General features: G+C 59.0%; 48 protein-coding genes and 3 pseudogenes (1 of these 51 running past the window's edge). 24 read left to right on the top strand and 27 right to left on the bottom strand.

Annotated features, from left to right (window positions below; all coding sequences use genetic code 11):
* The first annotated feature begins 31 nt into the window (after positions 1-31).
* Positions 32-1,993 (top strand): choline transporter BetT, encoded by a 1,962-nt coding sequence (gene betT, locus PMI31_RS15630; protein ID WP_162130433.1) that lies wholly within the window; start codon positions 32-34, stop codon positions 1,991-1,993.
* 24 nt (positions 1,994-2,017) lie between these two features.
* On the opposite strand, the gene PMI31_RS15625 is transcribed toward betT, so the two are convergent.
* Entirely contained in the window at positions 2,018-2,278 is a 261-nt protein-coding gene (locus tag PMI31_RS15625) for a hypothetical protein (protein WP_008019075.1), read from the bottom strand.
* Between the two features lie 237 nt (positions 2,279-2,515).
* Here PMI31_RS15625 and mgrA point away from each other — a divergent pair, with 237 nt between their 5' ends.
* Entirely contained in the window at positions 2,516-3,553 is a 1,038-nt protein-coding gene (mgrA, locus tag PMI31_RS15620) for an L-glyceraldehyde 3-phosphate reductase (RefSeq protein ID WP_008019073.1), read from the top strand.
* Between the two features lie 93 nt (positions 3,554-3,646).
* Here mgrA and tauD read toward each other — a convergent pair whose 3' ends face one another.
* From tauD to PMI31_RS15585, 7 genes are all read right to left on the bottom strand, one after another.
* The gene (gene tauD / locus PMI31_RS15615; protein ID WP_008019071.1) at positions 3,647-4,489 is read right to left on the bottom strand and encodes a taurine dioxygenase; all 843 of its coding nucleotides are present in this window, start codon (positions 4,487-4,489) and stop codon (positions 3,647-3,649) included.
* A gap of 138 nt (positions 4,490-4,627) precedes the next feature.
* Positions 4,628-5,461, bottom strand: a complete 834-nt coding sequence (gene tauC, locus PMI31_RS15610; RefSeq protein WP_008019068.1) for a taurine ABC transporter permease TauC — start codon at positions 5,459-5,461, stop codon at positions 4,628-4,630.
* Positions 5,458-6,252 (bottom strand): taurine ABC transporter ATP-binding subunit, encoded by a 795-nt coding sequence (tauB, locus tag PMI31_RS15605; RefSeq protein WP_008019067.1) that lies wholly within the window; start codon positions 6,250-6,252, stop codon positions 5,458-5,460. Before tauB ends, tauC begins: the two co-directional genes overlap by 4 nt.
* A gap of 15 nt (positions 6,253-6,267) precedes the next feature.
* The gene (gene tauA / locus PMI31_RS15600; RefSeq protein WP_008019065.1) at positions 6,268-7,245 is read right to left on the bottom strand and encodes a taurine ABC transporter substrate-binding protein; all 978 of its coding nucleotides are present in this window, start codon (positions 7,243-7,245) and stop codon (positions 6,268-6,270) included.
* Between the two features lie 221 nt (positions 7,246-7,466).
* Positions 7,467-9,050 (bottom strand): glutamate--cysteine ligase, encoded by a 1,584-nt coding sequence (gene gshA, locus PMI31_RS15595; protein ID WP_008019064.1) that lies wholly within the window; start codon positions 9,048-9,050, stop codon positions 7,467-7,469.
* A 267-nt stretch (positions 9,051-9,317) separates the two neighbouring features.
* Positions 9,318-9,701, bottom strand: coding sequence for a PaaI family thioesterase (locus PMI31_RS15590; RefSeq protein WP_008019061.1), 384 nt, complete (start codon positions 9,699-9,701; stop codon positions 9,318-9,320).
* On the bottom strand, positions 9,701-12,025 hold the full coding sequence (locus tag PMI31_RS15585) for a Tex family protein (protein ID WP_008019060.1): 2,325 nt from the start codon (positions 12,023-12,025) through the stop codon (positions 9,701-9,703). The genes PMI31_RS15590 and PMI31_RS15585 overlap by 1 nt, the downstream gene beginning before the upstream one ends.
* 361 nt (positions 12,026-12,386) lie before the next feature.
* On the opposite strand from PMI31_RS15585, the gene ompR reads away from it, so the two are divergent.
* Both ompR and PMI31_RS15575 read left to right on the top strand, forming a co-directional pair.
* Positions 12,387-13,127, top strand: a complete 741-nt coding sequence (gene ompR, locus PMI31_RS15580) for an osmolarity response regulator transcription factor OmpR (RefSeq protein WP_007972873.1) — start codon at positions 12,387-12,389, stop codon at positions 13,125-13,127.
* A 115-nt stretch (positions 13,128-13,242) separates the two neighbouring features.
* On the top strand, positions 13,243-14,556 hold the full coding sequence (locus PMI31_RS15575) for an ATP-binding protein (RefSeq protein ID WP_008019059.1): 1,314 nt from the start codon (positions 13,243-13,245) through the stop codon (positions 14,554-14,556).
* Positions 14,557-14,712: 156 nt separating this feature from the next.
* On the opposite strand, the gene rimK is transcribed toward PMI31_RS15575, so the two are convergent.
* Together rimK and rimB are read right to left on the bottom strand one after the other, a co-directional pair.
* The gene (gene rimK / locus PMI31_RS15570) at positions 14,713-15,618 is read right to left on the bottom strand and encodes a 30S ribosomal protein S6--L-glutamate ligase (protein WP_008019058.1); all 906 of its coding nucleotides are present in this window, start codon (positions 15,616-15,618) and stop codon (positions 14,713-14,715) included.
* A complete protein-coding gene (gene rimB / locus PMI31_RS15565) occupies positions 15,615-16,094 on the bottom strand; it encodes a retropepsin-like aspartic endopeptidase RimB (protein ID WP_008019057.1) in 480 nt (159 codons plus the stop codon). Before rimB ends, rimK begins: the two co-directional genes overlap by 4 nt.
* Positions 16,095-16,309: 215 nt before the next feature.
* Here rimB and PMI31_RS15560 point away from each other — a divergent pair, with 215 nt between their 5' ends.
* The 3 genes from PMI31_RS15560 (at position 16,310) to PMI31_RS15550 (ending at position 19,555) form a co-directional block, all read left to right on the top strand.
* A complete protein-coding gene (locus PMI31_RS15560; RefSeq protein WP_008019054.1) occupies positions 16,310-16,714 on the top strand; it encodes an RNA-binding S4 domain-containing protein in 405 nt (134 codons plus the stop codon).
* A gap of 216 nt (positions 16,715-16,930) precedes the next feature.
* On the top strand, positions 16,931-17,833 hold the full coding sequence (hslO, locus tag PMI31_RS15555) for an Hsp33 family molecular chaperone HslO (RefSeq protein ID WP_008019053.1): 903 nt from the start codon (positions 16,931-16,933) through the stop codon (positions 17,831-17,833).
* Positions 17,834-18,013: 180 nt separating this feature from the next.
* Complete coding sequence (locus PMI31_RS15550; RefSeq protein WP_008019052.1) at positions 18,014-19,555, top strand: phosphoenolpyruvate carboxykinase; 1,542 nt, start codon at positions 18,014-18,016, stop codon at positions 19,553-19,555.
* A 187-nt stretch (positions 19,556-19,742) separates the two neighbouring features.
* Here the strand turns inward: PMI31_RS15550 and PMI31_RS15545 are convergent, their stop codons facing one another.
* From PMI31_RS15545 to PMI31_RS15530, 4 genes and pseudogenes are all read right to left on the bottom strand, one after another.
* Positions 19,743-20,048, bottom strand: coding sequence for a DUF1493 family protein (locus PMI31_RS15545; RefSeq protein WP_008019050.1), 306 nt, complete (start codon positions 20,046-20,048; stop codon positions 19,743-19,745).
* Between the two features lie 114 nt (positions 20,049-20,162).
* Positions 20,163-20,459, bottom strand: coding sequence for a hypothetical protein (locus PMI31_RS15540; protein WP_008019049.1), 297 nt, complete (start codon positions 20,457-20,459; stop codon positions 20,163-20,165).
* A 358-nt stretch (positions 20,460-20,817) separates the two neighbouring features.
* Positions 20,818-21,158, bottom strand: a pseudogene (locus tag PMI31_RS15535) (hypothetical protein).
* 249 nt (positions 21,159-21,407) lie between these two features.
* Positions 21,408-22,472 carry a S8 family peptidase gene (locus tag PMI31_RS15530; protein ID WP_043302413.1) on the bottom strand — a complete coding sequence of 355 codons (1,065 nt, stop codon included), beginning with the start codon at positions 22,470-22,472 and terminating at the stop codon, positions 21,408-21,410.
* Between the two features lie 268 nt (positions 22,473-22,740).
* Between PMI31_RS15530 and PMI31_RS15525 the strand changes: the two genes are divergently transcribed.
* The 3 genes from PMI31_RS15525 (at position 22,741) to PMI31_RS15515 (ending at position 26,656) form a co-directional block, all read left to right on the top strand.
* Positions 22,741-24,675 carry a RecQ family ATP-dependent DNA helicase gene (locus tag PMI31_RS15525; RefSeq protein WP_008019046.1) on the top strand — a complete coding sequence of 645 codons (1,935 nt, stop codon included), beginning with the start codon at positions 22,741-22,743 and terminating at the stop codon, positions 24,673-24,675.
* Positions 24,676-24,820: 145 nt separating this feature from the next.
* Positions 24,821-26,047 carry a 3-hydroxyacyl-CoA dehydrogenase gene (locus PMI31_RS15520; protein ID WP_008019045.1) on the top strand — a complete coding sequence of 409 codons (1,227 nt, stop codon included), beginning with the start codon at positions 24,821-24,823 and terminating at the stop codon, positions 26,045-26,047.
* 186 nt (positions 26,048-26,233) lie between these two features.
* Entirely contained in the window at positions 26,234-26,656 is a 423-nt protein-coding gene (locus PMI31_RS15515) for an acyl-CoA thioesterase (RefSeq protein WP_008019043.1), read from the top strand.
* Positions 26,657-26,723: 67 nt separating this feature from the next.
* Here the strand turns inward: PMI31_RS15515 and PMI31_RS15510 are convergent, their stop codons facing one another.
* The 4 genes from PMI31_RS15510 to PMI31_RS15495 all read right to left on the bottom strand — a co-directional run bounded on the left by PMI31_RS15510 (position 26,724) and on the right by PMI31_RS15495 (position 31,734).
* A complete protein-coding gene (locus PMI31_RS15510) occupies positions 26,724-27,209 on the bottom strand; it encodes a glycine zipper domain-containing protein (RefSeq protein ID WP_008019041.1) in 486 nt (161 codons plus the stop codon).
* 360 nt (positions 27,210-27,569) lie between these two features.
* Entirely contained in the window at positions 27,570-29,918 is a 2,349-nt protein-coding gene (locus tag PMI31_RS15505) for an FdhF/YdeP family oxidoreductase (RefSeq protein WP_008019039.1), read from the bottom strand.
* Positions 29,915-30,754: a formate dehydrogenase accessory sulfurtransferase FdhD gene (gene fdhD / locus PMI31_RS15500; RefSeq protein WP_008019037.1), complete on the bottom strand. Its 840-nt coding sequence runs from the start codon at positions 30,752-30,754 to the stop codon at positions 29,915-29,917. Before fdhD ends, PMI31_RS15505 begins: the two co-directional genes overlap by 4 nt.
* A gap of 92 nt (positions 30,755-30,846) precedes the next feature.
* Positions 30,847-31,734, bottom strand: coding sequence for a LysR family transcriptional regulator (locus tag PMI31_RS15495; RefSeq protein ID WP_008019036.1), 888 nt, complete (start codon positions 31,732-31,734; stop codon positions 30,847-30,849).
* Positions 31,735-31,862: 128 nt separating this feature from the next.
* Here PMI31_RS15495 and lysM point away from each other — a divergent pair, with 128 nt between their 5' ends.
* The gene (lysM, locus tag PMI31_RS15490) at positions 31,863-32,303 is read left to right on the top strand and encodes a peptidoglycan-binding protein LysM (protein WP_007972838.1); all 441 of its coding nucleotides are present in this window, start codon (positions 31,863-31,865) and stop codon (positions 32,301-32,303) included.
* Positions 32,304-32,359: 56 nt separating this feature from the next.
* On the opposite strand, the gene yrfG is transcribed toward lysM, so the two are convergent.
* The gene (gene yrfG / locus PMI31_RS15485; protein ID WP_008019035.1) at positions 32,360-33,022 is read right to left on the bottom strand and encodes a GMP/IMP nucleotidase; all 663 of its coding nucleotides are present in this window, start codon (positions 33,020-33,022) and stop codon (positions 32,360-32,362) included.
* Positions 33,023-33,110: 88 nt separating this feature from the next.
* On the opposite strand from yrfG, the gene nudE reads away from it, so the two are divergent.
* Both nudE and cysQ read left to right on the top strand, forming a co-directional pair.
* A complete protein-coding gene (gene nudE / locus PMI31_RS15480; protein WP_008019034.1) occupies positions 33,111-33,677 on the top strand; it encodes an ADP compounds hydrolase NudE in 567 nt (188 codons plus the stop codon).
* Positions 33,674-34,501 carry a 3'(2'),5'-bisphosphate nucleotidase CysQ gene (gene cysQ / locus PMI31_RS15475; protein WP_008019033.1) on the top strand — a complete coding sequence of 276 codons (828 nt, stop codon included), beginning with the start codon at positions 33,674-33,676 and terminating at the stop codon, positions 34,499-34,501. Before nudE ends, cysQ begins: the two co-directional genes overlap by 4 nt.
* Positions 34,502-34,587: 86 nt before the next feature.
* Here cysQ and PMI31_RS15470 read toward each other — a convergent pair whose 3' ends face one another.
* From PMI31_RS15470 to rfbC, 4 genes are all read right to left on the bottom strand, one after another.
* Positions 34,588-35,043, bottom strand: coding sequence for a YiiD C-terminal domain-containing protein (locus PMI31_RS15470; protein WP_008003181.1), 456 nt, complete (start codon positions 35,041-35,043; stop codon positions 34,588-34,590).
* Between the two features lie 40 nt (positions 35,044-35,083).
* Positions 35,084-36,478: a sigma-54-dependent transcriptional regulator gene (locus PMI31_RS15465; RefSeq protein WP_008019032.1), complete on the bottom strand. Its 1,395-nt coding sequence runs from the start codon at positions 36,476-36,478 to the stop codon at positions 35,084-35,086.
* Positions 36,475-38,283, bottom strand: coding sequence for a sensor histidine kinase (locus tag PMI31_RS15460; RefSeq protein WP_008019031.1), 1,809 nt, complete (start codon positions 38,281-38,283; stop codon positions 36,475-36,477). The genes PMI31_RS15465 and PMI31_RS15460 overlap by 4 nt, the downstream gene beginning before the upstream one ends.
* 93 nt (positions 38,284-38,376) lie before the next feature.
* The gene (gene rfbC, locus PMI31_RS15455; RefSeq protein WP_008019030.1) at positions 38,377-38,922 is read right to left on the bottom strand and encodes a dTDP-4-dehydrorhamnose 3,5-epimerase; all 546 of its coding nucleotides are present in this window, start codon (positions 38,920-38,922) and stop codon (positions 38,377-38,379) included.
* Between the two features lie 191 nt (positions 38,923-39,113).
* Here rfbC and PMI31_RS15450 point away from each other — a divergent pair, with 191 nt between their 5' ends.
* From PMI31_RS15450 to PMI31_RS15440, 3 genes are all read left to right on the top strand, one after another.
* On the top strand, positions 39,114-42,026 hold the full coding sequence (locus tag PMI31_RS15450; RefSeq protein ID WP_008019029.1) for an aminotransferase: 2,913 nt from the start codon (positions 39,114-39,116) through the stop codon (positions 42,024-42,026).
* A 273-nt stretch (positions 42,027-42,299) separates the two neighbouring features.
* Positions 42,300-43,406, top strand: coding sequence for an agmatine deiminase (gene aguA / locus PMI31_RS15445; RefSeq protein ID WP_008019028.1), 1,107 nt, complete (start codon positions 42,300-42,302; stop codon positions 43,404-43,406).
* A 244-nt stretch (positions 43,407-43,650) separates the two neighbouring features.
* Positions 43,651-43,863, top strand: a complete 213-nt coding sequence (locus PMI31_RS15440; RefSeq protein WP_007972820.1) for a hypothetical protein — start codon at positions 43,651-43,653, stop codon at positions 43,861-43,863.
* A 188-nt stretch (positions 43,864-44,051) separates the two neighbouring features.
* On the opposite strand, the gene PMI31_RS15435 is transcribed toward PMI31_RS15440, so the two are convergent.
* Positions 44,052-46,145: a TonB-dependent receptor gene (locus PMI31_RS15435; protein WP_008019025.1), complete on the bottom strand. Its 2,094-nt coding sequence runs from the start codon at positions 46,143-46,145 to the stop codon at positions 44,052-44,054.
* 263 nt (positions 46,146-46,408) lie between these two features.
* Between PMI31_RS15435 and PMI31_RS15430 the strand changes: the two genes are divergently transcribed.
* Together PMI31_RS15430 and PMI31_RS15425 are read left to right on the top strand one after the other, a co-directional pair.
* Entirely contained in the window at positions 46,409-47,080 is a 672-nt protein-coding gene (locus tag PMI31_RS15430) for a DsbA family protein (RefSeq protein ID WP_008019024.1), read from the top strand.
* A 260-nt stretch (positions 47,081-47,340) separates the two neighbouring features.
* Positions 47,341-48,627 carry an OprD family porin gene (locus PMI31_RS15425; RefSeq protein WP_008019023.1) on the top strand — a complete coding sequence of 429 codons (1,287 nt, stop codon included), beginning with the start codon at positions 47,341-47,343 and terminating at the stop codon, positions 48,625-48,627.
* Between the two features lie 146 nt (positions 48,628-48,773).
* Here the strand turns inward: PMI31_RS15425 and PMI31_RS15420 are convergent.
* Positions 48,774-49,056 (bottom strand): annotated as a pseudogene (locus tag PMI31_RS15420) (DUF3077 domain-containing protein).
* Positions 49,057-49,633: 577 nt separating this feature from the next.
* Here PMI31_RS15420 and PMI31_RS29965 point away from each other — a divergent pair.
* From PMI31_RS29965 to PMI31_RS15400, 6 genes and pseudogenes are all read left to right on the top strand, one after another.
* Positions 49,634-50,728 carry an HsdM family class I SAM-dependent methyltransferase gene (locus PMI31_RS29965; RefSeq protein ID WP_157213281.1) on the top strand — a complete coding sequence of 365 codons (1,095 nt, stop codon included), beginning with the start codon at positions 49,634-49,636 and terminating at the stop codon, positions 50,726-50,728.
* Positions 50,721-51,359, top strand: a complete 639-nt coding sequence (locus PMI31_RS30790; protein WP_008019020.1) for a hypothetical protein — start codon at positions 50,721-50,723, stop codon at positions 51,357-51,359. Before PMI31_RS29965 ends, PMI31_RS30790 begins: the two co-directional genes overlap by 8 nt.
* Before the next feature lie 1,033 nt (positions 51,360-52,392).
* A pseudogene (locus PMI31_RS31885) lies at positions 52,393-52,446 on the top strand (LEPR-XLL domain-containing protein); the annotation flags it as partial.
* 102 nt (positions 52,447-52,548) lie between these two features.
* Positions 52,549-52,770 carry a tautomerase family protein gene (locus PMI31_RS15410; protein WP_008003165.1) on the top strand — a complete coding sequence of 74 codons (222 nt, stop codon included), beginning with the start codon at positions 52,549-52,551 and terminating at the stop codon, positions 52,768-52,770.
* A complete protein-coding gene (locus tag PMI31_RS15405) occupies positions 52,767-53,423 on the top strand; it encodes a DsbA family oxidoreductase (RefSeq protein ID WP_008019018.1) in 657 nt (218 codons plus the stop codon). Before PMI31_RS15410 ends, PMI31_RS15405 begins: the two co-directional genes overlap by 4 nt.
* A gap of 44 nt (positions 53,424-53,467) precedes the next feature.
* Entirely contained in the window at positions 53,468-54,178 is a 711-nt protein-coding gene (locus tag PMI31_RS15400; RefSeq protein WP_008019017.1) for an SDR family NAD(P)-dependent oxidoreductase, read from the top strand.
* 340 nt (positions 54,179-54,518) lie between these two features.
* Here PMI31_RS15400 and PMI31_RS15395 read toward each other — a convergent pair whose 3' ends face one another.
* Positions 54,519-57,047 (bottom strand): hypothetical protein, encoded by a 2,529-nt coding sequence (locus PMI31_RS15395; protein ID WP_008019016.1) that lies wholly within the window; start codon positions 57,045-57,047, stop codon positions 54,519-54,521.
* 8 nt (positions 57,048-57,055) lie between these two features.
* On the bottom strand, positions 57,056-57,466 hold the final stretch of the coding sequence (locus PMI31_RS15390; RefSeq protein WP_008019015.1) for a hypothetical protein. Its footprint extends 2,259 nt past the window's final position; only the last 411 of its 2,670 coding nucleotides appear in the window; the start codon falls outside the window, past its right edge; its stop codon occupies positions 57,056-57,058.

Raw genomic sequence — 57,466 nt, 5'->3', positions numbered from 1 at the left:
ATCGTCCATCCCTCCAGGCGGTCTGATCCGCATGAATCCGCCGGTGTTCTGGTTCTCGGCAAGTTTCATTCTGTTGTTTGGTGTCGTTGTCATCGCCATGCCCGAGCAGGCCGGTGCCTGGTTGCTGGCGGCGCAAAACTGGGCGGCCAACACGGTCGGCTGGTATTACCTGCTGGCGATGACCCTTTATCTGGTCTTCGTGGTGGTCACCGCCTTGTCCGGCTACGGCAAGATCAAGCTCGGTGCCGACCACGACGAGCCCGAATTCAGTTATCTGTCCTGGGCCGGCATGCTGTTCGCCGCGGGGATCAGCATCACCCTGTTTTTCTTCTGTGTGTCCGAACCCCTGACCCACATGCTGCAACCGCCGCAAGGCGAGGCGGGTACGGCGGATGCTGCGCGCCAGGCGATGCAGATTCTGTTTCTGCACTGGGGCCTGCATGGCTGGGGTGTGTTCGCCTTTGTCGGCATGGCGCTGGCCTACTTTGCCTACCGGCATAACCTGCCACTGGCCTTGCGTTCGGCGCTGTATCCGCTGATCGGCAAGCGCATCAATGGCCCCATCGGCTATGCGGTGGATGGCTTCGGCATCATTGCCACGGTGTTCGGCCTCGGTGCCGACATGGGCTTCGGCGTGTTGCACCTCAACTCGGGGCTGGACTACCTGTTCGGCATCGCCCACACCCATTGGATTCAGGTCGGCCTGATCACCTTGATGATGGGGGCGGCGATCATCGTTGCCGTATCCGGCGTCGACAAGGGCATGCGGGTCATGTCCGACATCAACATGCTGCTGGCCTGTGCGCTGTTGCTGTTCGTGTTGTTCGCCGGCCCCACGCAGCACTTGCTCAACACCCTGATCCAGAACCTCGGCGATTACCTCGGCGCCTTGCCGATGAAGAGTTTCGACCTGTACGCCTACGACAAACCCAGCGACTGGCTGGGCGGCTGGACCGTGTTCTACTGGGCCTGGTGGATTGCCTGGTCGCCGTTCGTGGGCCTGTTCATCGCGCGCATTTCCCGTGGCCGGACCATCCGCGAATTTGTGTTCGGCGTGCTGCTGATTCCGCTCGGCTTCACCCTGGCGTGGATGTCGATTTTCGGTAACAGCGCCATCGACCAAGTTCTCAACCATGGCATGAGCGCGCTCGGCATGTCGGCCATCGACAACCCGTCGATGACGCTCTACCTGCTGCTGGAAACCTACCCGTGGAGCAAAACCGTCATCGCGGTAACGGTGTTCATCAGCTTCGTGTTTTTCGTCACCTCCGCCGATTCCGGCACCGTGGTGCTGTCGACGCTGTCCGCCAAAGGCGGCAATCTCGATGAAGACGGGCCGAAATGGCTGCGAGTGTTCTGGGGCGCAATGACTGCGCTGGTGACCAGTGCATTGCTGTTCTCGGGCAGCATCGATGCGTTGAAGTCGGCGGTGGTCCTGACCTCGCTGCCGTTCTCGTTGATCTTGCTGTTGATGATGTGGGGGCTGCACAAGGCGTTTTATCTGGAATCGCAGAAGCGGATTGCGCAGATGCATTCACTGGCACCGGTCTCGGGGTCCCGGCGTGGCAAAGGCGGCTGGCGTCAGCGCTTGAGCCAGGCGGTGCATTTCCCTTCGCGGGATGAGGTCTATCGCTTCCTCGATACGACGGTGCGCCCGGCCATTGAAGAAGTGTCTGCCGTGTTCATCGAAAAGGGTTTGCACGTAGTGACACACCCGGGCCCGGCCAATGACAGCGTCAGCCTGGAAATTGGCCATGGCGATCAGCATCCGTTCGTTTATCAAGTGCAGATGCGTGGCTACTTCACGCCGTCGTTTGCCCGCGGCGGCATGGGTTCCAAGCAACTCAACAATCGCCGTTACTACCGGGCCGAAGTGCATTTGAGCGAGGGCAGCCAGGACTACGATCTGGTGGGTTACACCAAGGAACAGATCATCAACGACATCCTCGACCAGTACGAACGGCACATGCAGTTCCTGCATCTGGTACGTTGATCGCGGGCAGGGCGCCGGGGCTTTTCAGTTCTCGGCGCTCAGCACCATGAACAACACCAGCGCCGCCACCGGAATGCTGAACACCATCGTGCCGATCCCCAGTTCCGTACTCAACGACTGCCTGGCGTGCACCACGCCGATGGCGCCGTTGATCACTGTCAACGCCAGCCACAGGATCACGAAACTGTAGGTGAGTGTCTGACGGCTGAAGCCGAGTTTTTCGCCGATGAACAGCATCATCGCGAGCAGGACCAGACCGAAGGTGATGATGATCGTGGTGTGCATGGCTTGCTCCATCCTTGCGATAGGTATCGCCTCTTCATTGCTTTGACGACTTTGTTCCTGCTGAGCCAGATTGCGCAAGTGCGCTGTTGATCAGCAGATTTTTCCGCGTCGATCAAAAATATGTGAAACGTTTCAGCAATTAATCGAGTCTCAGGTTCTTTGGCGTTTGTCTGGGCGTATGCTGGGCGACTGGCGAAGCAGTCGATACCAGATTCAAGACAGACAAGAGAGGATTCGATGACTTACACCGCTGCCGAAAACCGCTACGACTCCATCCCTTATCGCCGCGTGGGCCGTAGTGGGCTGGTGCTGCCGGCGCTGTCCCTGGGCCTGTGGCACAACTTCGGCGACAGCACGCCGATCGATACCCAGCGCGCGTTACTGCGCACGGCGTTCGACCTGGGCATCAACCATTTCGACTTGGCCAACAACTACGGCCCGCCGTATGGCAGCGCCGAGATCAACTTCGGCCGTTTACTGCGCGAAGACTTCAAGCAGTACCGTGACGAACTGATCATTTCCAGCAAGGCCGGTTGGGACATGTGGCCTGGTCCTTACGGACAGGGTGGCGGTTCGCGCAAGTACGTGCTGGCCAGCCTCGACCAGAGCCTGCAACGCCTGGGCGTGGACTACGTCGACATCTTTTACTCCCACCGTTTCGACCCGGACACTCCGCTGGAAGAAACCGCCAGCGCACTCGCGACAGCGGTACAACAGGGCAAGGCGTTGTACATCGGCATCTCGTCCTATTCCGGGGTGAAAACCCGTGAAATGGCCGCGTTGCTCAAGGAATGGAAAGTCCCGTTGCTGATCCACCAGCCGGCCTACAACCTGCTCAATCGCTGGGTTGAAAAAGACTTGCTGGACACCACAGACGAACTCGGCACGGGCGTGATTGCCTTTACGCCGCTGGCGCAGGGATTGCTGACCGACAAGTATCTCAACGGCGTGCCGACGGATGCGCGAGTCAATCGTCCGGGTGGTGGTTCGTTGCAGGCCTCGCACTTGTCCGAGGCCAACATCGCCCAGGTGCGGGCACTCAACGAAATCGCCCGGCGTCGTGGCCAGAGCCTGGCGCAACTGGCGCTGGCCTGGACCCTGCGCGATCCGCGGGTCACGTCGGCATTGATTGGCGCGAGCCGGCCGGAGCAGATCATCGAGAACGTTGGGGCGTTGAAGAACCTGAGCTTCAGTGCGCAGGAACTGGCGGAGATTGACCGGTTTGCCCGGGAGGGCGGGATCAATCTTTGGGAGAAGCCTTCGACGTCTGAGTAATCTGCAGATCGCATCGCCGGCAAGCCGGCTCCTACAGGATGTATGTGTCTTTGTAGGAGCTGGCTTGCCAGCGATTGACTGCGCAGCAGTCATCTATCTGAAGAACGGCACATCCCCCAACACCGTCGCCCGCTGCATCACCCGCCGCGCCGGCCGGTAATCATCCACCGCGTAATGCTGGGTTACGCGGTTATCCCAGAACGCGATGTCGTCCTGCTGCCAGCGCCAGCGAATGGTGAATTCAGGTCGCGTGGCGTGGGCAAACAGAAACTTCAGAATCGCCTCGCTTTCGGTTTCCGACAGTTCGTTGATCTTCGAGGTGAAGCCTTCATTGACGAACAGCGAGCGGCGCCCGCTGACCGGGTGCGTGCGGATCACCGGGTGTGACAGCGGTGGATTCTTGCGCCGTGCTTCTTCCCATTGGGCCAGCGCCTCGGGCGTGTTGCCATAGCGCTCCAGCGGGAATGAACGGGTGAAGTCGTGGGTGGCGGTCAGCCCTTCGAGCAAGGTTTTCATCGGCGCCGACAGGGCTTCATACGCCGCAATCCCGCTGGCCCACAACGTGTCGCCGCCAAACTCCGGCAGCAGCTTGGCGCTGAGCACCGCGCCCAGGGCCGGGGTCGGCAGGAAGGTCACGTCGGTGTGCCAGATCGCGTTATCGCGAACATCGGTGACGGCGGTGTCGAGGATCAGCACTTCCGGTTGTTCCGGCACATTGGGGTAGATCGGGTGAATGTGCAGGTCGCCGAAACTCGCGGCGAATCGCGCCTGTTGCTGTGGCGTGATCGGCTGGTTGCGGAAGAACAGCACCTGATGCTTGAGCAGTGCCTGCTCGATGGTATCGCGCTGTTCGACGTTCAACGGCTGACTGATGTCGATGCCGCTGATTTGCGCACCGAGGGCAGAGCTGAGGGGGGCGATGGTCAGGTGGCTCATGGTGGTTCTCTTCAATCCGGGGTCGAGCTTTCTTGTAGGAGCGAGCTTGCTCGCGATGGTGGTGAATCAGTCACAGTAGTGTTGCCTGACACATTGTTATCGCGAGCAAGCTCGCTCCTACAGGGGGAAGTTCAGTCATCAGTGAGCCTGGCCATGCCACGGCACCAGTTTGCGTTGCAGGGCGCGCAGGCCCAACTCCATGGCGAAGGCGATCAGTGCGATCACCAGAATCCCCAGTACCACCACATCGGTGACCAGGAACTGTGCGGCCGACTGCACCATGAAGCCCAAACCGCTGGTGGCGGCGATCAGTTCGGCGGCGACCAGCGTCGACCAGCCTACGCCGAGGCCGATGCGCACACCGGTCAGAATGTCCGGCAAGGCACTCGGCAAAATGACGTGGCGAATCAACTGCGCCCGCGTCGCGCCCAAGGACTGCGCGGCGCGCAATTTCGCCGGGTCGACAGTCCGCACGCCGGTCGCAGTGGCGATGGCGATCGGGGCGAAAATCGCCAGGTAGATCAGCAGCACTTTCGACAATTCACCGATGCCGCACCAGATCACGATCAGCGGCAGGTAGGCCAACGGTGGAATCGGCCGGTAGAACTCGATCAGCGGATCGAGCACTCCACGGGCGATACGGTTGGCGCCGATGGCGATGCCCACCGGCACGGCGGTGAGAATGGCAAAACCGAGACCCAGGCCGATGCGGCCCAGGCTCGCGCCGAGGTGCTGCCACAGGGTTGAGTCCATGTAACCCGAGGTCGCCAGCAGCCAGCCTTTTTGCAGGACGGCGGAAGGTGGTGGCAGGAACAGCGGCTCGATCAAACCGGTTGCCGTTACGGCCCACCAGAAAACAATCAGAGCGACCAGTGTCAGGACACTGATCCAGCGCGTGCTCAAGCTGCGTCGTGCCGCAGTCACTGGAGTGCCAGGCTTTATCGCTGCGACGGGAATTTCGTAACTGCTCATGCGCGCTCCTGCCGCGTGGCGGCACTGCGTTGGGAGAACACTTTGGCGAGTACGTGTTCGCGGGTTTCGATAAAGCGCGGGTCGGACTTGATCGCCCGTGCCGACTCACCGGCGGCATAACGCTGGCCGAAATCGAGACTCAGGCGTTCGACGATTTGCCCCGGGTTCGGCGCCAACAGAATCAGGTCGGTGGCGAGGAACACGGCTTCTTCGATGTCGTGGGTAATCAGGAACACCGGCTTGGTGGTGCGTTGCCAGACTTGCAGCAATAGCTCCTGCATCTGTTCACGGGTGAAAGCGTCGAGGGCGCCGAAAGGTTCGTCCATCAGCAGCACGCGCGGGTCGGCGGCGAGGGCACGGGCCAGGCCGACGCGCTGCTTCTGGCCGCCGGAAAGCTGCCAGATGCGGCGGTCTTCGAAACCGGAAAGATCGACCAGGGCGAGCATTTCCCGGGCGCGGGCCTCGCGCTTGTCCCGGGCGATGCCGGCCAGCTCAAGACCGAACCCGACGTTGGCCAGCACGTCTTGCCAAGGCAGCAGCGCGTCGTCCTGGAACACCACGCCGCGCTCGGCACTCGGGCCTTTGACGGGCGCGCCGTCGAGGGTGATGCGCCCGGCGCTGGGCTCGACGAAACCGGCAATCAGGTTCAACAGCGAAGTCTTGCCACTGCCGGACGGGCCAAGGGCGACCAGCAATTGCCGGGGCCCCAGGCTCAGGGAGATATCCGCCAGCACAGGTGTAGGGCTGCCGGGGTACTGTGCGCTGATGCGCTCCAGCTGTAGCAAAGCCATCGCATTGACTCCCGATCAGTGGGTGATGAACTTGGCGCTGACGTACGGCGCGTAGTCCGGCAGCACGGCTTCGACCTTGCCCTGTTCCTTGAGGAACGCGGCGGTGTCGGTGATGGCTTTGGTGGTCGGCGCGCCGAGGGAGATCACTTGGTCAGCCGCCAGTGGGTAGACGTTGCCTTGCAGCAGCAGCGGAATGTCGCTGGCCTTGGCTCCGGACAGTTTTACCAGCTTGTCGACGTTGCCTTGGTTGGCGAGCCAGGCTTGCGGATCTTTGCGGTAATCGGCGTAGGCGTCCAGGGTCACTTTGGCGAACGCGGTGACGATTTCCGGGTGCTTCTCGGCGAAGTCCTTGCGCACGATCCAGGCATCGAAGGTCGGTGCGCCGAATTTGGCCAGCTCGCCAGAGGTGATCAGTACCTTGCCGTTTTCCTTGGCCACGCCGAGGGCCGGATCCCAGACGTAAGTGGCGTCGATGTCACCGCGTTTCCAGGCGGCAATGATCGCTGGCGGAGCCAGGTTGAGTACGGTGACTTTCGAGGGGGCGATGTTCCAGTGCTTCAGTGCGGCGAGCAGGCTGTAGTGGCCGGTGGACACGAACGGAACGGCGATCTTCTTGCCGATCAGGTCTTGCGGGGTCTTGATCCCGGAACCGTCGCGAGCCACCAGGGCTTCGGCGGCGCCGATCTGGGTGGCGATGAGGAAGGTTTCCACCGGGACTTTGCGAGTGATGGCGGCGGTCAGAGGGCTGGAACCGAGGTAGCCGATCTGCACGTCGCCGGAGGCGATGGCGGCGATGATATCGGCACCATTGTCGAATTTGCGCCAGCTGATATCGGCCTTGGTGGCTTTTTCGTAGGCGCCATCAGCCTGGGCGACTTTCGCCGGGTCAACGGTGGTCTGGTAGGCGACGGTGACGTCGGCCGCTTGGGTCAGGAAACTCGCTGTCGCCAAAGAAGCGGCCGCCAGCAAGCGTAGAGGGAAGGTCAGTTTCATCAGAAAGCTCCTTGTCAGGCGACCGAGTGTCGGTGTGATAAGGAGACTAAATGATCTAAAAACTCAAAAATAAATAACTTTTTCGAATTAGCTTATGAGTGAGAAATTCTTGGGGGGTGCTTTGTAGGAGCCGGCTTGCCGGCGAACCAGGCAACGCGGTGTGACAGATACACCGCCTCGCTGGCAAGCCAGCTCCTACAGGTTTTGCGTTGTTCTTGCGGTCAGTTGCTGATCGCCAGAATGCTCGCCTGGTACGCCCCGACAAACACATCGAAATCACCGACTTCGTTCTGCTCCAGCTCAACCTGTTGGGCCAGCGATGAACGCGCCAGTTCTTCGAACCTGGCTTGTGCTTCAGGCGCCAACGGCTCGCTGCGGAAGAACTCGGCATGGGCCTGGCTCTGGCGCAGGGAGAACTGGGCAAAGCTCTCCTTGTGCTCGGCCATGGCCGCCAATACCTGTGCCGATGGCGTCAGGGACGAGTCCTGGACCTTGGCCATCTGGGCGTCCAGCGCCTTGCTGTGGGCATCGCCGCCATGACTCTGGTCGAGTATCGCGGCCAATGGAGCAATTTTCTCCAGCAACTCGCCGGCCCATTCCTTCAGGTCAACCGGATGGCCATCCCGTTGCAGTTGCAGGCCTGGACGACGACCTTCCTTGACCACGCTGAGGAAGTTCGAAGTCGCGTTGCCGCAACTGGTGCTGGTGAGCAGCGGGCTGTCGTTGAGCGCGCAGTACAGCAGGAACGCATCGAGGAAGCGCGACTCGGTAAGGTCGATGCCCATCGGCAGGAACGGGTTGATGTCCAGGCAGCGCACTTCAACGTACTGGATGCCCCGGGCCACCAGCGCCTGGATAGGACGCTCGCCGGTGTAGGTCACGCGTTTCGGGCGGATGTTGGAGTAGTACTCGTTTTCGATCTGCAGGATGTTGGTGTTGAGTTGTACCCACTCGCCATCCTGGTGGGTGCCGACTTCGACGTATGGCGCATACGGCGTGGCCACCGCTTTGCGCAGGCTGTCGGTGTAGCTGTTCAGATCGTTGTAGCACGGCGTCAGGCCGGCCTGGGCGTTGCTCTGGTAACCCAGGTCACTCATGCGCAGGCTGGTGGCGTACGGCAAGTACAGGGTGTTCGGGTCCAGTTGCTCCAATTGATGCGGGCGACCGCGCAGGAAGCCGGCGTCCAGTGCCGGCGAGGCACCGAACAGGTACATCAGCAGCCAGCTGTAGCGGCGGAAGTTACGGATCAGCGCGATGTAGGACGACGATTGAAAATCGCGGTCGGTGCCGACAAAGCCTTCGGCCTGCCTGAGCAGCGGCCAGAGTTTTTCCGGCAGGGAAAAGTTGTAGTGGATGCCGGCAATGCATTGCATGGTCTTGCCGTAACGCAGGGCCAGGCCCTTGCGGTAGACGTACTTGAGCTGCCCGATATTGGACGTGCCGTAATAGGCGATCGGGATGTCTTCCTCGGCCGGCAACGGGCACGGCATCGATGGGCTCCACAGATACTCGTTGCCGAGCTTGCTGTAGGCAAAACGGTGAATGCTGTCCAGGCTCGCCAGCGTGTCCGCCGGGTCAGGCAGAGCCGGAGTGATGAACTCCAGCAGCGACTCGGAATAGTCGGTGGTGATCTGTTCGTTGGTCAGCGCGGAACCCAATGCTTCCGGGTGCGGCGTTTGCGCCAGGCGACCTTCGCCGGTCACGCGCAGGCATTCACGTTCGATGCCGTGAAGGCACTGTTCGAGCAGAGAGAGGTTAGCGCGCTCGCCGAGCAGTGCCAGGCGGCGGTTGAGAAGTTCGCTCAAGTTGGATTCCTTCACGCGTCAGTCGCCCCAATATGGGGGTGGGCAAGACGGTCTACAAGGGTGAAGTTAAAACTGGCGTTTTCGCCTGGTTTTTGTCGCTGATTGATCAAAAACTGCACAGATCCCCTGTAGGAGCGAGCATGCTCGCGATGGACCCGAGAACACCGCTGGGTGTCAGGCTACCAGCGTCATCGTTGACGCCCATCGCGAGCATGCTCGCTCCTACAGGTCATTGCGCTGAAATTAACTCAAATCGATGACGACTAGCTACAGGACAGCGAACGTGCCTTGTGCTTTTGCGACCAGTTTGTCGCCCTGCATCACATCGGCTTCGACCACCAATGTGCGGCGACCCGGGTGGATCACCCGCGCCGTGCACATCACCTCGCCGTCTGAGACGGCGCGGATGTAGTTGATCTTGCACTCGATGGTCGCGCTCTGCTGGTCAAAGCCGTGGGTGCTGGAGCAGGCCAGCCCCATGGCAATGTCCACCAGGCTGAACAAGGCCCCGCCGTGCAGCTTGCCGCCGCGATTGCGCAGCTCGGGTTCCAGCGCCAGGGCGACTTGCGCCACCCCGGTTTCCAGGCTGTGCAGACGGCAGCCCAACAGCTTGAAAAACGCGCTTTCGGTCAGCCCGGCCGGGATCTCCATCAGCGTTTCTTCAACTGCTTGGCATTGGCGAACAGCGAAGCCATGGCATTGTTGCCCGGTGCTGCTGCCGTGGTTTCCTTGCGCGGTGCGGTGTTCTGGGACTGGCGTGGCGTCGACCCCGGACGTGCGCCGCGAGCACCGTCGATTTTCTCGCCCGGGGTGTCGCTCATGCGCATTGACAGGCCGACGCGTTTGCGCGGGATGTCGACTTCCATGACCTTCACTTTCACCACGTCGCCGGCCTTCACCGCTTCGCGAGGATCCTTGATGAACTTCTCCGAAAGTGCGGAGATATGTACCAAACCGTCCTGATGCACGCCGATGTCGACGAAAGCACCGAAGTTGGTCACGTTAGTCACCACGCCTTCGAGGATCATGCCCAGTTCAAGGTCCTTGAGATCTTCGACGCCTTCCTGGAACTCGGCGGTCTTGAACTCTGGGCGCGGGTCGCGCCCCGGCTTATCCAGTTCCTGAAGGATGTCGGTGACAGTTGGCAAACCGAAGGTTTCGTCGGTGAATTTTTTCGGGTCCAGACGCTTGAGGAAACCACTGTCGCCAATCAGCGAACGAATATCGCGATCAGTCTCGGCGGCGATACGTTGCACGAGCGGATAGGCTTCCGGGTGCACCGCGGAGGCGTCCAGGGGATTGTCGCCGTTCATCACGCGCAGGAATCCGGCGGCCTGTTCGAAGGTTTTTTCACCCAGGCGTGCGACTTTCTTCAGTGCGGCGCGGGTTTTGAACGCGCCGTGCTCATCGCGGTGGCTGACGATGTTCTGCGCCAGGGTCGCGTTGAGGCCGGAGATCCGCGCCAGCAGTGCCACGGAAGCCGTGTTCACGTCCACGCCGACGGCGTTCACGCAGTCCTCGACCACCGCATCCAGGCCACGGGCCAGTTTCAGCTGCGACACGTCGTGCTGGTACTGGCCGACGCCGATGGATTTCGGATCGATCTTCACCAGCTCGGCCAATGGGTCTTGCAGGCGACGGGCAATCGACACCGCGCCACGGATCGACACGTCGAGGTCCGGGAATTCCTTGGAAGCCAGTTCCGATGCCGAGTAAACCGATGCGCCGGCCTCGGAAACCATGACCTTGGTCATCTTCATCGCCGGGTATTTTTTGATCAGCTCAGCGGCCAGCTTGTCGGTCTCACGGCTGGCGGTACCGTTGCCGATGGCGATCAGGTCCACCGAGTGTTTGGCGCACAGGGCGGCGAGAATCGCGAGGGTCTGGTCCCACTTGTTGTGCGGCACGTGCGGGTAAACCGTGGCGTGATCCAGCAACTTGCCAGTGGAGTCGACCACGGCCACCTTGCAACCGGTGCGCAGGCCCGGGTCGAGGCCCAGGGTGGCGCGCGGGCCGGCCGGGGCCGACAGCAGCAGGTCGTGCAGGTTGTGGGCGAAGACGTTGATCGCTTCGGTTTCCGCGCCATCGCGCAGCTCGCCTAGCAGATCGGTCTCCAGGTGGGTGTAGAGCTTGACCTTCCAGGTCCAGCGCACCACTTCGCCCAGCCATTTGTCGGCGGCACGGTTCTGGTTCTGGATGCCGACGTGCTGGCCGATCATGCCTTCGCACGGGTGCATGGTGCCCGGCAATTCGTCTCCGACTTTCAGCGACGAGCTGAGAATGCCTTCGTTGCGGCCACGGAAAATCGCCAGCGCACGGTGCGACGGCATGCTTTTGAGCGGTTCGTCGTGTTCGAAGTAGTCGCGGAACTTGGCGCCTTCCTCTTCCTTGCCGGCAATCACGCGGGCACTGAGGGTGGCTTCCTGCTTGAGGTAGTTGCGCAGCTTGTCCAGCAGGCCGGCGTCTTCGGCGAAGCGCTCCATGAGGATGTACTTGGCGCCCTCGAGGGCAGCCTTCACATCGGCCACGCCTTTTTCCGCGTCGATGAAGCGTGCGGCTTCGGTTTCCGGGCTCAGGGACGGGTCGTTGAACAGGCCGTCGGCCAGTTCGCCGAGGCCGGCTTCCAGGGCGATCTGACCCTTGGTGCGGCGTTTCTGCTTGTACGGCAAGTACAAGTCTTCGAGACGAGTCTTGGTGTCGGCGAGCTTGATGTCGCGTTCCAGTTGCGGCGTCAGCTTGCCTTGCTCTTCGATGCTGGCAAGGATACTGATACGCCGTTCGTCGAGTTCTCGCAGGTAGCGCAGGCGCTCTTCCAGATGACGCAATTGCGTATCGTCGAGGCTGCCGGTCACTTCTTTCCGGTAACGGGCGATGAAGGGAACGGTAGAGCCTTCATCGAGTAGCGCGACGGCCGCTTCGACCTGTTGTGGGCGTACACCGAGTTCCTCGGCGATGCGGCTGTTGATGCTGTCCATAAAACCACCTGACAAATTGTGAAAGCAGGCTCGCAGGCGCCTAAACAGGGCCATCGCGAGTCTGGTTGAGCGGCCTGGCCAGCGCCGCTGCCTGGGTCAACAGGCATTGCGTTGACCCGTGAAATCGAACAATTACTGCTGACGCGATGAAAATAAATCGCGTCCGTCTGTAGTACCTGTCTGATGTTGCCTGACACAAAAGGCCGCGCATTATAACCAGCGTTACGGCATTCGGGGGCATCGCGGGTTGCCAGTGCGGTGGCCGGTTTTCTGGCGCTGAAGGAAAAATCTGCTAACAATGCACACGGTGCGTATAACGGCAGCTACGCCATAATGCGTGCCGAGATCAAAGGAGCATCCAATGAGCAGCACTGCACAAACTGCTGAAGGCGAAAAAATTCTTATCGTTGACGACGATCCGGGGCTGAGCAGCCTGCTGGAACGTTTTTTCGTCAGCAAGGGCTATCGCGCCCGCGCCGTACCGAACACCGAGCAAATGGATCGCCTGCTGGCGCGCGAAGTGTTCAACCTGGTCGTCCTTGACCTGATGTTGCCCGGCGAAGACGGCCTGACCGCTTGCCGCCGCCTGCGCAACGCGAACAACCAGATTCCGATCATCATGCTCACCGCCAAGGGCGACGAGCTGAGCCGCATCAAGGGCCTGGAGCTGGGCGCCGACGATTACCTGGCCAAACCGTTCAACCCGGATGAGCTGATGGCTCGCGTCAAGGCGGTATTGCGTCGCCAGTCGGCGCCGGTGCCGGGCGCCCCGGGCAGCGAAGACGAAAGCGTGACCTTCGGTGACTACGAGTTGTCCCTGGCCACCCGCGAGCTCAAGCGCGGCGAAGAAGTGCACATGCTCACCACCGGTGAATTCGCCGTGCTCAAGGCCCTGGTGATGAACGCGCGTCAACCGCTGACCCGCGACAAGTTGATGAACCTGGCCCGTGGCCGCGAATGGGATGCTCTGGAGCGCTCCATCGATGTACAGATTTCCCGTCTGCGCCGGATGATCGAACCCGATCCCTCCAAACCGCGTTACATCCAGACTGTCTGGGGTGTGGGTTACGTGTTTGTTCCGGATGGTACCGCCACCAAGTGATTGGCGATTTGCAGGAGCGGGTCCAGCGGGCAAGGGATCAATTGATCACGCCCGCAGACTCGCGATCTGCAATATGCGAGCATCGCTCGCTCCTGCAAGTATGTAACGGTTATCCATGAAAACCCCCGTTTGGTTCCCCCAGAGTTTCTTCTCCCGCACCCTTTGGCTGGTGCTGATCGTCGTACTCTTCTCCAAGGCGCTGACCCTGGTTTATCTGCTGATGAACGAAGATGTGCTGGTGGACCGCCAGTACAGCCACGGTGTCGCCCTGACGCTGCGCGCCTATTGGGCTGCCGATGAAGAAAACCGCGGCAAGATCGCCGAGGCCGCGACCTTGATCCGGGTGGTGGGTGCCGGCGTGCCGGAAGGTGAACAACACTGGCCTTACAGCGAGATCTACCAGCGGCAGATGCAGGCGGAACTGGGGGCCGACACTGAAGTCCGGCTGCGTATGCATTCGCCGCCGGCGCTGTGGGTTCGGGCACCAAGCCTGGGTGATGGCTGGCTGAAAGTACCGCTTTATCCTCATCCGTTGCGTGGCCAGAAAATCTGGAACGTGCTGGGCTGGTTCCTCGCTATCGGACTGCTTTCCACCGCTTCGGCCTGGATCTTCGTCAGCCAGCTCAATCAACCTTTGAAGCGTCTGGTGTATGCCGCGCGGCAACTCGGCCAGGGTCGTAGCGTGCGCCTGCCAATCAGCGATACGCCGAGCGAGATGACCGAGGTTTACCGCGCCTTCAACCAGATGGCCGAAGACGTCGAGCAGGCCGGTCGCGAGCGTGAGTTGATGCTGGCCGGTGTTTCCCATGATTTGCGTACGCCGTTGACCCGCTTGCGCTTATCCCTGGAATTGATGGGTGATCGCACCGATCTGACCGACGACATGGTGCGTGACATCGAAGACATGGATGCGATTCTCGATCAGTTCCTGGCGTTCATTCGCGACGGGCGCGACGAGTCGGTGGAAGAGGTTGACCTGAGCGACCTGGTCCGCGAAGTCGCTGCACCCTACAACCAGAATGAAGAGAAAGTGCGGCTGCGCCTGGAGCCGATTCAGCCGTTTCCGTTGCGTCGTGTGTCGATGAAGCGACTGCTGAACAACCTGATCGGCAACGCACTGCATCATGCCGGCAGCGGTGTGGAGGTGGCGGCGTATGTATCCGGGGACACCAGCGCGCCGTATGTGGTGTTGAGTGTCATGGACCGTGGTGCCGGTATTGATCCGTCGGAACTGGAAGCGATCTTCAACCCGTTCACTCGCGGTGATCGTGCCCGGGGTGGCAAAGGCACCGGGTTGGGATTGGCAATCGTGAAGCGGATTGCTTCGATGCATGGCGGTAACGTTGAACTGCGTAACCGCTCGGGTGGTGGCCTGGAAGCGCGAGTGCGGTTGCCGTTGGGGTTGTTGTTGCCGCGGGATGCTGTTTAGAAGGTTGATTTTTTCGTTAAGGCTGCTGGCCTCTTCGCGGGCAAGCCCGCTCCCACAGGATTTTCAGTTGGATACAGAATCCTGGTATACCCCAGGCCACTGTGGGAGCGGGCTTGCCCGCGAAGGCGGCTTCCCTGCCGCCATAAGACTGGAGATTTAACCCTTCCCCTTGGTCCGCGTCATATTCGGCCCGCCATTCTTCTCCAAATGTTCAATGATGATCCCTGCGACATTCTTCCCGGTGGTGGTCTCAATCCCTTCAAGCCCGGGCGAGGAGTTCACTTCCATCACCAGCGGCCCGTGATTGGAGCGCAGGATATCCACCCCGGCCACCGCCAGCCCCATGACCTTTGCCGCACGCAATGCTGTCATGCGCTCTTCGGGTGTGATCTTGATCAGGCTCGCGCTGCCGCCGCGATGCAGGTTGGAACGAAATTCGCCGGGCTTGGCCTGACGCTTCATCGCTGCAATTACCTTGTCACCGACGACGAAGCAGCGAATGTCTGCACCACCGGCTTCCTTGATGTACTCCTGAACCATGATGTTCTGCTTGAGGCCCATGAACGCCTCGATCACAGATTCTGCGGCCTTGGCGGTTTCGCACAGCACCACGCCGATGCCTTGGGTGCCTTCCAGCACCTTGATCACCAACGGCGCGCCGTTGACCATTTCGATCAGGTCGGGAATGTCGTCGGGGGAGTGGGCAAACCCGGTCACCGGCAAGCCGATCCCGCGACGGGACAGCAATTGCAGCGAACGCAGCTTGTCCCGTGAACGGGCAATGGCCACCGATTCGTTGAGCGGAAAGACCCCCATCATCTCGAACTGGCGCAGCACTGCACAGCCATAAAAGGTCACGGACGCACCGATCCGTGGGATCACAGCATCGAACCCCTCCAGCGGCTTGCCGCGGTAGTGGATCTGCGGCTTGTGGCTCGCGATGTTCATGTAGGCACGCAGGGTATCGACCACCACCATTTCATGGCCGCGTTCAGTACCGGCTTCAACCAGGCGGCGGGTGGAATACAGACGCGGGTTCCGCGACAGCACAGCGATCTTCATGCAACACCTGTGGAGAAGGTAGATACCGGGAACACCGGCTTGTCTTGTACATATTTAATGCCCGGATTGACCACCAACTGGCCATCGATCAGGGCTTTGGAGCCGAGTAGCAGGCGATATCGCATGGACTTGCGGCAGGCCAGGGTGAACTCGACCCGCCAAACCCGATCACCGAGGGCCAGGGTGGTGCTGATCACATATCGCACCTGCGCCTGACCGTTAGAGCTTTTAATGGTTTTTCTCGTCACCAGCGGTGCCTCGCAGCGGCGATGACGCAACTGCACCACAGTGCCCAGGTGCGCCGTGAAGCGCACCCACGGCTCGCCATCGCGGTCGAACGTCTCGATGTCGGTGGCGTGCAGGCTGGAGGTGCTGGCACCGGTGTCGATTTTTGCCCGCAGGCCGGCGACTCCCAAATCCGGGAGTGCCACCCACTCGCGCAGACCGACAACGGTCAAATGGTCAAATGTCTTCAAAATTGCTCAACCGGTAGAAACCGCGGTGGCCGCAGGCGGCCAGATTCGCGGTATTCACGCAGAATAATGGTTAAAAGGCGACAGATATCTACGGCCCGGATTTCCAGCGCCCCGGGAGGTTATGGAATGTCAGCATTGTAATCCGAGACGGTGAAATTCTTGGTACGACAGAAACGGTAGTACAGTTCACCAATATTTCAGAATGAGGAAATCCCATGGCACAAAAAAACGAAGAGGACGATAAAGTCCGCCTCGATAAATGGTTATGGGCTGCACGCTTTTACAAAACCCGCGCCTTGGCCAAGGCGGCGATTGAAAGCGGCAAGGTGCATTGCCGGGGCGAACGCTGCAAACCGGGTAAAGAGCCACGGGTCGGCGATGAGTTTGTGATTCGCACCGGTTTCGATGAGCGCACGGTGGTGGTCCAGGCGTTGTCGATCGTTCGCCGTGGTGCGCCCGAGGCGCAGACCTTATATGCCGAGACGCAGGCCAGCATCGCCAAGCGCGAAGAGGCCGCGGCGCAAAGAAAGGCGGGAGCCTTGGGCGTGAGCACCGACGGTAAACCGAGCAAGAAACAGCGGCGGGATCTGTTCAAGTTTCGTGGTGACAGCAACGAATGATTGACCGGGGCCGCCGATCACATCGATCAGCACAAGACTTGTAATTGCACCCGCGCGTAGCCATATGAGGTAATTGGCCTACCGTGCATGTGCCATTCGTCGAAAAGCGCACACAGCCACCGGCCTGTAAGCCATAACCAGGCAGCAATACGCTATAGCCAAGGCCTAGCGTCGAATTCTGTAACCACTATTGTCACCACTTCAGATACCAGACTTATGACCGACTTACCGGATAATGACTTCACCCAACGCTTCATCTTCGATGACAGCGACACCCGTGGCGAGATGGTTTCGCTGGAGCTCAGCTACGCTGAAGTCCTGGCCAAGCACGCCTATCCGGAGCCGGTCGCGCAACTGCTCGGCGAGCTGATGGCAGCCGCATCGTTGCTGGTTGGCACATTGAAGTTCGATGGCTTGCTGATTCTGCAAGCCCGCTCCGAAGGCCCGATCCCGCTGCTGATGATCGAGTGCTCCAGCGAGCGCGACATCCGTGGCCTGGCCCGTTACGACGCGGACCGTATCGCTCCCGATGCAACCCTGGCCGATTTGATGCCGGATGGCTCGTTGACACTGACCATCGACCCGAGACAGGGCCAGCGTTACCAGGGCGTGGTCGATCTTGACGGTGCAACGTTGTCCGACTGTTTCACCAACTATTTCGTCATGTCGCAGCAGATCGGTACGCGCATCAAGCTCTGTGCCGATGGCCGTCGTGCCCGTGGCCTGTTGCTGCAGCAATTGCCCACCGATCGCCTGAAAGACGAAGAAGAACGCGCCGCCAGCTGGCAGCACCTCACCGCCCTGGCCACTACCTTGACCGCTGATGAACTGCTGGGACTGGACAACGAAACCGTGCTCCATCGTCTCTATCATGAAGAGCAGGTGCGTCTGTTTGATGTGCAAAAACTGCGCTTCCGCTGCAGCTGCTCTCGCGAACGTTCGGCCAATGCACTGGTCAGTCTGGGTAAGGACGACGCGCAGAAACTGGTCGTGGAGCACGGTGGCAACATCGAGATCGACTGCCAGTTCTGTAACCAGCGCTACCTGTTCGATGCCGCCGATGTCACCCAATTGTTCGCCGGCGCGGGTGTCGAGACGCCGTCAGATACCCGTCACTAAAACGGTTCAGCGCAGGTAAATTCACTGGCTGCCGCCGGATTAACGCCGTTACGACAGGAGGGGCCTACTCTTTTTGGGCTTTTCTGGCATAATCCGGCCCACTTTTTTCGCGGTAGTAGTGCACGACTTTCTACTACAAAAACGTTTGGAGCACTCGGCCACTGGCCGACGGGGAACCTCATGACGCAAGCCAATAACGCCGTGTACACCGATCTGAGTGTTGATGATCTGGTTAAAGAAGCCCTCAACCGCGGTGAAGGCGAGCTTGCCGATACCGGTGCACTGGTTGTTCGTACCGGTCACCGTACCGGCCGTTCGCCAGTCGACCGTTTCATCGTTGAAGAGCCAAGCACCCAGGCCGCTATCGCCTGGGGCCCGATCAACCGCAAGTTCCCGGCCGACAAATTCGACGCCCTGTGGGCTCGTGTTGAGGCATTCAACAACGCGCAAGAGCATTTCGTTTCCCACGTGCATGTAGGTGCCGCTTCCGAGCACTACCTGGCCGTGAAGATGACCACCCAGACTGCCTGGCAGAACCTGTTCGGCCGTTGCCTTTTCATCAACCCGGCTCAATACAACCCGGCGGGTCGTGAAGAGTGGCAGGTGCTGAACGTTGCCAACTTCGAATGCGTACCAGAGCGTGACGGCACCAACTCCGACGGTTGCGTGATCATCAACTTCGCACAGAAGAAAGTGCTGATCGCCGGCATGCGTTACGCCGGTGAAATGAAGAAAGCCATGTTCTCGGTGCAGAACTTCCTGCTGCCGGCCGCTGACGTGCTGCCAATGCACTGCGCGGCCAACATCGGTGAAGAAGGCGATGTGACCCTGTTCTTCGGTCTGTCCGGCACTGGCAAGACCACCCTGTCCGCCGACGAAAGCCGTTACCTGATCGGTGACGACGAGCACGGCTGGGGCGAGGGCGTGGTGTTCAACATCGAAGGCGGTTGCTATGCCAAGTGCATCGACCTGTCCGAGAAGAACGAGCCGGTCATCTGGAAAGCCATCAAGCACGGCGCGGTCCTGGAAAACGTCGTTATCGACGACGCCAAGCACGCGGACTACGCCGATGTCAGCCTGACCCAGAACAGCCGCGCCGCGTACCCGCTGGAGCACGTTGCCAAGCGTTCCGAGAAGAACCTCGGTGGCGAGCCGAACGCTGTGATCTTCCTGACCTGCGACTTGACCGGCGTTCTGCCGCCAGTGTCGATCCTCAACGAAGAGCAAGCGGCTTACCACTTCCTGTCCGGTTACACCGCGCTGGTCGGTTCGACCGAAATGGGTTCGGGCAGCGGCATCAAGTCGACCTTCTCCACCTGCTTCGGCGCACCGTTCTTCCCGCGTCCGGCCGGCGAATACGCTGAGCTGCTGATCAAGCGCATCCGCGGCTTCGGCTCCAAGGTCTACCTGGTCAACACCGGCTGGACCGGCGGTGGCTACGGTGTCGGCAAACGCTTCAACATCCCGACCACCCGTGCAGTGATCGCAGCGATCCAGAGCGGCGCGCTGATCGGTACCGAGACCGAGCACCTGGACACCATCAACCTCGACGTGCCAGTGGCCGTACCGGGCGTTGAGACTGGCCTCCTGAACCCACGCAACACCTGGGCTGACAAGCCATCCTACGACGAAGCCGCCAAAGCACTGGCCGGCCTGTTCATCGAGAACTTCAAGAAGTTCGAAGTGAGCGACGCGATCAAGGCAGCGGGTCCAAAGTTGTAAGTGCTGGATTGAGCCAATGAAAAAACCGCCCTTCGGGGCGGTTTTTTTGTGGGTGCGATTCGGAGGATGTGAGGCGCAGCTACCAATACTCCAGCTGAAAAGGCTTCAAACGGTCAGAATAATGACACTTGCGCGTTCAACTGATCCCTTCCAGTTTTCGCGTATCCCAGCGTTGCGCTTTTATCGCTTAGTAGAGCATTTCGATAGTCAGTGGAACCTTATCGCCACGCCCCTTCGCCCGTCGCTTGAGAAACACATCAAAGCCTTCAGGCTGGAAGTAGCGATAGGCGTCGTAGTCGACGAAGTCGATGGCGAACTGTTCTTCCAGTGCTTCCATCAGGTGCCGAGCATCGGCACCTTCGCAGCCCAGATCAAAGTTGATCGAGGTGTTGAGGCTAATGGTTTTGCGTTCGGGAAGACCAATTTCCTCGTGCAGCAACTGCATGAGCAGTTGCATGGCGTGGTCGTCCGGGAAGTTGGGGGCGAGGTTCATTGCGGGGTGTCCGGTTGGGCTTGGTCGGATCTTATTGGTTGCCGATCACGAGAGGAAGGAGCGACTGACTTGATCGTTCCCATGCAGAACATGGGAACGGATCTTCACTCAACGTCAGACCGGGGCTTTCCAGCCCATCATGCGTTGCTGGGCGACTTTGAGCAGGTCGCAGCCGTCCTGGGTCAGCAGGTAGAGGGCGTGAGTGATGTGCGGGATGTCTTCGAGGTCGCCGTGCTTGAAACATTGGCAGTGCAGGGTTTTGAGGAGTTCGCTGGAGGCCCGTATGCGCTGCAGGGCGGCTTCGAGGATGTCTTGCGGGTTGGCTTCTGTGTCGATGATCAGGGGCTGGGAATCGGTGAGGTTGGTGTGGAGTGGGCGGTAGCGATCAGTAAGCGGATTCCATGAATTCATTGTATTTATCCTCAAATGCATCAATTGATGCCGCCACCATCGTGACCAAGCGATGGGAGGCGGCTGTGTTCGGGTTGGTCAACCGGTGAGGATTCATACGCATACCCGGCACGCTCGAAGGCGTCCCAAACACAGCCACCATATAGCGTGCAGACACTAGAGGTGCCGGCAGCATACAACCGAGGGTAATGCGTATTCCATTCGGGTGACCAAGCCCGAGCCGCTGGTTTGGCAGCGACAGTCCGGACTACAGGACCGGGGGACTGTTCATCGATAGCCGACAAGGTGTCTTGTTTTGTAGGACCTTGCAGAAGCTGTGACAGGTCGTTGCTGATGGGCTTATACACACCGCACCGCGTTATCGTTCTTCGCGAGCAGGCTCGCTCCCACAAGGGATTGTGGTGTTTTACCGCCGTTGAGTTTCGGCAAGCGCTGCCGGGCGATGTCGAGCAGGTCGTTGCCGTCCTGGGTCAGCAGGTACAGGGCGCTGACGATCCTGGGGATGTCGCTCGCTTCGGCCTGGTTGAAACATGTGCAATGAAGGGTTTCGAGCAGGTCGCTGGCGGCGCGGATGCGTTGTCCGGCGGCGTCGAGGATCTCGAAGGGGTCGGCCTCGGTATCGATGACCAGCACCGGGGTTTCGCTGTAGCTGGATTTAAGTGGCTGATAGCGTTTGGTAGATGTCTTTAGCGAGGGCATTGATGTCGGTCCTGTAAGAGATGGGAGGTCACTCCGGCAGGCCGCCACAGTATTTTCAGCCGCGCCAAAACTATGAAGAGTGTGGCGAAGCAGAGCAATACAGTCGCAATGGACAGGTTTTGTAGGGCGTTTACTGCCTTTGGGGGAATGCTCCTACACACCCCCTGGTTTTATCGAAAAATGCTTCTATAGGAAATGATTCCTACAAAGCTGTGCAGAAAAATATGTAGGGTGTTTGGTGGGCTGGACTCAATCGACTGCAGGTGCGGGGAGGCGTCGCGACGCCGCATCAAGGTCGAGTAGTCCTCGACCGTAGGCTTCACTGTTGGCATAGAGACCGGTCCGGTTTGCGGTTTCAAGCAAGTGGTCGCGCACTTGCTGTGCACTCATTTCGGGATACAGGCTCTGGACTGCCGCCAACGCGCCACTGACCAGTGCGGCGGCGGGGGACGTACCGGCAGTCTGGACGTATGTTCCGTCCTTGCCAGTGGTCAGCAATCCCTGGCCTGCGCCTGAGTCCCCACCGGGAACGGCGATGCACCAGGCCGCTGCGACACCACAGTAGTTGGATTTGCCATTAATGGCGCTGCCATCGTTTTTCAATGCAACGACGGCGATCCAGCCCTTTTCCAACTCAGGGATGGCAAGGGGTAAACCCGGCTCTGCCAGAGGCTCTCGTTTGAGTTCATTACCGGTCGGAAACACAAACACCGCGCCTTGCTGAACCAGTTTTCGAGCGCTCGCCAGCGACTCGGGCATGACCTGGTTGTAACGTGCTTCGGTGATTTCCGTTGCTGGAATGGCATTGGCCCACGAGTTGTTGAATATGCGTGCACCACGATCGAATCCGGCTTGCCAGGAGCGGGAAATTTCACTGTCGAAGAAGAAGGGTTCGTTGTCGTCACCGAAACGGAAGGGGATCAGTTGAGCGTTGAACGCAACGCCGTGCATACCCTGGTCGTCTTTGTTGGCGGCCAGAATGCCGGCCATTTGAGTGCCGTGGCCAACGCGGTCATGGGTGCCGGGACGATTCTCGACATAGTCAAAACCGGGGTCCCGGAGCCTGCCTTGAAACGCTGGCAGTTCGGCATTCAGGCCTGAGTCAATCAATGCGACGGGTACGCCTTGGCCGGTGCCGCCACGTGCGTACAGGCGTGATGCCTGGATGACCGCCAACCCTTTTTGAGCGTGATACTCGGCTGTTTCGAATGTGTCTGGTTTGTTTGCGGGCTTTTCGGGTACGGTCAGACATCCACTGAGCAGCAGCGGCACTGGCAGCAAGAGAGCAAATGGAAAAACAGTTCGTTGAAGCATGGCCGGTCCTTCGACAGGGGCCGCGCACATCAGGCCTCCTGTTGTCATGAAGACTTCGCGCAGCGTTACGGTTGTTGGAGTTGAACCATACCGGCGAGGGGGAGGGGACGTCAGATGGCAAAGTGCTCTGTGTGTTTCAACCTGTGGCGTCAGCAGGACGCGCTGAGGCTGTATCATCCCGTATCGTTTTTGCCCCAGACCTTTTCTTGACTCGCTGCGATCGCCGGCCAGGCTTTTGACACCGCAGCGGTCAACGGAGTGACAGCTTATGCACAACACCCTGGAACAGGTTTTCGGTTATCCACAGTTTCGACCCGGTCAGGAGGCGGCGGTCAGTGCGGTGCTGGCCGGGCGTTCGGCGGCGGCGATTTTCCCCACCGGTTCCGGAAAATCCCTTTGCTACCAATTGCCGGCGCTGTTGCTGCCGCACCTGACGCTGGTGGTCTCACCGTTGCTGGCGTTGATGCAGGATCAACTGGCGTTCCTGCAACGCCACGGCATCTCGGCGGGCAGTATCGATTCGGCCCAGAGCCGCGATGACGCCAGCGATGTCATGGCCCGTGCCAGGTCCGGCGAGTTGAAGATTCTGATGATCTCGGTGGAGCGCTTGAAGAACGAGCGTTTTCGCCATTTCCTGCAGCAAGTACCGATCTCGCTGCTGGTGGTGGACGAGGCGCACTGCATCTCCGAATGGGGGCATAACTTTCGCCCGGACTACCTCAAGCTTCCCGACTATCAACGCCAGTTCAATATCCCTCAGGTGCTGCTGCTGACCGCAACGGCGACGCCCAGGGTCATCGCCGACATGCAGGCGAAATTCGCCATCGCCGCCGAGGATGTGGTGACCACCGGTTTCTATCGCCCGAACCTGAATTTGCTGGTGGAGCCGGTTCGCGGAGCGGACAAACGCAGCCGACTCGTCGAGTGGATGAGCCAGCGTCCGGATCAGCCGAGCATCGTCTACGTCACCCTGCAGAAAACCGCCGAGCACATCGCCGAACACCTGAATCGCAACGGCATTCAGGCCGAGGCCTATCACGCCGGGTTGCCCCATGAGCAACGGGAAGCGATCCAGCGTCGCTTCATGGGCGGGCAGTCCAATTGCATCGTCGCGACCATCGCTTTCGGCATGGGCATCGACAAAAGCGACATCCGCAACGTGGTGCATTTCGACCTGCCCAAATCCATCGAAAACTACAGTCAGGAAGTCGGCCGCGCCGGGCGTGACGGGCAGCCGTCGGACTGCCTGGTGTTGGCCAACCGCGACAGCCTCAACGTGCTGGAGAACTTCGTCTACGGCGACACGCCCGAGCTGGATGGCATACGTTGCGTGCTTGACCAGATGCATGCCGCAGCCCCCGAAGGGCAGTGGGAGTTTCTGCTGGGGCCGTTGGCAGATCAGAGCAATATTCGCCAGTTGCCGCTCAAGACCTTGCTGGTGCAACTCGAATTGCGCGGGTTGATCGCCCCGCGCTACGCGTACTACGCCGAGTACCGTTTCAAGTATGTGCAGGAGCCCGAGGCGCTGTTGGCGCGTTTCGAAGGCGAGCGCAGGGATTTTGTCGCGGCAATCATCCAGACCTCCAGCCGTGCCCGGACCTGGGCAACGGTGAATTTCGAGGCGTTGTACGAGCAGCATCAGGCCGAGCGCAGCCGGGTGGTCAAGGCGCTGGATTACTTCCAGGAGAAGGGCTGGGTGGAGCTCGAAAGCAAGCAGATGACCGAGGTCTACAGCGTGCTGCAAAGCGGGTTCGACAGCGTCGCGTTGAGCGAGGAGCTGCACGGCTGTTTCACTCGGCATGAGCACACCGAGATCGCGCGGATTCACGCGATGCTGGACCTGTTCGCCACTGACCATTGCCTGGGTTATCGACTGGCCGAGTATTTCGGCGATCACAATGCCCCGCAGCAATGCGGGCATTGTTCGGTGTGTCATGGGCAGGTGGCGCGGCTACCGGCACCACCGGCGTTGCCGGCGCTTGTGGATAAAAATTTCGAGGCGCTGTGTGGCGGTTTTATCCACAGGCACGAGCAGCACACGGGCAACCTGCCCTCGGCTGAACGCGTGACACGGTTTCTGTGCGGGATCAGCGTGCCGCTGTTCACCAGGCTCAAGGTGCGGGCGATTCCCGGGTTTGCGGCGCTGGAGGATTACCCGTATGCCGAGGTGCGCGAGTGGGCCGGGCAACATCTGGCAGGCTGAACTATGGTCCCACAGGATTTTGCGGTGCACTCAACGGGGCACATCCATCCGCTGAATGTTGCTCATCACAGGAATAAATTTCAAAAAAGCCCGGTGGCTGACTATGGTGATGGCTGTCTTCGGATCGCCAACAAGAGAACAAAACATGAGCCAGACACCGTCGAATATTCAGCGCGCCGCCGTCATCGGCGCGGGCACCATGGGTCGTGGCATTGTCATGTGCCTGGCCAACGCCGGAGTAGCGGTGCAGTGGGTCGACAACAATCCGCAAATGCTGGAGCAAGCACTGGCCACTGTAGCGGACACCTACGCCCACAACGTGCGCCAGGGGCGGATTGACCAAGGCGAAGCCGAAGCCCGTATCGCGCGCATAACGGCGGCAGATGATTATATGGCCATCCGCGATGTCGACCTGGTCATTGAGGCGGTGTACGAAAACCTTGAGCTCAAGCGGAAAATTTTCCGCGAGCTCGATGGCCTGCTCAAACCTGAAGCGATTCTGGCAAGCAATACTTCGGCGCTGGACATCGACGCTATCGCGGCGGCTACACGCCGGCCGCAGCAAGTGCTGGGCCTGCATTTCTTCAGCCCGGCACACATCATGAAGCTGCTGGAAATCGTCCGCGGTGCACAGACGGCGCCCGCAGTGCTCGACGCAGCACTGGTGCTCGGCCAGCGCATGGGCAAGGTCAGTGTGGTGGCAGGTAACTGCGACGGATTCATCGGCAACCGCATGCTTAATACCTATGTGCTCGAAGCGCGAAAAATGCTGCTGGAAGGCGCTTATCCCTATCAGGTGGACGCAGCACTGCAAGGGTTCGGTTTCGCCATGGGGCCGTTCCGCATGTTCGACGTGGTCGGCGTGGACCTGCAGTGGCGCGCCCGACAACTGTCCGGTATCGGGCAGGACGCGCCGGAGGTTCAGGTGGATAACCGACTGTGCGAGATGGGGCGCTTTGGTCAGAAGAGTGGTAATGGCTATTACCACTATGAGCCGGGCAGCCGCCAGGCCGAACATGATCCACAGGTGGATGCGCTGGTGCTGAAAGTCAGCGAAAGGTTGGGGTTCCACCGTCGCGTGATCGGCCCGGAGGAAATTCTCGAGCGTTGCTTGCTGGCGCTGGTCAATGAAGGCGCGAAGATCCTTCAGGAAGGCATTGCCGGGTCAGCCCATGACATTGATCTGGTCTACCTCAATGGCTACGGTTTCCCGGCGGACAAGGGCGGGCCGATGGCCTGGGCGGATCAGCAAGGGTTGGCGGATATTCATCGACGCTTGATGGATCTTGAGACGCGTCAGGGCGATCACTGGCAACCGGCGCGGTTGATCGGCATGTTGGCAGCGGCCGGCAAGGGCTTCGCTGACAAGTGATTGATGTGGCGCCTGTGAGGGCGCTTTCGTCGGAACGCCGCCCGGAGCAGGCTCGCTCCCACGATGATCGTTGTTGCCCACAGATTTTGTGTACGACACAAATCCAATGTGGGAGCGAGCTTGCTCGCGATGAATACAACGCGGTTTTCGCCTTCGACTGGCGAACCTACTCAGGAATCAACACTAATGCCCCAACGCACCGACTACCCGCACTTCCAGCCCATCACCACCCGCTGGCACGACAATGACGCCTACGGTCACGTCAACAACGTCACCTACTACAGCTTCTTCGATACGGCGGTGAACACCTACCTGATCGAAGCCGGTGGCCTGAACATCCATGACGGTGAGGTGGTGGGGTTCGTGGTGAGCTCGGCTTGTGATTACTTTGCTTCCATTGCCTTCCCGGACCGCATCGAGATCGGTCTGCGGGTAGGCAAGTTGGGCAACAGCTCGGTGCAATACGAACTGGCCGTGTTCAAGCAAGGGGAAGATGAAGCCTGTGCAGCGGGGCGCTTCGTGCATGTGTTTGTCGATCGCGCGTCGAATCGACCCGTGGCGATTCCTTCAGGGTTGCGTGGGGCGCTGGAGCGTCTGGTGGTTCAGTAAGGCAAAAAAATCGCAGCCCTTGGGCTGCGATTTTTGATGGACCAGTTATAGCGAGGCGATGGATGCCTTAGTCGTCGTCGTGCCAGCGATGCTTGCGGTGGCCATAGGCATGACCGCGGTGACGGTGGCCGTCACGGTAGTAACGACGATCGTCATGGCCGCGATAGTAACGACGATCGCCGTCCTCATCATCGTACTCTTTGCCCATGTGGTTACCCAGCGCGCCACCGACGCCACCGCCTGCTGCGGCGCCGATCAGGCTGCCGGTGGTGCCGCCCATGCTGCGGCCGACCACGTTACCGCCTGCAGCACCCAACGCACCGCCAATGGCTGCTTCGCCACGGCTGTGTTTGTTTGCGCCGACGGCGCTACCACCCGCGCCACCCAGGGCCGCGCCGATGGTGGAACCTGTGCTGCCGCCTAACGACTGGCCGACGACCGAGCCTAGAACCCCGCCCAATGCGCCGCCTACACCGGCTTCGGTGGTGCCGCCAGCAGACGCGATACCGCTGACCAGGCCAAGGGACAACAAGAGAATCGAGGAGAACTTCATGGAGGAACCTCTAGGGGATGACGGCGCGATCCTGAGGCTCTGGAATGGGCGTGACAATCGAAATCCGACGAATAACACGACCTGTATACAATATTGCAAGTTACTGTTTTTTGGGTGGAACTTAACGTTTTTTTGCCGGTCTTTTATTACTTCGCAAAGGCCGTTTTCATGAGGAAACGGCCTTTTTTGTGGGTGATTGGAAAGTACTTGGTCTGTGCCGATCGATGCATTGAATCGTCCGGTGCAATCGCGAGCAAGCTCGCTCCCACAGTGGAACTGGGTAGAACACAAATGCTGTGTTCGCCGAAGATCTAATGTGGGAGCGAGCCTGCTCGCGATGGGGCCAGTTCAGACAACGTGTTATGCAGACCTGGCCATGATCAACCCGGTCTCGCTCGCCGCTTCCAACCGGATCGCCACAAACTTCGATGTTGGCGTATGGCTGCCATCGCCGGTGCTTTCCAGCGGCACCAACGGGTTCACTTCCGGATAGTAGGCCGCCGCTTGCCCGGCCGGGATATCAAACGCCAGCAGCGTGAAGCCTTTGACCCGACGTTCAACGCCATCGTCCCAGAGCGAAACGATGTCCGCCTTCTGGCCCGGCTTGAAGCCCAGGCGGATGATGTCGGCTTCGTTGACGAAAAGCACATCGCGCTGACCTTTGACCCCACGATAACGATCGTTGAGCCCGTAAATTGTGGTGTTGTACTGATCGTGGGAGCGCATCGATTGCATGATCAGATCCGGCAGCACACCAGTGGCGCGGGTGCGTTCGTGCACCAGGTCTTTGGGCAGCGCGTTCGGACGGAAATTGGCCCGGCCTGAAGCGGTGCTCCACTGGCGTGCGCCAGCACTGTTGCCCAGGTAGAAACCGCCCGGATTCCTGACCTTCTCATTGAAGTCCTGGAAGCCCGGAATGGTCTCGGCGATCAGGTCGCGGATGCGGCGGTAGTCCGCCACCAGCCAGTTCCAGTCCACCGGGTGCTTGCCCAGGGTCGCGGCAGCGATGCCGGCCAGGATCGCCGGTTCCGAGCGCATCTGGTTCGACAGCGGTTGCAGCTGACCATTGGAGGCGTGGACCATGCTGAACGAATCTTCGACGGTCACCGCTTGCGGGCCTTCGGTCTGGATATCGATGTCGGTGCGACCCAGGCACGGCAGGATCAGCGCGTCCTTGCCGTGGGTCAAATGGCTGCGGTTGAGCTTGGTGCTGATCTGCACGGTCAGGTCGCAGTTTTGCAGGGCCTGGAACGTGCGCTGGCTGTCCGGCGTTGCCTGGGCGAAATTGCCGCCCAGACCGATGAAGACTTTCGCCCGGCCTTCAGCCATCGCATGAATGGCCTCGACCACGTTGTGGCCGTTGTGGCGTGGCACCTTGAACTGGAAGCGACGCTCCAGGGCTTCGAGGAACGCCACCGGCGGCCGTTCGTTGATGCCCATGGTCCGGTCGCCCTGCACGTTGCTGTGACCACGTACCGGGCACAGACCGGCTCCCGGCCGACCAATGTTGCCGCGCAGCATCATCAGGTTGGCGATTTCCTGGATGGTCGCCACCGAATGGCGATGCTGGGTGATGCCCATGGCCCAGCACATGATGACGTTCTTGCCCTTGGCATACATGCGCGCCGCTTGTTCGATCTCTACCAGCGTCAGGCCCGACTGCTCGACGATCTGCTCCCACGGTGTTTCGTCGATGGTCGCCAGGTACTCCAGCACATTGGCGCTGTGTTCATTGAGGAAGCCGTGGTCGAACACCGCCGGTTCGCCGCTGCGCTGTGCATCGCGCTCCCACAGCAGGAGGAATTTCGCCATGCCGCGCATGATCGCCATGTCCCCGCCAAGGGCCGGGCGGAAGAACGCAGTGTTGGTCGGCTTGTAGCCGTTGGTGAGCATTTCGATCGCGTGCTGCGGGTGCTGGAAACGTTCCAGGCCACGTTCCTTGAGCGGGTTGATGCACACCACCTGAGCGCCGCGCTTGACTGCTTCGCGCAGCGGTTCGAGCATCCGCGGGTGGTTGGTGCCGGGGTTCTGGCCCCAGACGAAAATCGCATCGGCGTGTTCGAAGTCGTCGAAGGTCACGGTGCCTTTGCCGACTCCGACGCTTTGCGACAACGCGACACCGCTGGCCTCGTGGCACATGTTCGAGCAGTCAGGGAAGTTGTTGGTGCCATAGGCGCGCACAAACAGCTGATAGAGATAGGCGGCTTCGTTGCTGGCACGGCCCGAGGTGTAGAACTCGGCCTGATCGGGGCTCGACAAGCCGTTCAGGTGTTTGGCGATCAGCGCGAAGGCGTCGTCCCAACTGATCGGTTTATAGCGGTCGGTTTCGGCGTCGTAGCTCATCGGCTCGGTCAGACGGCCCTGATACTCGAGCCAGTAGTCGCTTTGCTCCAGCAGCGAAGTGACGCTGTGTCTGGCGAAGAATTTGGCATCAACCCGGCGCTTGGTCGCTTCCCAGTTCACCGCTTTGGCGCCGTTCTCGCAGAACATCACCATGCCCTTTTCAGGAGAATCGCCCCAGGCGCAGCCCGGGCAGTCGAAGCCACCGTTCTGGTTGGTCTTGAGCATGATGCGCAGGTTTTTCAGCGCGTTGTCGCTGGTCAACCAGGCCTGGGCGACGCTGATCAGTGCGCCCCAGCCACCGGCCGGGCCTTTGTAGGGTTTGTAGCGAGGGACAGGTGTCTGGTCGGCTTGACGGTGTTGACTCACGCTTGATTCTCCGACGTTGGGCTGTACACCCGCGGTGCATTCTTCTGTGGCAAATGGATGAGGTTGAGGTTGTGGCGGCGGGCCCATTGCACGGCAAGGCCGGTGGGCGACGACAGGCTGACCAGGGTCTGGATGCCGGCGCGCAGGACTTTCTGGATCAATTCGAGGCTGCAGCGACTGGTGACAATCGCCAGCCCGCCAGCGGTCGGGATTTTTTGCCGGATCAGCCCGCCGATCAGTTTGTCGAGGGCGTTGTGCCGGCCGATGTCTTCGCGCCCCAGCAGCAACTCGCCTTGACCGTTCATGAACACGGCCGCGTGCACCGCACCGCAATGCTGGCCCAAAGGCTGGAAGGCGCCGATGCGCTGGCGCAGGCCATCGAGCCATTCGGCTGGCGGCAACGGGGCGCCGGGCAACACCTGAAGGTCTGGCAACGCCTGCTCGACGGCTTCCACGCCACACAACCCGCAACCACTGGTGCCGGCCAGTTGCCGACGCTGTTGCTTGAGGTTCCAGAAGGCGCGGTTGGCGATGGTCACTTGCGCGTATTGCGCTGACCCTGAGCCGCTGAGTTGCAGGTCATAAATATCAGTGGCGTCCATGATGATGCCGCTGCCCAGGCTGAAACCGACGATGAAGTCTTCGAGGTCCGTTGGCGTCACCAGCATGACTGCCTGGCTGATGCCGTTGTAGGCAATCGCCAGCGCGACTTCCTCGGCCAGCGCGGTGCTGTCCGATTCCGAGTATTCAAGGTTGCTGTAGCTGTAGGTCTGGCTTGCGGCGGGCGCGGGCGTTTCGAGGGCAGGCGCCGCGCAGACTGGGCGCTTGGCGTTCATGGCATCACCGACGGATTGATCAGCTTTAAGACTAGGCGCGGCAACTTGTCGCGTCTAATCGCTATTACTGATCTACCGATAGATGCCGTCGATCAAGAGTTCGTCTGCGATTGCCGATAGATCGCGAAACAGGCCTCCGCCAAGGCCGAGCGTGGCGCGCTGCGACGCATGATCAGCCCCAGGCGGCCAAGGGTCTGGGCGTTCTCGATCGGTTGCAGGCGCAAGTGTTCGGTCAGCCCTTCGAGGCCACCGTCCAATGGCATCACGGCGCAACACAGGCCGCCGTGCACTGCTTGCAGCAGTTGATGAACGGCGTCGGTCTGCAGCAACGGTTGTGGGGTGAGGCCGCGGCTGTGGAAGTTATGGTCGATGGATTGGCGAAAGTGCATGCCGCTGGTGAGCATGCCCAGTGGCAGTTCGATCAATGATTCCCAGCTCAGCGGCGCCTCGCCAAAGGTGAAGAAGCGTTGGTCGTAGAGCAGGCCCATGCGGGTTTCGCTGAAGGCCAGGGAGTCGAAATGTTCGGCGTCGAGGCGTTCCAGATAGGAAACACCGAGGTCCAGACGATTATTCGCCAGTTGCTCGAGGATCTGCTCGGAACTCAGTGCCGAGAGTTCGAAACGCAGGTTCGGATGCTCCCCGTGCAGGCGTTGCAGCAGCGGCAGCGGGTCGAAGCTCGACAGCGGCACCATGCCCAGGCGCAAAGTGCCGACCAGGTTGCCACGACAGGCGGCCGCTTCGGCGTACAAACCGTCATAGGCTGCCAGCACCGTGCGCGCCCAGGCCAGCACCCGTTCGCCCGGCGCAGTGAAGCCTTCGAAGCGCTGGCCACGATTGACCAGCGGCAAATCGAGTTCTTCTTCGAGGCTGCGCAGGCGCATGGACAGGGTCGGCTGGGTGATGTGGCAGCGTGCGGCGGCCTGGCCGAAATGGCGGGTTTCGTCGAGCGCGATGAGGAATTTAAGCTGCTTGATGTCCATCTTCGCTCCTGGGCGCGGGAAGGGGCGGATTCTATCGCAAGCGGGGTCATTGGTCGGGTTGGATTCGCAAGTGACGGTCGTGGTCTAGGCTTTGGCGTCTGGAACCGCAAACCCAAGGAGAGTGCACCATGAGTCTTTTGAGCTTTGTGAAGGAAGCAGGCGAAAAACTGCTGGATCTGCTGACGCCGGGCAATGCCAATGCCAGTGAGCAGTTGAAAGAACACATCAGCAAAGTCGGCCTGGGTAATCCGAATGTGCAGGCGACGGTCGATGGTGACAAGGTTACGGTGACTGGCGAGGTGGCGAGCCAGGAAGAGAAGGAAAAGATCCTGCTGGCGGTGGGCAATATTGCCGGGGTTGGCAGCGTGGATGATCAGATTACCGTGACCGGACCGGTGGTGAAGGCCGCGGTATTCGTCACGGTGGTGAAGGGCGACACCCTCAGCGCGATTTCCAAGCGCGTGTATGGCGACGCCAACAAGTACAACAAGATTTTCGAAGCCAACAAACCGATGCTGTCGCACCCGGACAAGATCTATCCGGGGCAGTCGTTGCGGATTCCTGAGTAAGTCGTCAAACCGCGTGATAGCCATCGCGGGCTTGCCCGCGATGCAGGCAACGCGGTCTAAAGACCGGCAATCAAATCCCGATAATCCCCCACCGCCGCAAACTCCGCCGTATCCTTCGGCCCTTTGCGGCTGTCTGGCTCGCGCACGGCCAGCAAATGCGCCACGCCAAAGTCCCGTGCGCTGCGCAGGATCGGCAAGGTGTCGTCGATGAACAGGCTGCGCGCCGGATCGAAATCGATGTCGGCTTGCAGCGCATCCCAGAACTGCGGGTTTTCCTTGGGGAAACCATAGTCATGGGAACTGATCAAGCGTTCGAAGTAGGGCGCCAGTTCGATTTTTTCCAGCTTCAACGACAACGCATCCCGATGGGCATTGGTAATCAGCACCACGCGCTTGCCAGCCTGTTTGATCGCCGCCAGAAAGGTGTCGGCGTCCGGGCGCAGGGCGATCAGATGCGCGGTTTCCAGTTTCAGGTCGCGCACCGACAGCTTCAGTTCGGCGCTCCAGAAGTCCAGGCAGTACCACTGCAACTGGCCGGCATTGCGCTCGAACAATGGCTGCAATTCCATCTCGGCCATGGCCCGGCTGACCCCGTGCAGTTCGGCGTAACGCTGGGGCAGGTGCTCCATCCAGAAATGATTGTCGAAATGCAGATCCAGCAACGTGCCGTCCATGTCCAGCAGAACGGTATCGATGTCGGACCAGGGTAATGAAGGCATGGCAACGTCTCGGGCAGTAGAAAGATTTCTGGCGTAAACAATCAGGAAAGCCGCGTTATAGTAGCGCGTTCACGCCAAGGAGCTTTGCATGCGCCAGAAACCCACCATACTCGCCCGCGAAATTGTCGCCACCAGTCGATTGTTCTGCGTGGAGGAGCTGAAGTTGCGCTTTGCCAATGGCGTGGAGCGCACCTATGAGCGCCTGGTTGGCAAAGGGGCCGGGTACGGCGCGGTAATGATCGTGGCAATGCTCGATGCCGAGCATGCGGTGCTGGTCGAGGAGTATTGCGGCGGTACGGATGAATATGAAATGTCATTGCCCAAGGGTTTGATCGAGCCGGGTGAAGACGTGTTGGCGGCAGCCGAGCGTGAGCTCAAGGAAGAGGCCGGGTTCGGCGCGCGGCAACTGGAGCACCTGACCGAGTTGTCGTTGTCCCCCGGTTACATGAGCCAGAAGATTCAGGTGGTGCTGGCTACCGACCTCTACGAAGAGCGCCTGGAAGGCGACGAACCCGAGCCGATGCGGGTCGACAAGGTCAACCTGCGTGAACTCTCGGCGCTGGCGCAAAACCCGCAATTCACCGAAGGCCGCGCCTTGGCGGCGCTGTACCTGGCCCGAGACCTGTTGACTCAGCGCGGAGCGTTCCAGCCATGAATTTCCCGCATCCGTTGATGGCACCGGTCATCGAACTGGCCCTGCAGGCTGGTGATGCGATCCTGCCGTTCTGGCGCACAGGCACAGCCGTTACGGCGAAGGCTGATGATTCGCCGGTGACCGCTGCTGACCTGGCCGCGCACCACCTGATTCTGGCCGGGCTGACGGCGCTCGATCCGGGCATCCCGGTGCTCTCCGAAGAGGACGCCAACATTCCCCAAGGCGTTCGTGCCGGCTGGCAGCGTTGGTGGTTGGTCGATCCGCTGGATGGCACCAAGGAATTCATCAGCGGCAGCGAAGAGTTCACCGTCAACATCGCCCTGATCGAAAACGGTCGAGTGGTGTTCGGTGTGGTGTCGATGCCGACCAATGGTCGTTTCTATGTCGGTGGCGTCGGCCTCGGTGCCTGGCGCGGCGACAAAGCTGGCGCGCCTGTGGCGATTCAGGTGCGTGATGCGTTAGCGCCAGGCGAGTCGTTCACCGTGGTGGCCAGTCGTCGCCATTCGAGCCCGGAGCAGGAGCGTTTGCTGGCCGGTCTGAGCGCCAGCCTTGGCGAGCTGCAACTGGCCAATATCGGCAGTTCGCTGAAGTTTTGCCTGCTGGCCGAAGGGGCGGCGGATTGCTATCCACGCCTGGCACCGACTTCGCAGTGGGACACGGCGGCAGCACAAGGCGTGCTGGAAGGCGCCGGCGGTGAGGTGCTGGAGCTGAGTGGCGAGCCGTTCAGCTATCCGGCGCGAGAGTCGCTGTTGAACCCGTTCTTTCTGGCGTTGCCGGCAAAGGCGGCGTGGCGGGAAAAACTGCTGGCACTCGCTACCCCGTAGGAGCTGGCTTGCCAGCGAAGCGGTGTGTCAGGCACACCGCGTTGCACCAATCGCCTGCAAGCCGGCTCCTACAGAGGTAGTGGCGCTTAACGGTGCAACACGTACTGCCCGACAAACCTCACCGCATCTTCATCACGACCTTCATTGACGACCCGCGTATGCAGCGTCAACCGCGCTCGGCTATAGCGCTGGAAGGTGGTCAGGAATTTCTTCCAGATCACCGGATCCGGTGCCTGGCAAATGGCGTTGGCATCGCCCGTTACCGGCAGCGGGTAACTGATCTGTCCTTCCTGAATCACGATATGCCCGTCTGTAATGCCTTCTTCTTTGAGGCGCAAATGCAGCCAGCCCCAACCGGCCAGTACCGCGCCGCAATACAGGCTACCGCCGAACATGGTGCTCTTGTGATTGACGTTGGCTTCCAGTGGCAAGTGCAGGCGCAGTTGCTGGTCATGCCAGTCGAGCACTTTGAGGCCCATGTCCCGGGTGAGGGGAATGTCGTGATGCAGGACTGATTCCAGTTGTCGGCTGTCGCGGCTCATTCAGGGGCCTCTTGCGTGAAGTGGATGATGGGACGGTAGCTCAGTCGAGGTCGTCAGGGTGGGCCGGGGCGCCACTGTCCGAGAAGCTCAAACCGTGTTTGCGCAGTTTGTCGTGCAGGGTCTTGCGCGGAACGCCGAGGGCTTCGGCGACGCTGCGCACGGAGCTGTGCGGGCGTGCCAGTTCGGCGGCAATGAGGGTTTTTTCGAAGTTCTCCACTTGCTCGCTCAAACCGCCGCTGACGACTTCGACCCTGTTGCCGGCGCTGCCATCCGGCGTGCTGTTGTCGAGGGCCAGCTCCAGCCCGAGGGCAAAACGCTCCGCCGCATTTTGCAGCTCGCGCACGTTGCCGGGCCAGGTATGGCGCAGCAGCAAGGCCCGATGCCCCGGTTGCAATTCATGGGGCGGCAAGCCGTGGCGGGCACTGGCTTCATCGGCAAAATGCTGGAACAGCATCAGGGCGTCTTCGCCCCGTTCGCGCAGCGGTGGAATCCGCAATGGCGCGACGTTCAGGCGGTAATACAGGTCGGCACGGAAGCGCCCTTGGTCCGCCGCCTGGCGCAGGTCTTCCTTGGTGGCGGCGATGATGCGGATGTCCAGCGGGATCAGTTGATTGCCGCCCAGGCGTTCGACCACCCGCTCTTGCAGCAAACGCAGCAATTTGACCTGCACATCCAGGCTCATGCTTTCGATTTCATCGAGGAACAAGGTGCCGCCATTGGCGAACTCGAACTTGCCGATGCGGCGTTTCTGCGCACCGGTGAAGGCGCCGGGTTCGTGGCCGAACAGCTCGCTTTCGACCACTGATTCGGCCAGGGCACCGGCGTTGATCGCCACGAACGGTCCGTTGCGACGGTTCGATAAATCGTGCAGCGCCCGGGCCACGACTTCTTTGCCAGCGCCGGTTTCGCCGAGGATCAGCACATCGGCCTTGGTCGCGGCCAAGGCGCCGATCTGCTCGCGCAGGCGCAGCATCGAGGGTGAGTGGCCAACCAGGCGGGCGCTTAGCTCAGTGCGGTCGCTCAAGGCCAACCGCAGGCTGCGGTTGTCCAGCACCAGCCGGCGCAGGGCCAAGGCGCGGCGCACGCTGTCGAGCAGGGCGTCGCTGGCGAAGGGTTTTTCCAGAAAGTCATAGGCCCCGGCGCGCATGGCCTGCACGGCCAGTGGCACGTCACCGTGGCCGGTGATCAACAGCACCGGCAGCTCAGGGTCCTGGGCGTGCAGTTCGGTCAGCAGCTCCAGGCCGTCCATGCCGGGCATGCGGATGTCACTGACCACCACGCCCGGCCAGTCGCGTTCCAGTTGAGCGGCCAGGCCCTTGGCTTCGGCCAGCGGCAGGATTTTCAGGCCGGCCAGATCCAGCGTTTGGCTCAAGGCCTGGCGCAAGTGGGGATCGTCGTCGATCAACACGACCTGAATGCGGTTGTCGATGGTCATGCACTTCGGTCCTCGGACGGTTGCAGGCTCACGCCCGGTGCGCCTGCGCGCAGCTTCAGGGTAATCAGGGCGCCGCCCTCCTTGTGATTGGCGAACGACAGTTCACCGCCGAAGGCGCGCATCAGGGTTTCGCAAATCGCCAGCCCCAGACCCAGGCCCTGGGTGCGGGTCTTGGTGGTGTAGAACGGCTCGCTGGCGCGCCCAAGGGCTTCCATGCAAAAGCCGGGGCCGTTGTCGCGAATGTACAGATTGACGCCATCGGCGGTGGATTGGGCACTCAACCAGAGTTTACGTGGCGGACCTTTTTCCGTCAGGGCATCCAGGGCGTTGGCCAGCAGATTGCCGAGTACCTGGCGCAGGCGGGTTTCCCCGGCCTCGACCCACAGAGTGGCGGCGGGCAAGTCGCGGATCAGTTCGACCTCCATGCTGCGTCGGCGCTTGGCCAGCAAGGCCAGGGCATCATCCAGCGCCGGTTGCAGGGCGACGCTTTCCGGGGCGTGGCGGTCGCGCCGGGCGAAGGCGCGCAGGTGGGCGATGATCGAGGCCATGCGACCGGTCAATTCGCTGATCAGCTTGAGGTTGCCGCGGGCATCGTCGGTGCGCTGGTGATCGAGCAATACTTCGGCGTTTTCCGCGTAGCTGCGAATCGCTGCCAGCGGTTGGTTGAGTTCGTGGCTGATGCTCGCCGACATGGTGCCCAGGGCCGACAATTTGCCGGCCTGCACCAGGTCGTCCTGGGCGCGGACCAGCTCCTGCTGGGCCTGTTCGCGCTCCAGCACTTCCTGTTTCAGGCGCCGGTTCAGGCCTTCGAGATCGCTGGTGCGCTCGGCGACCCGACCCTCGAGTTCGCGGCGGGCCTTGGCCTCGAAGGCAATGCGTTCGAGGTAATGGCGGCGGCGCTGCATCATCAGGCCAAGCAACAGCATCACTACCAGCAGCGTTGCACCGCCGATGGCCACCACCGTGCGCACCGGGCGGTCGATCAAGGTACGCGGGGCGAGGATGCTGACATTCCAGCCGGTTTCGGCGATCTGCTGGGTCTGGGTCAGCCAGGCATTGGGATTGAGCTTCAGCGGTTTGGGCTCGCGGGTTGGGTAGGGTTGAATCGCGGTAATGGCTTTGCTTTCTTCCTCGTTCAGCGGGCGGGTCGAGCGGAATCGCCATTCCGGACGCGAGGTGAGAATGACCACGCCGTTATGGTCGGTCAGCAGCAGTTGTTCCGGGGTTTTACCCCAGAGGCTTTCGGTGTGGTCAAGGTCGACCTTGACCACCAGCACGCCAACGATTTTTTCGCCGTCGCGCACGCCGGCGGCGAAGAAGTAACCGCGCTTGGCGGAGGTGGTGCCCAGGCCGAAAAAGCGCCCGAGCTTCCCGGCCATGGCTTCGCTGAAATACGGCCGGAAAGAAAAATTGCGCCCAACGAAACTGTCGTGCTTGTCCCAGTTGGAGGCGGCCAGGGTCTTGCCGGTGGTGTCCATCAGGTACATGACTTCGGCGCCGGTCTGGGTCGCAATGTTTTTCAGCAGGCGGTTGGCGTTGCCTTGGGTGACGCCATCGTCCGGTGCACCGAGAACGGCGCGCAGGGCCGGCAGGTCGCCGAGGATCTGCGGCAACACTTCATAGCGGTGCAGGGTACCCAGCAGGTTGGCGACGTAGAGATCCAGGGTCTGACGATTCTGGCTGGCCAGCTCGCTGCGGTAATAACGCTCGGCGAGATGCTCCAGCGGCCACAGCAGCGGCGCCAGGCACAGTGCCAGCAGGGCCAGGCTGCGCCAACGGGGTCTGGGGGGGAGAGTCGGTTTCATGAGCAGCATGCGCCTGTGGGTACAGGCGCATTATGCCTAGGCTTGCGCACCTTGGGTCAGGTGCATCTTGATCGGGGCGCTTCAGCCGGCCTTTCAGGCAAAGACGTCGGCGTCCTTGAAGAATACGCCGGCCTGATCTTTCGCCGACAGTTGCGGCGTGCCTTCCAGTTGCCAGTCGATGGCCAGGTCCGGGTCGTCCCAACGAATGCTGCGCTCGGCGGATGGCGTGTAGTAGTCGGTGGTTTTGTAAAGGAACTCGGCAAATTCGCTCAATACCACGAACCCGTGGGCGAAACCTTCCGGGACCCAGAGCTGACGATGATTGTCGGAGGACAGTCGCACAGCGACCCATTTGCCGAAGTGCGCAGAGCTGCGACGGATGTCCACGGCCACGTCCAGCACTTCACCGGCCGTGACGCGAACCAGTTTTCCCTGGGTATTTTCCAGTTGGTAGTGCAGGCCGCGCAGCACGCCCTTCTGCGATCGGGAGTGATTGTCTTGAACGAATTCAGTGTCCAGTCCGGTGGCCTCCTTGAAGGCCCGGGCATTGAAACTCTCGTAGAAGAAACCACGTTCGTCACCAAAGACCTTGGGTTCGAGGATCAGAACACCGGGCAGGTCGGTGGTCACTACATTCATGGTGGTTCTCCGGCAGTGTGCGTTTGATGGCCGCCATTCTTGCGCAAAGCGCCGACGGGGGCGAGTGTTCAAGTAAAAATCTGCAGGCCTGTTCCAGCCCCTGTAAACGACGAGTACCGGCCCCGGGGGGGTTGCGTATCGCCCTGAGCAGTGGCGATATAGGCGCCTAATAAAATTTCAGGGGTCGTTGTATGTCGCTCGCCACGTTGATTCATCGCGCCAGTTTGCCCAGCCCGCAGGTGTCTGCGGAGCAAGCGCTAGAGCTGCTGGAAGAACACTACGGGCTCAGCGGCAAGTTGCAGGCCCTTGGCAGCCAGCAAGACCTGAACTACCGCGTCGACAGCGAGCGGGGACGTTTCGTCCTGAAAATCTGCCGTGGCGACTACTCGGTACTTGAGCTTCAGGCACAGCATGCCGGGCTCAAGCACTTGGGCGAGCATCCCGATGTCCATGTGCCGCGCGTCATCGCGGCGAAAAACGGCGCGGACCTGCTGTCTCTGGACGTTGGCGGCCAGGCAGTGCACGTTCGCCTGCTCGATTACATCGAAGGCCAGCCGCTGACGAGCCTCAGCCATTTCAACCCGACGGTGGTGTCCGGCTTCGGTCGCCTGTGCGGTGAAATGGACCTGGCCCTGGCGGACTTCGACCATCCGGGTCTGGTGCGAACCCTGCAGTGGGACGCCCGCCATGCTCACGCCCTGATCGCGCACTTGCTGCCGGTGATCAAGGATGAAGCCCAGCGCAAACTGATCGTCGAAGCGTCCGGGCAAGCCGAGCGGCATTTGCAGCCGCTGGAAGACAAACTGCCGGTGCAGGCCATTCACATGGACATCACCGACGACAACGTGGTGTGGCAGCGCGATGCGCAACGCCACTGGCAGCTGCAAGGCGTGATCGACTTCGGCGACCTGGTGCGCACCTGGCGCATAACCGATCTGTCGGTGACCTGCGCCGCACTGCTGCATCATGGCGAGGGCGATCCGTTCTGCATCTTGCCAGCGGTACAGGCGTATCACGCGGTCAACCCGTTACAACACGAAGAGCTGCTGGCGCTGTGGCCGCTGATCGTTGCTCGCGCGGCGGTGCTGGTGCTCAGTGGCGAACAGCAGGTCAGCATCGATCCGGGCAATGCCTACAGCCGCGACAACCTGGTCCATGAATGGGAAATCTTCCGTGTGGCCACCTCGGTGCCGTTGGCGTTGATGGAGGCGGCGATCCTCACGGCCGTCGGCCAGAACCTTCCGGCCATCGGCAGTGAAGGCTTCGCGCCGCTGTTGCCGAGCCTGGTGGGGCGTGAGTTCGCCTTGATCGACCTGGGTGTGCTCAGCCCGCATTTCGAGGCCGGGAACTGGGAGCAGGAGGGCGTCGATCAGCGTCTTCTGGATGAAGCGACCGCGGCACATGGCCTGGCGGCCAGTCGCTATGGACAATACCGCTTGTCCCGCACCCGCCCGGACAGCGCCACTGAACCTGATACTTGCCCGTTGCACGTCGAGTTGCGTGTGCCTCAGGGCACGGCGGTCGAAGCGCCGTTTGCCGGGGTGGTGCATCACCTGACCGCTGGCGCGCTGCAACTGGACGGCCCGCATTTGAGTGTGCGGCTTTGGGGCGTCACGCCGTCGCTGCACAGCGGCGCGGCACTGGTCAAAGGCCAGGCGCTGGGTTCGGTCAGCGGGCCGTTGATCGTGCAGTTGTGCCGTGGCGGCTCGATCGATGCACCGTTGTTCTGCACGCCATCGCGCGCCGCCGCCTGGCAGGCGCTGTGCCCTTCACCTGCGGCGCTGCTGGGGCTGGCTTGTGACGCCGAAGCAGAACTCGACGGAGCGACCTTGCTGGCCCGCCGCAATGCCAGTTTCGCCCGTACGCAAAAGCATTATTACGTCGACCCGCCGCGCATCGAGCGTGGCTGGCGCAACCATTTGATCGACATGCAGGGGCGTTCCTACCTCGACATGCTCAACAACGTTGCGGTATTGGGCCACGGTCACCCACGCATGGCGGCGGTTACCAGTCGCCAGTGGTCGTTGCTCAACACCAACTCGCGCTTCAACTACGCAGCCGTGGCCGAGTTTTCCGAACGTTTGCTGAAGCTGTCCCCTGACGGCATGGACCGTGTGTTCCTGGTCAACAGCGGTAGCGAGGCCAACGACCTGGCGATTCGCCTGGCATGGGCCTACAGCGGCGGCCGCGACATGCTCAGCGTGCTGGAGGCCTATCACGGCTGGACGGTGGGAGCCGACTCGGTGTCGACCTCGATCGCCGACAACCCCAAGGCCTTGAGCAGCCGCCCGGACTGGGTGCATCCGGTGATCGCGCCAAACACCTATCGCGGTGAGTTCCGCGGGCCGGACAGCGCGCCGGATTATGTACGAAGCGTCGAACACAACCTGGCGAAAATCGCCGGGCAGAAACGCCAACTGGCCGGTTTCATCTGCGAACCGGTGTACGGCAATGCCGGTGGTATTTCGTTGCCAGCGGGCTATTTGCAGCAAGTCTATGCAATGGTTCGGGCCCAGGGCGGCGTGTGCATCGCCGACGAAGTGCAGGTCGGCTACGGGCGCATGGGCGATTTCTTCTGGGGCTTCGAAGAGCAGGGCGTGGTGCCGGACATCATCACCATGGCCAAGGGCATGGGTAACGGCCAGCCACTGGGCGCAGTCATCACCCGCCGGGAAATCGCCGAGGCGCTGGAGGCCGAGGGTTACTTCTTCTCGTCCGCCGGTGGCAGCCCGGTCAGTTGCCAGGTCGGCATGGCCGTGCTGGATGTGATGGAAGAGGAAAAACTCTGGGAGAACGCCCAGGTCGTTGGCGGGCACTTCAAGAAGCGCCTCGAAGCGTTGATCGATATTCATCCGTTAGTGGGCGCGGTGCACGGTTCCGGTTTCTACCTGGGCGTCGAACTGATCCGCAACCGCGAAACCCTGGAGCCGGCCACCGAAGAAACCACCGCGCTGTGCGATCGCTTGCGTGAACTGGGGATCTTCATGCAGCCGACTGGCGATTACCTGAACATCCTCAAGATCAAGCCACCGATGGTCACTTCGCGCCAGAGCGTGGATTTCTTCGTGGACATGCTGTCGAAGGTGCTGGCGGAAGGTCTGTAAATACCCACCCACCTGTAGGAGCGAGCTTGCTCGCGATGAGGCCATATCAATCACCTTTTTTCGACTGGAAGACCGCTATCGCGAGCAAGCTTGCTCCTACAGGGGGGGGGTTAATTCGATTGATATCGGCTTTTTATCGACAGTTTTTGTAACTGTGGATTGATGGTGCTTCAAAAGCCGATATTTATCGGATATAAAGTGGCTCAGTCCACGGCGTGTACTAATGCGCTTCCATTTCTGTCAGGTATCAATGCCACTCCGGAGTCCTGAGCCATGACCACGTTGAACAGCACCCCTCGCGCCGACGGCTTCTACATGCCAGCCGAATGGGCACCCCAAACCCAGACCTGGATGATCTGGCCCGAGCGCCCGGACAACTGGCGCCTGGGTGGCAAACCGGCACAAGCCGCGCACGTGGCAGTGGCCAAGGCCATCGCCCGATTCGAACCGGTGACCGTGGCGGTTTCCGCCGGCCAGTACGAAAACGCCCGTGCCCGTCTGGACGTGCCGAATATTCGTGTGGTGGAAATGTCCAGCGACGACGCCTGGGTTCGCGACTCCGGTCCGACTTTCGTCATCAACAACAGTGGCGAAGTCCGTGGCGTGAACTGGGATTTCAATGCCTGGGGCGGTTTTGACGGCGGCCTGTATTCACCGTGGAACCGTGACTCGCAGGTCGGCGGCAAGATCCTCGAGATCGAGCGCAGCCCGCGCTACCGCACCGAAGGTTTCGTGCTCGAGGGCGGCTCGATTCACGTCGACGGCGAAGGCACGCTGATCACCACCGAAGAATGCCTGCTCAACCGCAATCGCAACCCGCACATGAATCGCGCGGAAATCGAAGCGGTCCTGAGTGCGAACCTGTCTGTGGATAAAATCATCTGGCTGCCGGATGGCTTGTTCAACGACGAAACCGATGGCCATGTGGATAACTTCTGCTGTTATGTGCGCCCGGGCGAAGTGCTGCTGGCCTGGACCGATGATCCAGAGGATCCGAACTACCCGCGCTGCCAGGCGGCGATGAAAGTGCTGCAAGGCAGCACCGATGCCAAGGGCCGCCCAATCACGGTGCACAAGATGCCGATTCCGGGTCCGTTGTTTGCGACCGAGGAAGAATGTGCCGGTGTCGATCCGGTCGATGGAACCCAGGAACGTAACCCGACTGTTCGTCTGGCCGGTTCCTACGTGAACTTCCTGATCGTCAACGGCGGCATCATCGCGCCGAGCTTTGACGACCCGCAGGATGGCCCGGCCAAGGAAATCCTGCAGAACCTGTTCCCGCAGCACGAAGTGGTCATGGTGCCTGGTCGCGAACTGTTACTGGGGGGCGGCAATATTCACTGCCTTACCCAGCAACAACCCGCACCGCACAAGGAGTGAGTGAGGTTGTAACAGCTTGAGTTGATTGCGAAATTTCTCAGGCTGTCGATTAGCCTGCGGCATTGCACAGAGCCCGCAGCCCTTCAGGGCTGCGGGCTTTTTTGTATCCGTTTGCCCACACTTCGGAAACCTTGGCACAGCTCTTGTATCTCTGCTGTGGTAACTCGGGGAGGGGGAGGACTTCGATGTTCTGTCATAAACCTTGGATAAGTTAGCCGCTCACAAACCGGGAGAGAGCGCGGAAATGAACGCCGAAGTGAACGTAGTGAGCGACAAGGCGTTGCATCCCCTGGCAGTCAATAGCGAATCGCTCCAGATTCTGGCGCACTGGTTCAAGTCCAATGGAATGCGTCAGATCAGCGAAACTGATCCGCGCCGGACGATGATCGAGCGTTACCCTGCTGGTTTATTCAGCGAAGCGGAACTGGATGCGTTGTGGGATGTAATGGAAGGATAAGAAGAACAACAACGGATTGATCAAAAAAAGCGCTGCCGGGATGGCAGCGCTTTTTTTTGTGCAATGGTTTTGTCGCCAGACCTCCTGTAGGAGCTGGCTTGCCAGCGATGGCAACTTTTCATTCAACACTGATGTTGAATGTGATGGCCTCATCGCTGGCAAGCCAGCTCCTACAAGTGTTGTGGTGTTTAGAAGCTGTAGGTCCCTGTCACCACCAAGCTACGCGGCGCACCCGGCTGGATCTGAAAGGCACTGGTCGCTGACGAGTAATACGTCTTGTCGGTGATATTGTTCAGTGCTGCGCGCAAATCCCAATCCTTCTGACGGAAACCGGCCAATGCATCCCAGCGGCCATACCCCGGCAACACGGTGGTGTTGAGGTTGTCGGCATAGCGGTCGCCAACCAGGGTCAAGCCGGTTTCGGCGTACCAGCCCATTTCCGGTTTCCAAGTCAGGAATAGGCTGCCGTTGTGCTTGGCCACGTTGTTGATGCGCTTGCCTTCCAGGCCGTTGTTGTCCTTTTCGATGGTTGCGTCCTGCAGACCCACGCCACCGCGCATGTACCAGTTGCCGGCAATCCTGCCGGCGGCGGTCAGCTCAATCCCGCGAGAGCGTTGCAGCCCGGAAAGCAGGGTAATGGTCGGGTTGTTCGGGTCGCTGGTACGACGGTTGTAGAGCTCCAGCTCATAGATGGCCAGCGTGGTGCTCAGGCGATCGTCGAGCCAGTCACTCTTCACCCCGATTTCCTTCTGTTTGGTCAGCTCCGGGCTCAGATCATTGCTGTTACCGGCCGCGCCTGGGGTGATGCCGATCAGGCCACCGCCGACCGGCGAGAACGTCTTGCTCCAGGAGGCGTAGAAGGAGTGATTTTGCAGCGGCGTCCAGACCACGCCAACGCGAGGGCTGGTGCTATGGCTGTCACTGTCTTCGGAAATGTTGCGCACCTTGTTGGTCGACTCGATATCGAACGTGTCGTAACGCAGGCCGGCGAGCAATTGCCATTGTTCGTTCAGGCGCAATTGATCCTGCACATACACCGCGCGGCTCTCGACCTCGGTGTGAGTGTTGCTCGACACCACCATGCGCCCGGTATGACGCAAATTGCGGTCGGGGCTGTACAGGTCCAGCGCCGGCACCGGTGAACTGCCCGGCCCGGAAGTGGCGGCGGTGTACAGCAACGGGTCGCGGCGCTGGCTGCCGATTTCGATGCCGGTGAGCAACCGGTGCTCGAGGCCGAAGGTATCGAAACCACCTTCCAGCTCGACGTTGTTGTAGACGTTGCGGGTGTTCAGGTCCTGCTGCCAGTGCTGGCGCGTGACCTTGCTGGTGGCCGGGACGAAGCCGGACAGGTAGGTATTGTCGAAATCGCTGTCGAGCTTGAACACGCCCAAGGTTTGGCGCAGTTGCCAGTTGTCGCTCAGTTCATACGTGAGTTTCGAGCGCAGGGACTGTGCCTTGTCGTCGATGAAATCGTTTGCGCTGCCATAGGTCGTATCGCGTCCCACGTCTGCCGGGCGACCGTTGACACCAGGGATGCCACGATCCGGCGTGCGGTTGTAGCGGCTGTATTCGTACTGCACCAACCAGTTCAGATCGGGTGTCAGCTGCCAGCTCATCGAAGGCGCGAACAACTGGCGATTGCCACTCACGCCATCACGAAAGCTGTTTTCGTCCATGTTGCCCATGTTCAGGCGCAAGCTGATGTTCTCGGAAGGGTCGGTGCTGAGGTCGGCATACAGGCTGCGCAAGTCCTCGCTGCCGCCCTGGGCTTCAATGGTCGAGCGGCGACCGAACTCGGGAAGTTTGCTCACCCGGTTGACGATGCCGCCCTGGCTGCCACGGCCATACAGCACGGCGGCGGGACCTTTCAAAACGTCGATGCGTTCGATGTTGTGCAAGTCGCGCACGTATTGGCTGTCGTCGCGGATGCCATCGAGATAGAAGTCGTTGCTGGCGTCGAAACCGCGGATGCGCAGGCTGTCGAAGCGTGTGTCGGCGCCGCTGCTGACGTTGGGGATGCCGCTGAGCGCCGTGCCCAGATCGTTGGTGCCGTAGTCCACCACGTTCGAGGTTTTGATCGAGTCGATGGCTTGTGGCACGTAGCGCACCGGTGTGGCGGTCCGCGTCGCCGTGCTGGTTTGGGGCACGCGCGGGTCGTCGGCTTCAGCTTCGGCGCTGATCGATGTGGCAGGCAAGGTGGTCGGTGCAGCGTAGGAAAAACCGGCAGACAACAAGGCAGAAAGCCCAAGGCTGTAGGGCGCAAGGCGAAAAGGGGCAGGCATTGAAGAGCGCATCCGTAGAATTTTCAGGTTGAAGCATGCGGGAGGCGCGAATAGTAATGCTTGTCATTTACTATAGTTAGTTGTAGCTGAGAATTTATCTCATTTGATTGTTTCGAATTATGTCTGAATTGAAACAGAGGATTTACGCAACCATTCGACCGATTCAAGCAACAGACTGAAAGCCAATCCGGCATTTTTCCGGGGCTGCTGTGGCACTAATCTGCGGGCATTGAATTTTCCTGAATTTCTGTCGGAGCTTTCCCATGATCCTGCATTACATCTACGACCCATTGTGCGGTTGGTGCTACGGCGCCAAACCGCTGGTGCAGGCCGCTCAGGCTGTGCTGCCTGTGATTGCCCACGGCGGCGGCATGATGACGGGGGCTAATCGGCAAAAGGTATCGCCACAACTGCGCAGTTACGTCATGCCCCATGACCGGCGCATTGCCGAATATAGCGGGCAGCCGTTCGGTGAGGCTTATTTCGAAGGCTTGCTGCGTGATCACACCGCGCTGTTCGACTCGGCTCCACCTATCGCTGCGGTGCTGGCTGCCGAGCAAATGGAAGGTCGCGGGCTGGAGTTGTTGGGGCGTTTGCAAAGTGCTCACTACGTGGAGGGGCGCCGCATCGCCGACGAATCGGTACTGTTTGAACTGGCCCACGGCATGGGGCTGGACCGTCAAGCCTTCGAAAGAGCCTTCAGTGCGGTCGACACCGAAGGCCATATCAGCTACAGCCGGGCTTTCCTGGCCAAGGTGGGCGGGCAGGGTTTTCCGACCCTGGTGCTTGAGGACAATGACCAATTCAGCCTGATCGATATCGGGCCATGGCTGGGCAAACCCCAGGCATTTGCGCAGTGGCTGAGTCAGTCGCTGCCCGAGCAGGGGGGATCTACTCCCGTAGCAGCCTGTGGCCTTGAAGGTTGCACCGATTGAATATTCCTGCCACGTAAAGCAGTTTCTTAGACGATTTTAACTTGTTTGTAGAAGTTTCATGAAATTGACACATCATTGAGGGCGCGGCTACGATTCGGCCCAACGCCTGTGGCCGACCGCCACAACTCAAAAACAATAAAAGGCCCGCCGCGAGAAATCGTGGGCGGGCCTTTTTGTTTTCGCATTGAAATAAGAGCGCAATAGCGCCGTTCCGGCCGTTCGACACAGCGCGTATCAATCGAATCAAGGAAAAAAACAAAATGTTGAACAAGCGAATCAGCCTGATTGCTCTGGGGATGTTGAGCGCTACACAGGCCATGGCGAACGACCAGGCCGAATCCAAGGGTTTCGTTGAAGACAGCAGCCTCAAAGTGCTGCTGCGCAACGCCTACATCAACCGTGACTTCAAAGACGGCAACCCGGATAAATCCGAGTGGGGCCAGGCGGCCATTGGCACGTTTTCGTCCGGCTTCACCCAAGGCACCGTGGGTGTGGGTGTGGACGCTTTTGGGCTGTACGCTCTGAACCTGGAACGCAGCGAAGACCGTAGCGGCGCGCAAGGTATCGACTTTTTCAAAAAGGGCGACAGCGGCCAGCCGGCTGACGACCTGTCCAAGGGCGGCGCGGCGATCAAGTTCCGCCTGTCCAGCACCACCCTGACCTACGGCGACCAGATGCCGGCCCTGCCGGTGCTGAACTACGACAACTCGCGCCTGCTGCCGGAAAGCTACACCGGTACCTTGATCACCTCCAGGGAGATCAAAGGCCTGCAACTGGACGCCGGGCGCTTCACCGCCGAATCGCGCAAAAGTGCTGAAGGTCGTGACAGCGGTGGCTTGAAGTCGATCAACGTATTGGGCGGTAGCTACCAGTTCACTGAGCAATTCAAGGCCGCGCTGTACGCTTCCGACGTCGAAGACGTGCTGAAGAAACAATACGTGAACGCCAACTACGTGTTCCCGATCGACAAGGATCAGTCCCTGACTCTGGACTTCAACGGCTACCGCACCAAGCTGGAAGATTCCTACGTTCGCGACAACGGTATCACCGGCGACGACAACAAGATCTGGAGCCTGGCCGCCACCTTCATCACCGGCCCGCACTCGTTCACCCTCGCGCACCAGCGCAGTACCGGCGACAGCAACCTGGGCTACGCCTATGGCGGCTACCAGAAAGATCAAGGCCGCGTCGGCGACGGTGGCAACACCATCTACCTGGCGAACTCCTACTGGTCCGACTTCAACGCCGAAGACGAACGCAGCTGGCAGGTGGGCTACGGCCTGGACTTCAGCACCTTCGGTGTACCGGGCCTGAGCTACAACGTGGCCTACGTGCGCGGTGACAACATCACCACCTCCACCAGCGAAGGCGGCACCGAGCGCGAGATCTTCAACCAGATCAAATACGTCGTACAAAGCGGTCCGGCCAAAGACCTCAGCGTGAAACTGCGCAGCTCGGTCCTGCGTGTATCGCAGAAGTCGAGCGAGTACAACGTCAGCGGCAACGAAGTGCGTGTGTTCGTGGATTACCCGATCAACATCTTCTGATGATCGGTTGCGGTATCGAGGCCTGATCAAAGGCTGAGAAAGGAAAAGCCCCGACTGGTTCGGGGCTTTTTTATGCTGTTGATGTGCTCATGTCGCCGAAACCAGATTTCGGTAACACCTTAGCGCTTCAAATCGATGCGGCGACGTTATTGGTTGCGACTGTTCATCGGCGATTCCAGCACCTTCACCACATCATCTATGACCGCCTTGCTCATATCCTGCAAAAAAATGCGACGCCCAAGCATGCCGATCAGTATCGCGAACCATGGCTGCGTCTGATGCGAGCGACTTGGCAACATGGAGTAGATCGGCGGCGTGGTAGAGAGCCTGGATAACCGGGACGCCAGCGTTGACGCGAAACAGCGGTTCGTTGGCGTGGAAGGAGAAGGGGGGGAGGCCGATGGTTTTGAGGTCTTGAGGACTGGTCATTTAGATTCACCATCCTATTGGATAGGAAGTGGCAGATGACTTGTAAAGCAGACGGGTCAGTAGCGTTCATGCGTAAAACTCCCATATCAAATTGAGAGCTACCACGTTCGTTATCAGGGGAATGGGTGGCAGCTATGCGCGGGCTGATAAACCGGAGATACAGGAACCCGGCAGACCCGAAGGTCTCCCACGCACAGCCGCCATTACACGGAAATGCAGACACAAAAAAGCGCCGCAATCGTGATTGGTGGCGCTTGTGCGCCCGTATCTTACTCGGGGTATCAGGCCCGCTCGCTGAATTGGCAGCGACGGGTTGGAGGTAGCTGGAGGTGGGAGGATGCGCAATCGTGGCTAATTGCTTGCAGCTATATCATTTTTACCCCTTGGGCATCGCAGTGACATTTTTTTCAAATAATAAATTGATCCTGTGTACTGACAGAAGGCTTTACGGCCGATATCGTCGACAATCGTCATCAATAGAGCGACCCGCGTCACAATGGCCAAGAGACATCAAACCGGCGACCATCTAATATCTCAAATCCGGCGTTGCCAAGAACTGATAATGGCAAGAACGGGTGTGGATGAATTCTACGAAACTATTCGTTTAATCATTGCCAAGTCTTTCTGGGAAAAAACAGAAAAAACAGAATCGCTGACTTATCTCGTTGCGCAACGTCTTCTTGGTGGGAATAGCCAAATTGTTGAACGATTTGTGGAGGGCGAAACATTGTTATGTGCTCCTCCCGACGTTGCTGAAGAGTGCTTACGTATTTTGACACCCACGGAATTAGGCAGCACTTCTTATGAAGCACTGCATACCGTATTCGAGCAAATGACAGGCAAACAGTACAAATCTGATAAGGGGCAGTACTTCACACCCCCCCATATCGTAGATTTTTGTGTATCGGTTTTGAGGCCAAAAGCAGGTGAGCTGATTTGCGATCCTGCATGTGGTAGTGGTGCTTTTCTAAAGAGCGCGCATGATCGTATGTCTCTTTCAGAACTGCCTACAACTTTTGGTTTTGATATATCCAAGCGGGCAGCCAAAACGGGCGCGCTACTTTCTTATCTCGCGTGTGAAGATTTAGTCAGAGTGCACCAGTTGGATGCTCTCGCGGTAGAGCCGAATTCGTTATTCGAGATAGAGGGGCTTTCTATAGAAGAGTGTATGCGCCAATATGGTAGTGAGTTTAAGGGTTTTGATATTATCGCTACCAATCCTCCCTTTGCTGGGGATGTGTCTGACGCAGATTTTCTGGAGTATTACGAAACATCTAGACTAAGCGGTGGGAAAGTTGAGCGAGATACGCTTTTTCTCGAGCGTTGTAAAAATCTTTTGAAACCAGGTGGTAGGCTTGCGATAGTTTTGCCGGATAATAAGTTCTCGGGAGCTAAGTTTGCCAATCTGCGAAAGTGGCTGTGCAAGGAAATGCAGATTAAAGCGGTAGTTAGCTTGCATTCCTATACATTTAGACCATTTACCTCTCAGAAAACGTGTGTACTTTTCGCTGTGCGCAGTGCTGATGATCTAAATGGTGGAGCCATCTCGTTTTATAGATCAGATAAAGCCGGAAAGTCATCTAATGGTGAGCCAGTTTATGAAGGTGGCTTGCTCGATCACGACTTATCCGGTATTGCAGAGGATATTATGAAGGATTGGAAAATTGGATAAGGTTTGTGTTGCTCAAGAAGAATTGGGGCCTCTTTGTTCGCTTTCTCCAGAATATTGGCTTTCATTTCTCTCCGCACAGGACGCCGAGGGCGGCATCCCTCTTGAAGAAATCGTTTCGCTTTATAAAAAAACAAGAAGTAGTATTGGCGAAAATACGCTCGTTTTAGATACTGGCAATTCAGATCGAGGATTGTTCATACTTCCATCCTCTGATGGGAGTCGACCGCAACGGACTAGTAATAAAAAAGTTGTTCCAGAGGGATCGGTGTTGATATCGAGACTTCGGCCGTATCTGAAACAAGTTGTATATGTCCCCTACGGGATTTGTGAGCTGCTAGGTGTTGACTCGATTCTTTGCTCTACTGAGTATTATGTGCTTGAAAGTAAAGATCCTGAGTCTTCAATTGCATATCTTGTTCCTTGGTTGTTGTCGTCAAAAGTGCAAAGTATATTCGATCAGGCTACCACCGGCGGTCATCATCCGCGGTTTAATGAAGAGCTGCTGTTACGGCTTTCAGTGCCGAAAAATATTTATGACACGTCAGCGTCTACTTCAAAACGCGTGGATTCCCTAGTCGCACAGCACCTCCACGCGCAATTGGAAATGTCGAAAATTATAGTTCAGGCCTAATCATCCGCATCATCTCCTGCCGTCGCTATTCCCTCATATCCAGAAGTTACCCAAGGACTGGGGTAATTTCCTCGGGCGGAGAAGTGTGCCCCGTTCCGAGCGAGAAATTCCTGTAAAGGTTTATATGGGATTCTTTTCAATTTTCCAAAGTTTGTATCTTCGTTAAAGTCTCTACCTTCGCTTTCTTTTCTTCCGTAGTCTAGACGATTCAAGGGCTCCCCTGTTGCGATTTTATTCTTTCCTGCTTTGCTGAGTACTGTTGGTGTCTGATGATCTCCGAACCAAATACCGCCTCTACTAGTGAGATCGATGATCTCTAGCCAATACGCACTCAATGAGTGGAAAAATTCCAATGCCTCGAATGACTGGAGTAAGAAGCCCACTACCATCTTGGGCGGGATGGAGATGATAACTAAGGATGAGCAAAGCATCTCTATCCGGAATAACGTTATTCACAGTAACTTTCTGTGTTAGACGGGCTGAGGGTTCGCGCCTGGTTGGAGGTTTTTTCAGTCGTACAATAGAATTGTCGCAAAAAAGCCCCTTGAGTTCGATTCTATACCCATCGGCGTGATCAAAATCTGGATAGCCTTCCCTATCACCTAGAATGCCGGCTCCTTTTAGCAATCAAACTTTTTTCTCTACTGCAATGAAAGGAAGTTCAGCATCCGTGAGAGTACCTACGATAGTGCCAATTTGCGATGGCTCGAAATGAGCGGCTTGTTCAGGTCATATCTTCAGTGAGCTGACCTCTACACCGATCAGCGGTGAAAGCGCATTGTGTAGCTCCACTAATGCGCGTGGTTCTCGAATAGATCCCCATTTCATAGCATTTCCTTAGTGATCAGGCGGCACTCAGCATATTAATTCAAGCGGTTACTGAGGTCGAGACGATAGTGGCTAAATGGCATGATTTATAAAACTATCAGTATGACTACTGCAAATGCGACTTACAGCTAATCAATTAGCGCCGTGATCGCGCACTCTCCTTATTCTGATTCTTAAGGCTGGATCCGACAAAAATGGAGACTGAGAGCCTAGAATTTTGTTGGACGCTTCAGCAATATTGATTACGGCGTGTAACTAATGATGTTCCCGCCCCCACCTTTATCCCCTCCAGCAAACTGCATAAATTGAGCTCCAACGCCTCTCCCATCATCCCGACGGGAAGGTCACTGGAGTTTCCCTCATGCCTTTCGTAAGCGTACGCATCACCCGCGATGGCGTTACCACTGAGCAGAAAGCTCAGGTGATTGCCGAGATCACTGAAACACTGGAACGCGTCCTCAACAAACGCCCTGACCTGACCCACATCGTGATCGAGGAAGTCGACACCGATAACTGGGGTTACGCCGGAATCACCACCACCCAGTACCGCAAGCAACTGGCCGAGGCGGAGGGGCAGTCATGACGTCGCCCGTCACCATCGATTTCATCTCCGATGTGGTGTGCCCCTGGTGCGCACTGGGGGCGACGGCGCTGGAGCAAGCGATCGAGAACGTGGCCGGGGAAATCTCGGTCGAGCTGACCTACAAGCCGTTCGAGTTGAACCCGGATATGCCGGCCGAAGGTGAGCAAGCGGTCGAGCACTTGATGCGCAAATACGGGCGAACGGCCGCCGACGTCGCCGCCGGCAAGGCCATGCAGATCGCTCGCGGCGAGGCCATCGGCTTCAAATTCGATCTGGAGAAGCGCACGCATTTCTACAACACCTTCGATGCACACCGTTTGTTGCTATGGGCGTTGCAGGAAGGGCGACAAGTCGAGTTGAAGAAGGTGCTGTTACAAGCCTACTTCAGCGAAGGCCAGAACCCGAGCGATCAGTCGACGCTGGTGCGTCTGGCGACTGAAGCGGGGCTGGATGGGGCAAGTGCACAAGAGGTGCTGGCGTCCGGCGCGTTCGCAGAAGAGGTGCGAGAACTTGAAGCGTACTACCGGCAGCGCGGCATCAATTCGGTCCCGGCCATGGTGCTGAACGGTCGGCACCTGGTGTCCGGTTCGCAATCGGTCGAGTACTACGAACAGATGTTGCGACAAATGGCCAAGGCACCGGCCGAAGCCTGATTACCGATTTTCTACCCCACTTTTAATTGTCAGAGGTCTTCATCATGAGCATTTCGAAAAAAGTCATCGTAATTACCGGCGCATCCCAGGGTCTTGGTGACGGTATGGTCAAAGCCTTTCGTGAACTCGGTTACCGCATCGTCGCCACTTCGCGCTCGATCAAGCCGTCCACCGATCCGGATATTCTCACCGTGGCCGGCGACATCGGCGAACCGGAAACCGCCCAGCGTGTGATCCGTGAAGCGATTTCCCGTTTCGGGCGCATCGATACCCTGGTCAACAACGCCGGGATCTTCGTCGCCAAGCCGTTCACCGCGTACACCGCAGAAGACTACGCCAATGTGTTGTCGGTGAACGTCAATGGCTTCTTCTACATCACCCAGCTCGCCATCGCCGAGATGGAAAAACAGGGCAGCGGCCACGTCGTCAACATCACCACCAGCCTGGTGGACCACGCCATCGACGGCGTGCCATCGGTATTGGCTTCGCTGACCAAGGGCGGCCTCAACGCGGCAACCAAATCCCTGGCCATCGAATACGCCAAGCGCGGGATTCGGGTGAACGCGGTCAGCCCGGGCATCATCAAGACCCCGATGCACGGTGAAGAAACCCACGCAGCGCTGGGCAACCTGCACCCGGTCGGGCACATGGGCGAGATCGATGACATTGCGCAAGCGGTCGTGTATCTGGACGGCGCCAAGTTCGTCACTGGCGAAATCCTGCACGTGGACGGTGGTCAGAGCGCGGGGCACTAAAAGCGCTTTGCCAAACCCCGGAAACAACAAAGCCCTCGTGTTGGTACGAGGGCTTTGTTTTGTATGGTGCGGCACCAGACGAATGGTAAATTGCAGCGAGGCTAGGTCTTCCGGACGTCTGGATTTCGGTGGTAAATTCGGCATACCTCAACTAATAACTATAATTAAATCAGCTAGCTATGGGTTTCAGTGGAATCAAATTCTGGATTTAATAGGCGTCAACACGTTGTCGGCCTGCACGATATTTGACTTGTACTTGGCCAACCATTTGCCCAGGAGCTGAACAGAGTCCTCCATGGCCCTATGTTGCTTGGTTTGTATAAGATTCTATGCCCAATAGTTATCCAAGAAATGGATCGTGAAACCGGTAGGCGCGACCGCGCTCGTTGACGGGCGCCAGATGAGCCAAGGCTGCTTGGTCGCTAATACCTTGATTACGCAGGGCTCCGTATAATTGGTAGAACTCACCGTTCAAATCTCCGGCGAAAATTCCGGGGTCATCCGAGCCTAGCGATACCATGATTTCAGGGTCGCCTTTTTCCACAAACCCAGGCACGCGCATCCATCGAAGTGCATGGTGCTCACTGAAATTATGGTACTGACTGATGCGAACATTACTGGACGGGAGGGTTTCGACCACGACGTTACGGTGAGCAACTTCGCGCATCAGAGCTTGTTGGAGCTGCAGGTAAGTGGTTTCGTCAAAATAAGCGGCGTCCACGCTTTCCAGCGACTCACTACGCTGGCAAAGTTTCTCGTCACTGAGCCATTCCCACAACAGATTCAAATGGTGTGGGTTGCTGAGCTTTGCTGCACGGATACGCAGAGCTTCGGCTTGCCAGATGTCATTGAGCGGTGTTATGTCCACTGACCAGTCCGTTTCAAAGGCCGCCTGCAGATAGCGGACATTCAGGTGTCGCAGACTCATGGCAGCTTCAAGCTCTGTACAGCTGATGTCACGGCGGAATACCTCGCCCGCACACTTGGCCAAATCGTCCGCTACTCTGGAAGCCGCGGCGGTTGCTTCGGGCAGGGTACGTAACAAGCGCCAAGCGGCTAACAAGTCCAGCATCCATTCGCCTTTTTTTACCACCAATTGACCTGGCATGCGCTCCAGCCAAAGTCTGGGAGCAATGCCCATGGCTGTGCCGTGGCCTATGCGGTCGCCATCGCGCAGGTCAAGAAGTTCTAGTGCGTCATACATGGCACGCAGACCGCTCAAAAGATGGGCAAAATCCTCCCCTACATGGTAGCTACGATGGGTTAGGCCGGCGTGCTGACAAGCTCGATAGTAACTGGCAAATACCTCAGGAGGGGCGTGCAGTTCGTTTGATGCCGCATCTATTCCGCGTACCCAAGTGCGCAATCGGGGCCATCGTTTGAGGGTTTCGAGCAGTACGTTAGTGCTATGCTCCAGCTCTGCACGCTGAGCGTAAAAACGGTTAGGTCCAGCTTTTTTGCCGGGAGCCCATGGCTTTTTTATGAAATGCACCACTAGGGCAAGGCGGTGATGTGAACGATCAAGGGGTGATTTATTTAGGAAGATAGTTTCCAGTTGTGCAAGCAGGTCGCCCAAGGTGTGGGGGGCCGGTTTTGAATTGAAGTCGTGCGGGGAGTGGCTCTGTAGGTAATGCCAATACCCCCCCAGTATTGCTTTCAACAGTTGATGGTTCTTGCGTAGCGTGCTCTTTGGCGCAAAACGCCCTTCCAGGTAGTTGGTACGGCTGGTACCTGTTTGTCTGCCATGCATAGCCCAGAAGCGAGGAAGGTAGTCTGCTTCTGCAGGTTCGCGCAGCTCGGTGTAAGTCAGCTTTTGGAACTGGTCGAAACCGAATTGCTCTTCGCTTTGAACCAGTAGGCGATAATACTGATTCTGTAATAGCAGATAGGTGTGGAACATGCGCTCGATTATCACGCTGGGTTCTATTGTGAGCTTTTGCAGGAGCTGTTGCATCCAGCTTAACTCGTCGTCGGCGCAGCTTTGAGCGGACAACTGTAGATGTCTTTCACCGGGGGGAGGAGCTTGCTCTTGCTGGTTCTCCTCATCGGCTAACTCCGAGTAGTCGTAGGGCATGCAGACATTTGCGCTGAGGTTATTGGTTGCTGCGGCAATCAGCCATAACCGCAAGCGGCTTGCAACCACAAGCTGGCTGTGTAATTCAACTGGTGACAGTTCTGGATTGATGGAGTGTGCCAGCTCGCGAATGCTGGCCGCATCGGCTCGACTGCGGTTATGCCATTTGATGCCGAAATCTCTTGTCTCCTGCTTTGGCGTGCGCAGAGCACGCAGCCAGCAGTTTTCCGCGTGGGTGCTGCCGTTGAGATGCAGATGTGTCTCGTGTAAGCCTTCGCGGGCAAGATAGTCCTCAACCACTGGATCGTATGGGCTGACGATAGGTAAATGTCTTTCTGCCCAGTTTGGTTGTTCTCCCCTCGACCAGTGAGTCCCACTCTGATCTAGTAGCCCGTCGCGGGGCCGCGTTAGCAGATGAGCAGCCGCCTGCAGGGGGAGGCCGGATATGCGGCTCACTACGCTTTGCTGCCAGGCACCAAACTTCTGTTGCCTCACATACAACTTCCCGTGTTGGAACTTGAGAAATTCTTCTGCCATGGCATGAAGGGTGGCGAGCAATAGAGAAGGCTTCTCTTTGCCAGTCGGATGACTAGTAAGCCTCTGGAAACTATGCTCAAAGACGTGGTCCGGCAGACGGGAGGACCAAGGGAGATAACCAAGATAAACTGCCTCTCGCAGGTCTTGTGAGCCCAAAGGTGTATGAAAAGGTGTATGCCTCACGAGATGCAGCACCTTGTGGCTGGCGAGCAGACTGGTACCGATTTGGGCAATAACTGAAGCGGCTTGTTCGCGCATGCTATTACTCAAGGCTTGGTCGACCCTTCTTGATCGAGCTGCGTTTCAGACTCTTTTTTCCATTTCGTGCCAGCAATGTATGTTTTATTAATTTTCTCCCAGATGGCGTCATCACAAAGTAAGTCTGCAACTTCTATTCTTGAGTTGGCGGGACTCTCACTTCTTGGATCATGTTCAATTGGAGAGGAGGCGTCATTACAGGAAAGAAGTCCGCTAACCAAATTTTTTGTATTGGCTGTTGCCTGTAACAGTCCCAAAAGTAAAGGGCATGTCGCTACTAGATAGGTCAGTGGAAGTTCTGTGTGAGCCTCTTTAATGGATTTGAATTTATCAATAAAAACTTTAGCAGAGGTGAGTGGATTGGTGCGGTCCAGAGCGGAACCGCCTGTAGAGTTGCTGGCGCCGCTACTCAAGTGGTA

It is taken from the genome of Pseudomonas sp. GM55 (assembly GCF_000282395.1).
In the GTDB taxonomy this organism is placed as follows: Bacteria; Pseudomonadota; Gammaproteobacteria; order Pseudomonadales; family Pseudomonadaceae; genus Aquipseudomonas; species Aquipseudomonas fluorescens_CC.
Note: the sequence above shows the minus strand (reverse complement) of the source record. Positions and strands in the feature narration are given on the sequence as shown.

Excerpts from the sequence above, each read along its gene's own strand:
- PMI31_RS15550 (WP_008019052.1), top strand. The coding sequence starts at position 18,014 with ATGACGCAAGCCAATAACGCCGTGTACACCGATCTGAGTGTTGATGAT.
- nudE (WP_008019034.1), top strand. The coding sequence starts at position 33,111 with ATGCGCCAGAAACCCACCATACTCGCCCGCGAAATTGTCGCCACCAGT.
- PMI31_RS15450 (WP_008019029.1), top strand. The coding sequence starts at position 39,114 with ATGTCGCTCGCCACGTTGATTCATCGCGCCAGTTTGCCCAGCCCGCAG.
- PMI31_RS15410 (WP_008003165.1), top strand. The coding sequence starts at position 52,549 with ATGCCTTTCGTAAGCGTACGCATCACCCGCGATGGCGTTACCACTGAG.
- PMI31_RS15520 (WP_008019045.1), top strand. The coding sequence starts at position 24,821 with ATGAGCCAGACACCGTCGAATATTCAGCGCGCCGCCGTCATCGGCGCG.
- fdhD (WP_008019037.1), bottom strand. The coding sequence starts at position 30,754 with ATGAACGCCAAGCGCCCAGTCTGCGCGGCGCCTGCCCTCGAAACGCCC.
- PMI31_RS15575 (WP_008019059.1), top strand. The coding sequence starts at position 13,243 with ATGAAAACCCCCGTTTGGTTCCCCCAGAGTTTCTTCTCCCGCACCCTT.
- tauD (WP_008019071.1), bottom strand. The coding sequence starts at position 4,489 with ATGAGCCACCTGACCATCGCCCCCCTCAGCTCTGCCCTCGGTGCGCAA.
- PMI31_RS15545 (WP_008019050.1), bottom strand. The coding sequence starts at position 20,048 with ATGAACCTCGCCCCCAACTTCCCGGACGACCACGCCATGCAACTGCTC.
- PMI31_RS15495 (WP_008019036.1), bottom strand. The coding sequence starts at position 31,734 with ATGGACATCAAGCAGCTTAAATTCCTCATCGCGCTCGACGAAACCCGC.
- PMI31_RS15400 (WP_008019017.1), top strand. The coding sequence starts at position 53,468 with ATGAGCATTTCGAAAAAAGTCATCGTAATTACCGGCGCATCCCAGGGT.
- ompR (WP_007972873.1), top strand. The coding sequence starts at position 12,387 with ATGAGCAGCACTGCACAAACTGCTGAAGGCGAAAAAATTCTTATCGTT.
- PMI31_RS15515 (WP_008019043.1), top strand. The coding sequence starts at position 26,234 with ATGCCCCAACGCACCGACTACCCGCACTTCCAGCCCATCACCACCCGC.
- PMI31_RS15625 (WP_008019075.1), bottom strand. The coding sequence starts at position 2,278 with ATGCACACCACGATCATCATCACCTTCGGTCTGGTCCTGCTCGCGATG.
- tauA (WP_008019065.1), bottom strand. The coding sequence starts at position 7,245 with ATGAAACTGACCTTCCCTCTACGCTTGCTGGCGGCCGCTTCTTTGGCG.
- PMI31_RS15395 (WP_008019016.1), bottom strand. The coding sequence starts at position 57,047 with ATGCGCGAACAAGCCGCTTCAGTTATTGCCCAAATCGGTACCAGTCTG.
- PMI31_RS15435 (WP_008019025.1), bottom strand. The coding sequence starts at position 46,145 with ATGCCTGCCCCTTTTCGCCTTGCGCCCTACAGCCTTGGGCTTTCTGCC.
- mgrA (WP_008019073.1), top strand. The coding sequence starts at position 2,516 with ATGACTTACACCGCTGCCGAAAACCGCTACGACTCCATCCCTTATCGC.
- tauC (WP_008019068.1), bottom strand. The coding sequence starts at position 5,461 with ATGAGCAGTTACGAAATTCCCGTCGCAGCGATAAAGCCTGGCACTCCA.
- PMI31_RS15460 (WP_008019031.1), bottom strand. The coding sequence starts at position 38,283 with ATGAAACCGACTCTCCCCCCCAGACCCCGTTGGCGCAGCCTGGCCCTG.
- betT (WP_162130433.1), top strand. The coding sequence starts at position 32 with ATGAATCCGCCGGTGTTCTGGTTCTCGGCAAGTTTCATTCTGTTGTTT.
- rimK (WP_008019058.1), bottom strand. The coding sequence starts at position 15,618 with ATGAAGATCGCTGTGCTGTCGCGGAACCCGCGTCTGTATTCCACCCGC.
- rfbC (WP_008019030.1), bottom strand. The coding sequence starts at position 38,922 with ATGAATGTAGTGACCACCGACCTGCCCGGTGTTCTGATCCTCGAACCC.
- PMI31_RS15530 (WP_043302413.1), bottom strand. The coding sequence starts at position 22,472 with ATGCTTCAACGAACTGTTTTTCCATTTGCTCTCTTGCTGCCAGTGCCG.
- PMI31_RS15405 (WP_008019018.1), top strand. The coding sequence starts at position 52,767 with ATGACGTCGCCCGTCACCATCGATTTCATCTCCGATGTGGTGTGCCCC.
- PMI31_RS15430 (WP_008019024.1), top strand. The coding sequence starts at position 46,409 with ATGATCCTGCATTACATCTACGACCCATTGTGCGGTTGGTGCTACGGC.
- PMI31_RS15510 (WP_008019041.1), bottom strand. The coding sequence starts at position 27,209 with ATGAAGTTCTCCTCGATTCTCTTGTTGTCCCTTGGCCTGGTCAGCGGT.
- PMI31_RS15465 (WP_008019032.1), bottom strand. The coding sequence starts at position 36,478 with ATGACCATCGACAACCGCATTCAGGTCGTGTTGATCGACGACGATCCC.
- cysQ (WP_008019033.1), top strand. The coding sequence starts at position 33,674 with ATGAATTTCCCGCATCCGTTGATGGCACCGGTCATCGAACTGGCCCTG.
- PMI31_RS15590 (WP_008019061.1), bottom strand. The coding sequence starts at position 9,701 with ATGGAGATCCCGGCCGGGCTGACCGAAAGCGCGTTTTTCAAGCTGTTG.
- lysM (WP_007972838.1), top strand. The coding sequence starts at position 31,863 with ATGAGTCTTTTGAGCTTTGTGAAGGAAGCAGGCGAAAAACTGCTGGAT.
- PMI31_RS15425 (WP_008019023.1), top strand. The coding sequence starts at position 47,341 with ATGTTGAACAAGCGAATCAGCCTGATTGCTCTGGGGATGTTGAGCGCT.
- PMI31_RS15525 (WP_008019046.1), top strand. The coding sequence starts at position 22,741 with ATGCACAACACCCTGGAACAGGTTTTCGGTTATCCACAGTTTCGACCC.
- PMI31_RS15560 (WP_008019054.1), top strand. The coding sequence starts at position 16,310 with ATGGCACAAAAAAACGAAGAGGACGATAAAGTCCGCCTCGATAAATGG.
- hslO (WP_008019053.1), top strand. The coding sequence starts at position 16,931 with ATGACCGACTTACCGGATAATGACTTCACCCAACGCTTCATCTTCGAT.
- PMI31_RS15440 (WP_007972820.1), top strand. The coding sequence starts at position 43,651 with ATGAACGCCGAAGTGAACGTAGTGAGCGACAAGGCGTTGCATCCCCTG.
- aguA (WP_008019028.1), top strand. The coding sequence starts at position 42,300 with ATGACCACGTTGAACAGCACCCCTCGCGCCGACGGCTTCTACATGCCA.
- PMI31_RS15470 (WP_008003181.1), bottom strand. The coding sequence starts at position 35,043 with ATGAGCCGCGACAGCCGACAACTGGAATCAGTCCTGCATCACGACATT.
- tauB (WP_008019067.1), bottom strand. The coding sequence starts at position 6,252 with ATGGCTTTGCTACAGCTGGAGCGCATCAGCGCACAGTACCCCGGCAGC.
- yrfG (WP_008019035.1), bottom strand. The coding sequence starts at position 33,022 with ATGCCTTCATTACCCTGGTCCGACATCGATACCGTTCTGCTGGACATG.
- PMI31_RS15585 (WP_008019060.1), bottom strand. The coding sequence starts at position 12,025 with ATGGACAGCATCAACAGCCGCATCGCCGAGGAACTCGGTGTACGCCCA.
- PMI31_RS15540 (WP_008019049.1), bottom strand. The coding sequence starts at position 20,459 with ATGAATTCATGGAATCCGCTTACTGATCGCTACCGCCCACTCCACACC.